Below are 57671 nucleotides of genomic sequence, written 5' to 3' on the forward strand. Positions count from 1 at the left end.
TTTGTTTTGATACTGGACATATTAATATATTAGCTCCACTTAATATATTAATTTTACTGCTTTTAAATTAAAAATAAAGAAAAAATAGAACGAAAAAAAATTTGTGACTCAAAAACTAGCGAAAATTCAAATCACACAAGTTTTTGAAAGAGACTAAAAAAATTATTTTTTTTATATCTATTTGTAAATTAATTTTAAAAATGGTATTCAATTTGTTTAAATATATGCTTTTGCTAATTATTATATAAATATAACAAAGTTATTCATTTTTATGTTCAATAAAATAACTTTAAACTTTTCGAAAACTGGAAATTATTCGATTGAAAATATCATGAATGTATAAAAAAATCATATTGGACTTGTTGAAACTGCAGATATATTTGTTTATAATAATGAAAATTTAAAAAAGATTTCAAAATGTGAATTTTTCATAACCATTATATTAGAAGATATACAAAAATTAAATTATAAATATATAATTGGATATTAGGTGTAGTAAATGACTAATTATCATGACGAAATTTTAAACTTTGAGAAAATAGCAAAAGAACATACTCAATATATGAGAAACAGTGTTAACTTAATCGCTTCCGAAAACGTTACAAGTGTAGAAGTAACAGAAGCTTTAGCAACTGATTTTGCACACAGATATGCTGAAGGTCAGGCATTTGAAAGATTCTACGAAGGATGTCAATTTGTAGATTTAGTAGAGGACAAGACCAAAAAACTGTCCTGTGAAGTATACGACTGTGACTATGCAAACGTTCAACCTGTTTCCGGTGTAACCGCAAACCTTGCAGCATTTTTCGGTTTTGCAAAACCTGGTGAAAAGGTAATGGCTCTTGAAGTACCTTCAGGCGGTCACATTTCCCACGCAGACGTAAGTGCAGCAGGTATTCGCGGACTCAAAACTGTTTTCCACCCACTTGACAAAAACGTAATGAACATTGACATTGATGCAATGAACAAAAAGATTTTAGAGGAAAAACCAAAAATCGTCTTATTCGGTGGAAGCTTATTCTTATTCCCACACCCAATTAAAGAAGCTCGTGAAGCAGCTGATGAAGTCGGTGCAACAATAATGTATGACGGTGCACACGTTCTCGGTTTAATTGCAGGTGGACAATTCCAGCAACCTTTAAAAGAAGGAGCAGACCTTATGATGGGAAGTACCCACAAGACATTCCCTGGTCCACAAGGTGGAATCATCCTTTCACACAAGGAAAATGAGGAAATCATCGACAATGCGGTATTCCCTGGTGTAGTAAGTAACCACCACTTGCACCACCTGTTAGGTTTAGGTATTGCAACCGCTGAAATGCTTGAATTCGGTGAAGCATACGCAAAACAAACCATTAAAAACGCACAGGCTCTTGGTCAGGCAATGTATGAGTTAGGATTTGACGTATTATGTGAAGATTTAGGATTTACCCAGTCCCACCAAATCGCTGTTGACTTAAGCTCAATCAGATCAGCATCCGACATCGCTAAAGAACTGGCTGACAACAACGTTATCCTAAACAAAAACCTCCTTCCTGGAGACAACCGTGACAACTCCGATGACCCATCAGGTATCCGTATCGGTACCCAGGAAATTACAAGAAGAGGTCTTAAAGAAAAAGAAATGGAAGAAGTCGCTCAGTTCATCAAACGTGTTGCAGTCGACAAGGAAGACATCGCTGATGAAGTTGCTGAATTCATGAACCAATACACAACCTTAGATTACGCATTCTCCGACAGGGATGCTTACGAATATCACAGATTATAGATAACATGAGAATAGCTTTCGCATTTACTGGAGCGGGTCATTTACTCCGTGAATCAGTACAAGTTGCTTTGAAGTTAGCAAAAGAACATGAAGTTACAGTATTTCTTTCAGGAGCTGCCGAAGAAGTTCTTAAGATGTATGGACTTTATGAAAGTGTCGTCAACATAACCGGCGGCAAATACCGTGAACTTGCCACTGATTCAAACCAAAAATTTTCATATCCAATTACAGGTCGTCTGTCTTTAGGCAAATATGACCTCCTTATAGTTTCACCTGCTACGGCAAATACCGTTTCAAAAATCGTTTATGGAATAGCGGATACTCTGGTCACCAATGCGGTCGCCCAGGCAGGTAAAGGTGCCGTACCGGTATACATGGTTCCAGTTGACATTCATCCGGGACCGATTGACACCGTGCTTCCATCAAAAATGGAACTGTCAAAATGTGAAGGCTGTGACGATTGTGTTGCCGCACTGGTGTGTGAACAGGGTGCAATCATTCCCCACTCAGAGATAGACCTTACCAAATGCATCGGCTGCGGATTGTGCAGAAACTCATGTCCGAATGATGCAATCTCAGAAGGAAAAATCATCACAATCTATATGAGGGATATCGATATTGAAAATACCCGAAAGCTTGAAAGTATTGACGATATCAGGATATTCGAAAATCCGGAAGATATTTTAGATCAAATCTAACTTATCTCCAATATTTAATTTTAACTTGTTTTTTCTTGTTTCAAGAATATATTTTGCCCGTTTTTTTGGCTTATAGAATCTCCATGGCCTTAAGGTGACCTTATCATAAACAGTCTTGTTTTCATCGATAAAGTAAACGTCTATGGCAAATCTCATGAACATGGTGTGGATTGAGGAGTCAGTGAGGTCTGTAAACAGCATCCCCTTTTCAAATTGTTTTTTGCCCATCAAACCTTTAAAACGTTTAAAAAAAGTATCTGCATAAATTATTTCCATAAAAAAATATTATATTTTGCAGTATATAAGTTTTTAACAAGTTTAAAGCAATATTTACTTTAAACCGCCAAAACCATATGATTTTGATTGGACATCGCCCTCGTTAAAGTCTTTAAGGGCTGTTTCAAACTCTTCTGTTGAAAACACTCCCGGGATGATGAGCCTTTCTTCATTTTTGGTTAATATAAAACATGGTGTTGCGGTGATTCCATGAATGAGGGCCTCGTCCTTGTCGAGTTCCACCTCAATGTTGTAATAGTTGTTGTCAAGAATCTTGTTGGCGTCAAATTCATCTATTCCGCATGAGATTGCAATTTCCTTTAAAATCTTATTGTCTGCAATGTTTTTGTTTTCAACAAAGTTTGCATGAAATATTTTTTCAACAAGGCATGACATAGCGTCTGGATGGTTGGCCTGGACATATTTGCAGATTCTATGTGCGTCCTTGGAACTTCTTAGGGTCATGTCCCTGAAACTCAGTTTTAAACCGTCATCTGAAGCTATCTTTTCTATTTCAGCAATTTTTTCCAAAGCCTCATCAGATGAAATGTCAAACTTCTCGGCGTATCTCTCAACGGCCCCGATGCTGGCCTTTCCTGTCAGCGGTTCGAGTTCAAAGGATTTCATTTCCCATTCTACATCCAGTTTCTGATTTGCAACTGCCTTTTTGATTCTTTCAAGTCCTATGTATGAATAGGGACAGTTAAAATCGATTAAGTATAGTATATTCATTTTTCATCTTCTTTTTTCTTTTGTTTGTCCTTTTTATAGATTTTGTAGAGTTTTATGCAATTGTCTACAACCTTAAAAAGTGAATTGTATTTTCTGTGAAAACTCATAGTCTTATATTTAATTCTGCCCAATATTTAACCTTTGGTTTTTAATAATTTGAAAAAATCTGGCAAGTGATATATATTCCATTTTTATTTAGATTTCAAAATCATCTATCCTTCATGTTAATTAAAAGTTCAATCAAAATAACATGAGTTTCTCATGTAACCATCAAGATAAATCATCGGCAATTCATTTAAATTAATAGAAAAAGGCAATCCATTTGTTGATTTGGGTTGTTTATCATAACCTTTATTTATAATCTTAAACAAAAAGATACATATTATAAATTATTAAAAAATTTGTGTTAATAACATGTAAATCGGTCTCTAAAAAAGGAGATTTTTATTACACATTTAATTTTAATTTTAGAGGAGTTAAAATGCCAATCAAAGAGGCAGATAAATCATACAATCATGAAAAGATAGAAAAAAAAGTTCAAAAATTCTGGAAAGAAGAAGACACTTTTAAAAAGGTAAACGAACTTAGAGAACAAGGCCCAAGATATTCATTTTTAGACGGTCCGCCATACTGTAGCGGAAAAATCCACTTGGGAACAGCATGGAACAAGATCATCAAGGATTCATACCTTAGATACAAATCCATGAACGGATTCAGCCTAAGAAGACAGGCTGGTTGGGATATGCACGGTCTTCCTATTGAAAATAAGGTTGAACACATCATGGGAATCCAATCCAAGCAGGAAATCGAGGAAGAAATCGGAATCGACAAATTCGTAGACAAATGTAAGGAATTTGCAATCGAAAACAAAATCGCAATGGAAGATGAATTCGACCAATTGGGTGTTTGGATGGACTGGGACGACCCTTACATGACACTTGATCCTAAATACATGGAATCCTCATGGTGGATGCTTAAAAGGGCAAACGAACAGGACTTGCTTGTAAACGACCAAAGGGTAATCAGCTGGTGTCCGCACTGTGGAACAGCTCTTGCGGCAGCTGAAATCGAATATGAGGAAAAAGTGGACCCATCCATTTACATCAAATTCCCTGTTCAGGGAGAGGAAAATACATATTTCCTTGTATGGACCACCACTCCATGGACATTGCCTGCAAACCTTGCAATCTGTGTAAACCCTGAATTCGAGTATGTTTATGTTGAAAAAGATGGTGAAACCTACATTTTAGCCGAAAACCTCATGGAGGACGTTTTAGGAAAACAGGTCAAAATCCACAGAACCAAAATCCCTGCAGAAAACGAGGATGAGGAAGACCAAGTTATTGAAGAAAAAGAAGTAATGTATGATATTGTCAAAACCGTAAAGGGTGAAGACTTAGTCGGTCTCGCTTACGATTACATTTTGGCTGATGAAATTCCAAAACAGATGGAATTCGACTCCGAAATCGAAAAAGTTCACACAATCCTACCTGGTGACCATGTCGAGCTTGGTGAAGGTACCGGTCTGGTACATACCGCTCCTGGACACGGTCCTGACGACTTTGAAGTAGGACATGCAAACGGACTTCCGATATTCTGTCCTGTAGGTGAAGACGGATGCTTCACTGAAGATGCGGGCAAATATGTCGGCAAGTTCACAAAAGATGAAAATCAAAAGATCATTGAAGATTTACAAGCTAAAAACCTTATGTACAGGGTTGAAACCATTGAACACAGGTACGGTGTCTGCTGGAGATGTAAGACTCCTATCATCTACCGTGCAACAAAACAATGGTTCCTTAAGGTAACCGACATCAAACAGAAAATGCTTGATGAAATCGAAAAGGTAGAATGGATACCTAAATGGGCCGGTGAAGGAAGGTTCCATGACTGGGTGGACAATGCACGTGACTGGACAATCTCAAGACAGAGATACTGGGGTATACCGATACCCATCTGGGAATGTCCTGACTGTGGTGAAATAAAAGTAATCGGTTCTCTTAAGGAGTTAAAAGAAGAGTCATTAAATGACATTAACGTTTCAGACTCAGAACTCATACACAGGCCATACGTTGATGAGGTCGAAGTAAAATGTGACAAGTGCGGAAGCACAATCAAAAGGATTCCTGACGTGCTGGACGTATGGATCGATTCCGGTGTGGCCGGTTGGGCATCACTCTACTATCCAGAAGAAAAGGAAAAATTCGAAGACTGGTTCCCATATGACTTCATTACAGAAGGTCACGACCAGACAAGGGGATGGTTCTACTCACAGCTCGGTACAGGTGTAATTTCAATGGGTCAAAGCCCATACAAGAAAGTTCTCATGCACGGATTCGTGCTTGATGAAAACGGAAACAAGATGTCCAAGTCACTGGGTAATGTTGTCGCTCCTGAAGAGGTCATTGAAAAATACGGAGCTGACGTTTTAAGGTTCTACCTCCTCTGGGCTTCAAAACCATGGGATGACCTTAAATTTGTATGGGAAGAGCTGTTAAACATCAACAAGATGTTCAACATTCTATGGAACGTATACGTATTTTCAACAACCTACATGTCACTTGACGAGTTCAACCCAATCGGATTGGGTGAAGATGACATGATTTTACGCTCAGAAGATAAATGGATTATCTCAAAGGCGAACAGTTTGATTAAGGAGGTTGCTGAAGACCTTGACAATCTCTTCTTCCATAAGGCAACCCGTAAAATCAACAATTTCATACTTGAAGACTTAAGCCGCTGGTATGTAAGGCTCATCCGTGGAAGGACATGGGTTGAAAGCGATGATCCGGACAAACTCGGAGCATACTACAGTCTATACACAGCGCTTGTTAAACTTATTACAGTATTATGTCCGATAGCACCTCACGTATCAGAGGAAATCTATGAAAACCTTGTAAAAGGAGTAAACCCTGAAGCTCCGGAAAGCATTCACATGCTGGACTGGGGATATGATGAGGATGCAATCGATGCAGAGCTTGAAGCCAAGATGGATGTGGCACGTGAGGTCATTGAAGCGTCAATCAAGGCAAGGGACATGGCACAGTACAAGCTCAGATGGCCGGTTTCAGACATTACCGTCGTATCTGAAGATGAAGATGTATTGAAGGCCATTGAAGACTTGACCGACATCATCAAGGACCAATCAAATACCAAAGACGTCCTGTGCGCAAGCGAATTCGAAAAATTGTCATACAATGCAAAACCTAACCTAAAGATTTTAGGACCTAAACTCAAAGGTGACATGGGTAAGGTAGTCAAAGGCCTGAAACAGGCTGACGGTAACCAAATAAAAGCCGACCTTGAAGCTAACGGTACAGTGACAATTGAAGGAATAGAACTTAATGCCGAAGAGGTACTGTTTGATTCCGAATTGCCTGACGATTTCGTTTCATCAGAATTTGAGGGCGGAAACGTATTCGTAAATACAAATGTCACCCTCGAAATCAGACAGGAGGCTATGGCACGTGAACTTATAAGAAGGGTTCAGGACATGAGAAAGGACCTTGACCTTGACGTTGAGGCAAACATCAATGTTGATGTCGAAACTTCAGCTGAGTTCAAGGACCTGATCGTACCGCAGTCAGAAATGATTTCCCATGAGATAAGGGCTAAAAGCTTGATTATAACCGACACAGAAGAATGCAGTAAAGATTCTAAAGATTATACCAAAGAATGGGATATTGAAGGAGAAAAAGTAATTATTTCAATTAAAAATTAAGGGTGTTAAAATGACTTTAGCTGACTCTGAAATAGAATATATTGAAGGAATCCTCGGAAGGAAGATGAATGAGCTGGAAGAAGGAATGCTTGACGTAATGTTTTCAGAACATTGCTCATATAAAAGCAGCAGGCCTTTCCTAAGGGCTTTTCCAACCGAAGGGGAAAACATTATCTTGGGTCCGGGAGACGATGCCGGACTTGTAAGTGTAACCGACAAGTATGCACTGGCAGTTGGAATGGAATCACACAACCACCCATCAGCTATTGAACCATACGGTGGAGCAGGTACAGGAATCGGCGGTATCTTAAGGGATATCATTTCAATGGGTGCAATGCCAATAGCACTTCTTGATTCCCTAAGGTTCGGTCCGTTGGAAGAGGACCAGAAGTCAAGATATCTTTTCGAACATGTTGTCAAAGGTATTTCCGACTATGGTAACCGTGTTGGTGTTCCTACAGTTGCGGGTGAAATAGAATTCGACGAATCATTCAGAACAAACCCTCTGGTCAACGTAATGTGTGTAGGTCTTGTCGAAAAGGACAAGATTGTAAGGGCACAGGCACCTAACCACGGCGACGTGTTCCTGCTTATGGGAGGAACAACTGGTCGTGACGGAATTCATGGTGTAACATTCGCATCAGAAGAACTGACCTCTGATTCAGAAACCGAAGACAGGCCTGCTGTACAGGTTGCCGATCCTTTCACAAAGAAAAGGGTATTGGAAGCTTCACTTGAGATTCTTGAAAAGATCAATGTCAGCGGTGTAAAGGACCTTGGTGGAGGAGGTCTCACCTGCTGTATTTCAGAACTTGTTGATGCATCCGAAAACGGAGCGCTTGTTGACCTTCGTGCAATTCCTTTAAGGGAAACCGGAATGACTCCATATGAAATAATGCTTTCAGAGTCACAGGAACGTATGGTGTTCGTAATTAACCCTGATGATGTTGAACTTGCCCAAAAGATTTGTGACAAACACGAAATCGTATCCTCAGTAATCGGTGAGGTAATTGAGGGAAACAACATGATAATTTCAGACGATGGTGAGGAAATTGCAAACCTCCCTACAATATTGCTTGCAGACCCACCTTCAATCGACAGGCCACTTGCAGAAATACCTGAGGACACAGAGCCTGTTATAGTTAAGGATCCTCCTTTACACGATTCCATACCAAAACTTTTGGCATCTCCAAACATCGCATCAAAGGAATGGGTATACAAACAGTACGACCATGAGGTTCAGGTAAGAACAGTCGTAAAGCCTGGTGATGATGCTGCAGTGCTCAGAATCGATGAAAACACAGCTGTCGCACTCACTACTGATTCAAACACAATCCACACCAAACTCTCCCCATTTGACGGGGCTGGAGGATGTGTTGCAGAGGCTATCCGTAATGTGATTTCAATGGGAGCAACCCCATATGCGGTTGTTGACTGTCTTAACTTCGGTAACCCTGAAACCCCTGAAATATTATGGCAGTTCAAGACAGCAATCGAAGGTATGAGTCTTGTTGCTGAAAATTTCAATGCACCTGTCATCAGTGGTAACGTAAGTTTCTATAATGAGACCGAAGGAATTAAAATCAACCCTACACCTGCAGTAGGTGTAATCGGAGTTGAGGATATCGAAAACATAAGAACCCTTGACTTTAAAAACGAAGGGGACAAAATCATTTTAATCGGTAAAACCTACGATGAGCTTACAGGTTCAGAATACCACAGGGCCATTCACGGCATTGAAAAGGGTACCGCTCCAAGAATCAGGATTGATGAGGAAGTCGCAAACGGTCAGACAGTATTGAAATTAATTGATGAGGATGCAAACAAGGACATCACTGCAGTTCACGACGTATCCGCAGGAGGTCTTGCCGTGGCACTCTCTGAAATGGTTATCAAATCAGGTCTCGGTTGTGAAGTTGAACTGAAAGATGATGAATTGGATAAGATTCAGTTGCTCTTCTCTGAAAGTCATGCAAGATACCTCATAACCGTCAAGGCCGATGCTGCTGATGACATCCTGTCAAAAATCGATGTACCTGCTGAAATAATCGGTGAGGTAAAAGGCACATCATTCATAGTCAACACTCATGAATTTACATTTGATGAGTTAAATGATGCATATCATGGCGTTATTGAAAAATACATGGCTTAATTAGGTGTTTGGATGTTTTTATCAAAACTTGATTCACTGTCTAACGCTACTAAGCTAATAAATGATAATCAAAGGCTTACCGAAACAGAAGAGATTTCCATTTATGAGGCTCACAAGAGGGTATTGGCTGAAGATATCATGGCATTTCATGATTCCCCGCCATTTGACAAATCCGCCATGGACGGTTTTGCTTTAATTGCGGAAAATACTTTTGGTGCATCAAATTCAGCTCCTAAGCAATTAAAGATAATTGATGCAATTGGTGCAGGGGATTTTTCATCCAAAAAGGTCGGTGAAAACGAGGCTATTGTCATAGCTACCGGAGCACCTATTCCTGAAGGTGCAAATGCGGTTTTAATGAAGGAGTACACAACAACCGACGGGGACGATTTGACAATATACTCTCAGGTCACTCCAGGTGAAAACGTTTCTCCAAAATCCGAGGATATTGAAAAGGGCCAAAAGATCCTTGACAAAAACACATTCATCAGGTATCAGGAATTGGGTTTGATTGCATCCGCCGGATACGATACCGTCAAGGTGTTCAAAAAGCCTAGGGTCAAAATTATCATAACAGGCAATGAGCTTGTCGAACCAACCAAGGAGGAAATCGACAAGGCCAAAATCATCAATTCCAATCAGTTTACCATTAAGGCAATGGTTGAGGATTCCGGTGCAATCTGTGATATAGGACATGCCGGAGATAGCTTCGATGAGGTTAAGGAGGCAGTCCTTGAGGCATCAAAGGAATATGATGTCATCATGACCACCGGTGGAACAGCAATCAGTAAGGGTGATGTTGTTCTTGATGTGGTTGACGATTTGGGCGAGATTCTTTTCCATGGTGTTGCCATTAGGCCGGGTAAGCCTGCAGGTGCGGGTATTGTCAACGGCAAAATGATTTTCACACTTTCAGGGCAGCCTGTTGCCGCAATGTCTCAGTTTGACATGTTTGCAAGGAAATACCTCTTTGAAATGCAGGGCAGATCATTTGATTTCCACATCGTTAAGAGAACCTCCCAGCTCAAGATACCTTCCCAGTTGGGACGTACCGATTTTATTCGTGCGGTTTCTGATGATGAGTATGCAAAGCATGTTCTCAACAGGGGTTCCGGTATAATTCGTTCAATGGTTGAGGCGAACAGCTATATCATCATAGACGAAAATGATGAAGGATACCAGAAGGACGATATAGTTGATGTAGTCTTATTTGATTCATTACTTTGGTAGTTAAAGAGGCATTTTAATGAATGGGATTTATTATTATTTGATAGCCTTTGTTGTCATCTGGGTATTGGTCGCATTGTTCCGTGATAGACTGTCAACTCATGGTGTGGAGCTTGACTTTCCGGTAATAATGTGGAAGACCCAACGCTTGAGGGGACTTATATCCAGAATCAACAACCTGTCACCAAAATTCTGGAGATGGTACATGAATGTAGGTGTTGTTGTGGCTTTTGGAGCCATGATATTCATCACATATACAATTGTGGCAACATTGCCTACAGTTTTTGAAACCCCTTCCGTTTCCATAGTTATTCCTGGTGTGGACATTCCGGGCTCTCAAATCTATGTTCCGTTCTTCTATGGGCTGATAGGTCTTGCAACCGTTTTGGTTGTTCATGAATTTTCACACGGTATTCAGTCAGTCGGAGAGAAAATACAAATTAAATCAATTGGATTGTTGTTGTTTACAATCCTTCCGGGCGCTTTTGTGGAACCGGATGAGGATAAACTTAAAGAGGCTAAAAAGACTTCAAGGTTAAGGGTATATGCCGCAGGATCAATTGCCAATATAACCCTGGCTTTAATAACTCTGATTTTATTGGCAATGGTTTCCTCTGGAATTCCACATTTCTTTGAGGAGGACGGAATTGAAATCGGCAGAATAGTTTCAGATTCACCTTCCGAAGGAATTCTAAAGGAGGGCATGGTCTTACAGGCAATAGACAATCATATAATAAACGATTCAAATTCATATGTAGATGTGGTTGGTTCATATCATCCGGGAGACAACGTCACGGTCAAAACCGATCAGGGAACATACCATGTGACATTGGGCAAGAATCCGAACAATGAGTCAAGAGGATTTTTCGGAATACAGGCAAGCAAGCATTTCGTTCTATCTGACGACAGTCTGGGACCGCTTCCATGGATATTGTTTGAGCTTGCAGAGCTCTTCCAGTGGATATCAATGCTGAACCTTGGAATAGGACTTTTCAATCTGCTTCCAATCAAGCCTTTGGATGGGGGATACATGCTTGAGATACTTCTCAGCTATAGGTTGTCTGAAGAGCACTACACTCCAATCGTAAATGCCCTATCAGTTGTCCTGGCGATGGTTATAGTATTCAGTCTCGTTGCAGGATTTCTTTAATCTTTCTTTTTTTTTTAATTCTATAGTGAACCCAACATTATGATTGTAAATGGAATGTAGTCCACAATCAAATGAAGAATATATGAGTTTACAACATTTTTTGTTTTCAGATATGGGTACAGTGCAAATATTGAACCCAGGCCCTGAATAAGCATTATCTGCAGAATCTTATTGCTGTATGCATTTATATGAAGCAAACCGAAGGCTGTAATGGAAACGATAATTCCAAGGCCAATTGCCAAATTGCGGTTTTCCGTATGTTTGAATACAATATGCATTACAATCAGCAGTGTGAATATCTTGAAAAACTCTTCACCCAAAAGCTGGAAAAGAGGCATTATGAATGTTATCAAAGTCGGATTTTTAAAGGTTTCAAGGATTACATTGGCGGAAATAGGAACTTGAAGAACAAAAACCAGAAGACATACCATTAGCACTGACCATATATAGTATCCGACCAGACATAATGCTATTGTTAGAAAATCCCTTAATTTAGGTTTTTTAAAGAATATTTTCAAATTGCCCCTGCAGAGGTATAATGCGGGAACTACAGTGACAATAAATAGTAATATTGGAAGGTATCCGCCGGATAAGCTTTTTACTGCAATCAGTGCCACAACAAGAGCAATAGAACACAGCATCAAAAGCCAGTCAAATTTAGATAACTTCGGAACATCATTATAGAATGGAAAGTCAATATCATCCTTTAAAAATTCAAATCTTTGTTTAATTGAATTCAATTTTTCACCTTAATTATATATTAAGGGTCAAATTAAAAAAAGTTATCTTAAAAAAAGTAAAAGAAAGAATGTGTAATTCTTTCTATAATTCTTTACATGCTTGAGCTAATTTTTTACCTAGCTCGTAGCTTGCTTCGTCTTCATCAGCGGTCGGTACGAAGTAGATTTCTTGGGTATCTACAATATCGAATCCGCAGTTTCCTAATTCTTCAGCGAGTTTTGCAGGAGCTCCTCCTCTTCCACCCATTGAACCGAAGGTAACAGCTTTTCTTTCGATACCGGTTCTGTTGAAGAGTAATCCTTTCAAGTAGTACATGATGTCCCCGATACTTGGGTATGGTACATCGTTGATTGTAGGATCACCGACAGCAATACCTTTACTGGTTAGGATACTTTTGACGATTTCTGATCTTTCATCTTCATGCAAGAAGAAGATTTCCACATCATAACCTTCACTCATTGCACCTTCAGCAATCTCGTGAGCCATTTGCTGGGTTGAGTAGTGCATGGTGTCGTAGATGATTGTGATTTTGTCTTCACATACACCGGTAGCCCAGTTTTGGTAAGCTCCGATAATTTGCATTGGGTCGGTCCAGATTTGACCGTGGGATGGTGCAATCATTTTGATTTGATCAAGTAATCCTAATTCCACTACTTCGTTTAGTTTTTTGAGAACTAATTTGGATAGCGGTGTGATAAGGTTTGCGTAGAACTTTTGAGCAGCATCCATAAGGATGTTTTCTGGGATTTCATCAGAGAATCTTTTGGTGAAACATAAGTGTTGACCGAATGCGTCGTTAGGGAATAAAATACCGGTCTCATCAGCAAGTAATGTGAACATGCTGTCAGGCCAGTGTAAGAGGAATGCGTCGAGGAACGCTAAGGTTCTTCCACCAACGTCTAAACTGTCACCGGTTCCGACGGTGATGAATTCAGCACCTTCTAAGGATGGGTAGTGTTTTAACAATCCTTTAACTGCAATTTCGGTACAGTAGATTGGTGCTTCAGGGAATCTTTTGTGTAAGTCCACTAATACACCTGAGTGGTCTTTTTCCACGTGGTTTTGGATGATGTAGTCAACTTTGACGTCTCTTCCTTCTTGTGCGAAAGCATCGTCGATACGAGCCATCATTTCTTTTGTTTTACCTGGGTAAGCATTATCGATTAATGCAACTTTGTCTTCACCGAAAACGAGGTAAGCGTTATAGGTGGTTCCGTCTAATGTGTAACCGTGATAGGTTCTTAAGTCCCAATCGAGTACACCGATCCAGTATACTCCATCAGCTATTTTTTGAGCATTTGCTTTCATTTTAATCTACCATTTTAATTTTTATTCATTTGATTAAATCTAATGAATTATTATTATTTTCATATTTATTATTATATATAGTTTTGTTTTATACGAATTGTTCGTGTTTATTCAGTTATTTTTTTCAATAATTTATGGAATTTCCAAATTGAATGGCGATTCATTATTGAAATAGCTCTTTGTGTTTGAATATTCATTGGACAAACATTTTCACAGGCAAGAGATTTCACACAATCATTATAAAAATGATTACTGTAATTTTCTTTGAGAAACTTTAATTTATCCATATCACTTTCCTGTTTTGATATTTTAGAGGATGTCACAGGTAAAATTGCGCCATAGTAATTGTCTTCGCCGGTATAGTTAGGACAGGCTTCTAAACAGCACCCGCACATCAAACATTGTGATGCTTCATATTCAAATTCTAGATTATCCTGATTAATACGTGATTCTTCTTCAAGCCATTGGCGGGAATTTTTAATGTTTTCAAACATTGAGGTTCTATCGACAACCAAGTCCTTTACAACATGAAACTTGCTTAAGGGTTCTATTGTAATCTTATGCATTTTTTTGGTTGTTGCTTCTTCATTCACAAATGTTTTGCATGCAAGCTTTGGCAAACCATTGATTATCATTGAACAACTTCCGCACAGTCCTTGAAGGCAACTGGACGAATAATGGATTTTAATATCATGTTTCACATTGATTCTTTCTAATAGAGTAGTTACCGGAATGTTGAGATTGCCTTCATAAGTATATTCCTTCATGCCTTTTGAGGTTTTTATAATTACGGTTATTGACTCCATTTTTACCAGCTCATTCTCTCCTCTGTATCGTTGAATGTAATTTTTAATTCATCATTGTCAAATGATATCACGGTTGTTTTTAGGTATTCCTCATTTGTTTCGGGATAATCTAATCTTTGATGTGCGCCTCTGCTTTCTTTCCTTGCTAATGCTGATGATAGCATTGCTTTTGCAATATCTGTCAGTGATTTTAATAAAATGTAATCATAATAGCACCCATGACTGTTTACATGAATTGTTTCAAGGGAATCCAGTTTATTCAATCCTTCTTTTAGTTCACTTTCCGTTCTGTAAATCCCCATGGTTCTGTTCATTATATTTGCAATTTCTTCTTCAATTTCATATGATGAAATGTTGTTGGCTTCTTTTTGCAGTTCCTTCCAATTTTCATAGGCTTCATATTCGTAGTTTAATATTTCATATTCTTCAGAACTATTATTTTCACATGAAATTTCTTCCAATTGATCAGCCACTACCCATCCACCGTGTATGGCTCCAAGCAATGAATTTCCTCCAAGACGGTTGGCGCCGTGGTACTGTGAAGAGCATTCTCCAATAGCGAATAAATTCCTAATATTGGTTTTATGAGTATCGTCTGTACGTATGCCTCCCATGAAGTAATGGACGCCCGGATAAACTGGAATTGGCTCACGAGTAGGGTCAAGATTTAGATAGTTCATACAAACGTCATAAACCTCATCAAGCTTAGTTTTGACGGTTTTTTCATCCAAGTGAGTTAAATCTAAATAAACCTTATTTTCACCATCAATTCCCATGTTATCTTCATGACATACTCTGTATATGCTTCGAGATACAACATCGCGTGGCATTAAAGCGCCCTGTTCGGGATACCATTCTTCCATGAAATACCATTTTTCACCATTGCGCAAAGTGTATAATCTACCGCCTTCTCCACGGGCGGCTTCAGTAATGAGCATTCTTTTAACGGGGGTTTCTATGGTTGTTGGATGGTACTGTATCATTTCCATATTGGCTAATTCAATGCCCTGATGCAATAATTTCCCGCTTACAAATCCGTCATTGTGCAGGGATCCACTGATTTTTCCAAAAACCTTATTCATGCCGCCGGATGCTATAACAACAAAATCAGCATAAAAATCTCTTATTTCCTCTGTATTTTCGTTAATCATAACCACGCCACGACAGACTTTATTATCGTCCAATATCAATGATAAGAATCTCCAACCGATGTATCTTTTAATTTTATCTTTATATTCCCATTTCCTGCATTCGGTGTTGATTGCTGTTAGTATCTGTTTTCCTGTTCTTGCACCGGCATAAGCTGTTCTCATCTTTTTTTGGCCACCAAAGTACCTGACATCCACATTGCCGTCGTCATCTCTTGTGAAACTTGTTCCAAGTTTGCTTAACCAATCGATTATTTCTGGGGCATCATTTGTTAGTTTTTCCACGGCATTATGGTTGTTGATATGTTGTCCTGCATTAATGGTGTCTGTATAATGTTCATTTACAGAGTCATCTTCTCCTTTAGTGTTTAATGCGGCATTTATTCCGCCCATTGCCATTACTGATTGGGATCGTTCTGAATGCGCCGGTGAAAATAATTTCACGTGCATATTTTTGCTGGCGGATTTTACGCTACAGGTCAGTCCTGCAAGACCTGCACCAATCACTATAATTTCTTTTACCATAAAATCAACTCTTTCATAGAATATAATATGATAGTTCTGATAGGAACAATAATGTGAATATTATAATTAACAGGATTCTGATAACTTTACTGCATTTGTCATAATCATTTTTTTCAACTAAAAATCCAAATGAGACCAATAATCGTGGAATGCTTATTTGCAAATGGATGAATAACGTTATAAAGAATAGTGTGTCGATAGTTAGATGAGTAATTTGCCAATTAAAATTTGGAATATATGCTGGAAGATAAATGTATGATAAAACATGCGCTACAATAAAGATGATTATAAATATCCCACTGATTGCCTGAACTATCGTATCCTTATTGATATTGGCATATACATGTATTTTTCGCTGTTTAATCTTGTCTTTGATGAATAGATATAGGCTTATAATTATATGGGCTATGACAAAGAATAATAGTACTTCACCGGTTACAATGGTATTTGGAGTGTATTCAATTAATCCAGCTAGTAACAATCCTGTTAATAAAGCATGAGATGCAAGTATTAAAATTATTATTATGACTAATAGTGAATTTAATTTTCGTAATTGAAACATTGTTAATTATTTATGTCATGTTAATATAATTAATTTTTCTATTCAGGATGTAGTCTCTTAAAATTAGCAATATTTAATAGTTATCTAGTCAAACAGTTATTCTTTTTTATCAGAGTTTATTAGTTCAAATCGATAAGGTTGCGAACTATATCATACGTTTTATACGAATAGTTCGTTATTATAGTGGCTTTTTCAAGAGGGTATAGTTATTAATTAAGTGGCTTTCATGCCACATTAACTTTTTATTTAGAAAAATTTAATTTTCAATTGGTGATAATATGCCAGTTATAAGTTTTGATATAGGAGAATTAACAAAAGAGCAAAAAGAAATTTTAGCAAAAGAATTCAGCGAATCCGCTTCAAGAGTCACAGGCCTTCCGATAGAAATGATATATGTGCTGTTCAACGAAAGGAAATTTGACAATGTTGGAGTCGGTGGTGTTCTTTTAAGTAATCAGGAATAGATGGATTTTTAAAAATTCATTCTTTTCATTTTAAATCCAATATTTCCTTATACATTTCTTTCAATTCTTTTTTTTCATATTCCGAATAATGTTCGTTGTCGACATCCGTTTCAAGAGCAAACAGTAACAGTTCATAGAATACCTTATTCAGTGACCTTCCCTTTTTGGTTAGGAAATATTGGGTATTTTTTGGATCATTGCCCTCATTTGTCTTGTAAATAAGGCCATTATCCTGCATTGTCTTAAGGCATCTTGACAGTGCCTTGTTGTCCAGTGAGGGTCTGTTGACTTTAAATTCATTGAAATGGCTTTTTCCTAAAAATAGGTCTCTTAAAACATGCAGTGTCCATTTGTTGCTCATGAATTTGAGAGTGTCTTCCAGTGGGTTTCGTTCATACTTTTTTTCGTAATATGCAAGTTTTTTTGGATTTAAAGTCATGTTTATTGTTATATATGTTTTAATATTAAGTTTTTTAGATGTCATTGATGCCACTTTATCTTTAAATACCCTATTTTTTAAATATTTGATTAGAAAATTTTAATTGGTGCGATAATATGAATGATAATGAGATAGTCATGACTAAATTCCTGGCGATACTGTTTGCGATATGTTTAGGTCTTGCAATAGGTAATCTGTACTGGGCCCAGCCGTTGCTTGTCCAGATAATGGATGGTTTCGGTCTTCCCGCAGCAAATGGGGGACTTCTGGTTACTGCAACCCAAATAGGCTATGCGATGGGAATTCTCTTTATTTTGCCTTTGGGCGATTTTGTTCGAAGAAAACGTATGATAGCTATTGTAATGGTTCTGTCCGTATTGGCTTTGGTCTCCTGTGCCATATCTCCTTCATTTATCATATTGTCGCTGTCACTCTTCAGTATGGGGATTGTAACAATTTCCGGTCAAATCATATTGCCTCTTGCAGGGGATTTGAGCCGTGAGGATGAACGTGGCCACATCGTTGGAATTGTATCATCCGGAATAACAACCGGTATCCTCTTTTCAAGGTTTGCAAGTGGCATCATTGCAGGATTTTGGGGATGGAGATCAGTTTATGTAATAGCGGCCGCCTTGAATCTGGTCATGGTTTTGGTAATGATTTATGTATTGCCGGAAATTCCTGCAAAAAACAAATTTAAATCATATGGGAAACTTTTGGCAAGTGTTTTCACCACCTTTAAAAATCATAGGTCCTTGCCGAACATATTACTGCACTCAGGACTGATATTCGGTTTGATTTTCAACATATTCTGGACTTCCTTAACATTTCTTCTGTCCGCAGATCCATTTAACTATAACACGTTCCAAATTGGGCTTGTAAGTCTGGCAGGTCTTGCAGCGGCAGTATTTGGTGTGGGAATCGGAAAATTGCAGGACAAAGGCTTGAGCATACCTGCGCTCGGAGCGTTCATTGTGGTTTGCCTTGTTAGTATGGTGTGCGGCTTTGCATTCAGTGATTCAATAGTTGCCATTGTGATTGTTGCAGCGGTACTTTCAATTGCAGTTCAGGGAGTAAGCGTCTTGACCCAGACAAGATTGTTTAACTTATCTCAGGGTGAGCGCAGCAGACTGAATACGGTTTTTGTTGTGAATAACTTTATATTTGGGGCTGTCGGAAGTGCTCTTGCATCTCTTTTATGGTCATTGGGGGGATGGTCATATGTAATGATGGCAGCTAGTGCGGTTTCTGTTGCGGCATTGATTGTCTGGTTGTTTTCAAGAAGTAAATTTAAATATGCTGATGAATCATTGGATAATTAGTTATTTTTGCTTCCAATATCTAATTTTTTAAATTTTTCTTTCTATTAATTATATATTTGAGTTTTAGTTGGCAAATCGATAAGTATTCGAACTATATCATACGTTTTATATGAATTATTCGTATTTTTATAGATTTTGTCTTTGGGAAATTTCTTTTATAAAAATTGCTCTACTTTTGTAAAATTGCTTTAACTTTATAATATTGTATTCATTTAAAACAAAAAGCTTATAAAATTCGTAATTTAAAATAATATTAAATTAAATTTTTTAAAATATAAAATAAAGGTTTTAAAAATGAGAGATTATTCTATTGAAGAGGCAATTGAAATAATTAATTCATGTGATCAATCGTTCATGCCTGATACTAAACATTTTGATGTTAGGAATATTCAACGGATTGGAGATTTTGGCTTAATCTTTGAAACATTCTTACACAATCCATTAATGGGGATTATCAAGCAAGATTACAATAAATTTAGATTATATTTTGAACACAATCAGAGACCTACAAAAGATATATCATTAGTGATAGGTATAAATGATAATAAAGATGTGAAGTTTGTAACTGTTATGGAAACTTATAGAAATCAAAGGGTGAGAAAATGAACAACAAAGTAGTATATGATTATGACCGTCAAGGAGACTCATTATTCATATATTGTGTGGATGATTATGAATATGAAGTTTCACTTGAATTAGACAATGATGTGATTCTGGATATTGATAAAGATGGTAAACCTGTTGCATTTGAATTTCTAAATGCATCTAAAATATTCAATCTGGATAAAAGTCATTTTAATAATTTAACTAAAATTACTATTCAATCAATAATCACTGAAGAAGCTATAAATTTAAAAGTCAAATTAGCAGTTCCGGTCCATAATAAAACACAAACTTTTGGAATGAATAGAATCACAACTAATTTAAATGGTATTCCTGCTATTGAATCTGAACTGGTTACAGCATAACATTATTTACTCTTTAAACCACATAATTATTTAAAAATAATATGTTGAGATTTACTGAAAATTGATAATGTTGCGAACTATATCATACGTTTTATACGAACGTTCGTCTTTTATTAAAAAACAAAAAAAGTAGATGAATTAATTATTCATCCAATAATTCAGGATTTTTAGAATTCTTTTTACTGATTACTGATTTGCCGGTTACTTCTTCAAGTTCTTGCCTTGCATTTCCTGCAATGTTTCCCCCACGTTTTGCAATATCACGGCTTTCTTCAAAACCATCGGGATTTTCAACTTTGCTTATTTCGGTTGTTGATGCTTCTGCTAACATGTTAAAAATTAGTTCAAGATTTGTCATGTTGTCTTTTAAACTCTCCTTTTTAAGTCCTTTGTATTGTTTGTAATAAAACATTGGAAGAAATTTTGGAATACATTTTTTATCAAAATCCGGCCAATCAGGACGAAATCGCTGATGATTTGCAGATAAGCAGGAGATATGTAACCAAACTCCTAAAGCCATTGGTCGACCAGGACATTGTCCGCAAGGTCTACGTAGTTAACCTGGAAAAGTATGATGAGGTTTACGGGGACTCCGAGTTCGGCCATAAAAAGATTTCAACGGATTTTTTAATGCAGAACATTTTAAGGACAATGGCCGAGCATATTGAAAATCAGTTGGAACTCTCCTTTGAGGCAATCCTTGAAAAGAACAAGAGGAAAGCTAAGGAAGCTCTTGAAATGGATTTTACAACAAACAACATGTTTGAAAAGATTCGATCATCAGTGGAAACCGTTGTCAATCTGGATCCCCACTCAAAGCTTTCCAAAATTCTGCTTTTTAATGAAGTGGCCTACAATTACGAGAGAATCGGGGATTACTGCGGCCATCTCAACAAGTTCGTCATCAATGATGATGCCATAGTGGATGAAAGGATTCTTGAAATCCTAAAGAAGATGTATAAGTATGCTAAAAATTCCGTTTCCTATGCCAGCGAAGCATTCATTGACAGCAAGGTCGATTAAAGGATGATTTGATGGATACTGAGGAAAAAATGCATAAGATGCAGGACAGGGCCATGAGGGAAATTGCGCTTCAGATGGGGGAATCAACCTTTGACGATGTTGACCATGCGAATTATTACATCTATCTCACACGTGTAATTAAGGCATTTGAGAGAACCGGAGACATTTCTGTTGAAATCATGGATATTGCAATCGAATTTCACAAAAACATTCCAAGATCCACCGTTCCTCGCTCTTTCAGGGAATGATTAATTGGGTGTCTTAGGACATATTTGTATTTTGATGCATCAAGTTTCAGTTCTATTGGAGGAATGACTACCTCTTTTCCTGTCATTTGATGTGTTTCGGGATTTCGCTCGATTTTAAAGGTATTACTATTTTTGCTCTGCATCCAGGTCACATTGTTAAGTATCTGCTTTCCATCTTTGAATGCCTTGGTCTGCATATCATTACAATTATCCGATTTTTTTCATAAATTAAAGAAATTGGGAACAAATCATTTATTAGCAATGTCCTTTATCACTTCGCCCGCAATTATCAATCCTGCAACCGAAGGCACAAACGAAACGCTGCCCTTCACCTTGAATTTTCTGTCCTGGTTTATCGGATGGTCGTTTGTGTTTATTGCATGCTCCTGGGAATACACTACCTTCAATTTTTCAATATTTCTTTTTCTAAGGTCTTTTTTCATTATTTTGGCAAGTGGACATACTGAGGTTTCATAAATGTCTGCAACCTCAAACATTGTAGGGTCCAATTTGTTTCCGGTTCCCATTGAGGACATGACGGGCACGCCAATCTCATCGCATTTGCAGATGATTGCAATCTTTGCCATAATCGTATCCACACAGTCAACGGCATATGAGAGGTCCTCCGTGATGATGTCGATTGGACAGTCCGCCATGTAGAATTCCTTGTATGTTTCAACATTTGCATTCGGATTTATTTCCAGTATCCTTTCCTTCATCACGTCAACTTTATATTTGCCGATTGTATTTACGGTTGCAATCAGCTGTCTGTTGATGTTGGTTTCATCAATCTTGTCAAAATCAACTAAGATAAAGTTGCCGACACCGCTTCTTGCAAGTCCTTCACAGACAAAGGAGCCTACACCGCCAAGTCCGAAAACTGCAACTTTTGCATCATTCAATTTTTCCATTCCCTCATTTCCAACCAACATTTCTGTTCTTGAAAACTTCTCATCCATATTATCTCACCAAAAAATTTAACTCAATCTATAATATATATAAAATTTAACCAATAAATAATCTTTCAAAGGGATTTTCATGATAATTGATACACACTGCCACATTTATGAAAGTGAAATGGATAATGCAGAGGATATTATAAAAGAGGCCGGGAAAAATGACATAAGTCTGATACTGAACGGTACCGATCCCGTAAGCAATGGGGAGGTATTGGAACTGTCCCACAAGTATGATAATGCCTATGCCGCCTTGGGATATTTTCACACCTTTGCCGAGGATGTTTGTGATGATGACATTTCACTTCTGGACAAACTGCTTGATGAGGATAAGGTTGTTGCGGTGGGTGAAATCGGCCTTGATTATTACCAAAGAAAAGACAACAAGGATTTGCAAAAGGAGCTATTTGAAAAGATGCTTGGTCTTGCCCAAAAACACGACCTGCCCGTTATTGTGCATTCACGAAAGTCCATGCAGGACACGTTTGACATATTAAAGAAACATGATGTGGTCGGATCTCTTCATTCCTACCAGGGTTCGGTTGAAATGGCAAGGCAGTTCATCAAGTTAGGGTTTTTCATAGGGATAGGCGGAACCGTTACCCACACAAACAATAGGAAAACAAAGAGGTTGGTCAGTGAGATTGACATTCACCATATGCTTGTTGAAACCGATTCGCCCTATATGTCTCCGGAAGGGATGAGGGGTGAAATCAATACCCCGATGAACTTAAAGTATGTAACCGCAAAAATGTCAGATGAATTGGGCATTACCGAAGAGGATGTTATAGGGATTACCACTGAAAATGCCAAAAGATTGTTTGGTATAATGTAGAATTCGTTTTAAAAATACGAACTATTTATTTTCATTTTAAACGAACAGTTCGTATTTTTTTCATTCATGTTTTATATACTGTTCAATAATAATTATAAATTTTAAACAAATACTTATTTTTTAATTAATAGTTACATTTATTAAGCAACAATTTTAAATAATATTATATATATTGGGGGATGTTCAGATGAGCGAAGGAAAACCGATACAAATATTTTCAAACTTAAACGAGAACATTGGTGTAAATGTCGTTAAAAGTCCTGTAAAACTAACCATTCTTGAAATGTTAAGGGATAGCGACATGGAATTCGATGAAATCGTTAGCAATACAGGTAAATCAAAATCAACAGTATCAGTGCATTTGAAAAGATTAAGAGAAAATGGAATTATATCTTATAGAGTTCACCCTGATGATAACCGAAAAAAAATATTTTATATCAATTCTAAGTTTCTGGGTTCCGTAAACATCACCGAACCAAAGGAAATTGATGAAACCCAATCTGATTATATTATAAAAAATCTCATTGAAGACGATGAGGAATTCTCAACCCTTCTTTTCCATACATTAAAATCCATGCTGATTCAGGAAGGGGTCAACATAGATCCGATTCTGCAGTCAACAGGAAACAGCATAGGTAAATCTATTTTTAATTCAGTTTACAATGATGATTTGGATATTTTTATGGAAAACATTGCCGAGTTCTGGCAAAGAAAAGGCCTGGGAAGGCTAACCTTTAAAATAGGTCAGATCATAAAAATTACAACATTTGACTGTTTCGAATGTAAACTTCTTCCAAGAACCGGTAAGCCTGCATGCTTTTTGGATACTGGAATATTCGAGGGACTGTTTTCCGAATTCTTTAACATGCCGGTAAGCGTAATAGAAACCCAATGCTACACAATGGGTGATGAAAAGTGTGTGTTTGAGATAGAACCTCAACACATCAAAAATTACTAATCATCGTCAAACTTAATGATGGTAGTTGTAAGGTAAGGTTTTTCATTGGAAAAGCCTTCAATAATTTTTTCGTTTTCACGTGTACAATTTTGCACGGAATATATCTCTTTTTTTCTGTTTTTAGCTTCAATTTTTGACTCCAGATCGGATGTATTTCTGGAAGCCTTCATAAGAACAATGGAATCGCTGTATTCCAAAACGTCATCCAGTCTTTCGTCGATTTTAGGAACTATTGTTAAAATGTCATTCTGCTCAACAAGAGCCTTGTTTCTTGCGGCGGCACATGCTGTAAATGAAGTAATTCCCGGAATGGTTTCAATTTCATATCTTCCAATAAGTCTTTGCTGTACATATGAGTAGGTACTGAAAATTGAGGTGTCTCCAAGAGTGATGAATGCAACGTCCCTTCCGCTGTCAAGATATTGTGCAATCATTTCTGCTGCGCTATTCCAAATCTTTTTAAGTTCTTCTTTATCTTCAATCATAGGAAAAATAGGTTCTACAAGCATTAATCTTTTATAATCTTTTCTCTCTTCCAGTATAGGTTTTACAATAGATAATGCTATACTTTCCTTTTCTTTTGATGATTTTGGTGAGAATACTACTGGAACACTTTTCAATACTTTAGCAGCTTTTAAAGTTAACAATTCTGTATCTCCAGGTCCAACACCAATTCCTATTAGTTTTCCTTTGTCTGCCATATAATCACTTTTACAATTTAAATGCAATTTTGAAATTTGCTCGTCTACTACTTATTTATATTACATCATCACTAATATATTTTTGATGTCAAATTCAATGTTTTGTCCGAATTGCGGAATGTTAAAAAGTAATTGTGTTTGTGGAAAATACAATAATAAAAAATCTAAAGGTCCTACTAACTTATTTAGTTTTGCAAAGCCTAGAAAATCATCTATTTTGGATGATGAGATTCCTGAAGTTTATTCAATTGAGGATTATCAGCAGGATGAGGGCACAGCAGCATATCTTAAGGAAATCTATCCTGATATTGACGATGAAATCATTGCCAATTTCCCATTTAAAGAGCCAAGAATGGGTCAGCTTGAAATTATACAGGATATCCATGATGCAATCAAAAAGGGATATAAGTATATCATCCTTGAAGCGGGAACAGGTACTGGTAAATCAGCAATAGCCACAACTCTTGCCAAAATGTATGAATCAGCCTATATACTGACCATGACCAAGCAGTTGCAGGCCCAGTATTCAAACGAGTTTGCCTTTCCGCTGGTTAAGGGAAGGGGTAATTTCGCATGTTTGCATGACAATCTCGAATCCACCTGTGATATGGGAGACTGTAAGACAACACCGACATCAAGCAAATTCTTCTGTCCTTATGGCGTTGCCAAAAATCCGACATTGGATGCAGAGCTTGCCTTTGAGGATTCATTTGGAGGAACAGTTTTCTACCAGTCAGATTCACATTGCCATTACTGGAACCAAAAGGCAAATGCTGTCAACTCCCCAATTACACTGATGAACTATGACTATGCTATTGTTGAGCTCAACTATGTAAAGCATTTCGGTACACGTTCACTGCTGATTTTGGACGAGGCCCACAACATTGAAAACAAGCTGATGTCCACAATGGAGGTCACCCTATACAACAGGCGTCTTGAAAAGGATATCAACAAGGTAATGACCAAGGAAATCCTCGAGGACGGCGAACTTGAGGACTGGGTAATGGAAATTGATGCCATTCGCGATGCCTATGATGAGATTGAACTTAAGGATGTAAGCAAAAACAAGGCAGACAGGATAAGATCAACAATTGCAAGGCTTAAAACCCTTAAGGAAAACCTTGAAAAGGAACCTAAGAACTGGGTTATAGACACTGATGAGACAAGCGTGTGCTTCAAGCCATTGAGGGTTCATCAATATGCCAAAAACAACCTTTTGAAATATGGGGATGTTGTAATCTTCATGAGTGCGACAATACTCTCACACAAGATGTTTTCAAAATGGCTCGGATTGAATCCAAATGAGGTATACCATATAAAGGTCGACAGTCCCTTCACCAAGGAAAAAAGGCCAATCATTCTCAATCTTGCTGGAAAAATGTCTGCAAACAGGATAAAGAATACAGCACCGAAGACAATTCCTATATTGCAGGAAATTCTTAAAAAGCATGAGGGTGACAAGGGTTTGATACATACCCACAGCTACAAATGTCAGCAGTACATCACCAACAACCTTTACAATTCAAGGCTGGTTTCCCACACTTCCAAAAACAGGGAAGAGGTATTGAACTTCTTTGAGAAGGATGAAAATCCTTTGGTTCTGGTTTCCCCGTCAATGAGTGAGGGTGTGGACCTGCCGTATGACAAGTGCCGTTTCCAGGTAATCTATAAGGTGCCGTTCCCATATCTCGGCGACAAGCAGGTAAACATGAGAATGAAAAGGGACAAGAAATGGTATGCATATAAGACAGTCATGACATTGATGCAGGCATACGGGCGTGGAATGAGAGCTGAAGACGATTCCTGTTACACATATATCATTGACAGCGATATCAACATGCTATTTAAAAGTCCAATGTACAGATCACTGATTCCTGACTTTTTCAAGGAAGCTGTTGTTCGTGTGAAAAAATAAGCGGACCTGGAGGGATTTGAACCCTCGATCTTGGGATCCGAAGTCCCACGTCATTCCTAACTAGACCACAGGCCCCGTTTATAAAAATTATTTTTCTTCTTTAGTGTCGATTGAGATTAGTGGAATATCTTCCATTTCATCGACTTCAGCGAAAATGTCATCAATTGATTCATTTTCAAGTTCAGCCTGTTCATATTCAATCTGTTCGATTTCCTCGGCGGTAAATTCCTCTTGAACTTTTTCTTTTGCCGGAGGAATATCCTCAACTTTTTCTTCAATAGGCTCTTGATTTTTTGTAGAAGAAGCAGGTTTTTTAAGTGAAGTTTTAATATCGCCCATATCAAATTCGCCTATCTTGTAGGAATCCTTATCAAGTGGAATTTCACTTTTTGGTAAAACTTTCGGGGATGGTTTTTCTTTAGGGGTGGTTTTGTCGTCTTTTTTATCATCATCATTATCTATAGAATCAATCTTACTTGTCATACTTCCAAACGGATTTTTAATATTAAATACTTTGTAGATTCCATAAATTAATAAGAATAATCCTGCAATTAGGAAAATAACGAACATAAAACTGGTTTCCCCAGCGACAACATTATCCACTACTCTATCACTACGTGACTGGAATATGAATACGGATAGTATTATGAAAATGACTCCCAGAACGATTCCGACCATTGCAAAAACGGATCTGCCTTTTATTTTGGCATGGATGACATTATCGAAGTTTTCACTTATCTCTCCGACAAGGTCGTCTTCATATTCATCATAGTCATTCCCAGTTGATTTTTTAACTTTTGGAGCTTTAATTACATAATCTTCATTGATGGGGTTTTCTTCTAAATTAATAGCATCAACATCATCATTGCCTGGATGGTAGATGAATTCGTCATTGATTTCTAAATTGTCATCATTATTTTCTACATGACCTTCTTTAAGATAATCGATTAATTCTTTGTCTTCTTCAAAATCTTCTTCATCAGTGACATTATTAATCATTTCTTTTAAATCAGAAATCCTATGCTCTTTTTTAGAATCTTTCATAAGAAAACCTCTTAGTCGTATGCTCTCCATGTGTGCTTACATTTTGTGCATGTAAAAATACGTGTAGGTGCCTCATCAGCACTACGGGTTTGTAACATTTTATATGTGGCCTTATCATTTCCACATTCTGGGCAGGTTTCATTAGTGACTGGGCCTACGTCAATGTCTTCTCCAAGATTTTTAACGGTGTTTTCAGCTTTGATATCCCTGGATAGTTTGTATTCATCATCACTGCCCATATCGTTGGAATATCCGCATTTGTTGCATTTTAAAACACCATTGCTTGGAAGCATCATAGCCCCACATTCTGGACAAAATTCCATATTTTATTATCTCCCAATTATTTTATATGATGTAATCTTTTTTTTAAGTTATTTAAATATTAACCTTTTAGATTGATTTTTGAGCTTTTTTCAGTGAGTCTTCAATTATTTTTCTGTGGTCAAAAGCAATTTCGATGTTGTCAATATCTTCATATGAAAAAATATCAATATCTTTGGCATCGCTTTCTGCCATTCTTTGTGAAAAGTCACCCTTTGCAGTGTATGCAACGGTTACTGTATGCCTTCTTGGGTCTCTGCCCGGTTTTGAATAGACATTTACCAAATCCAAGAGTTCCACATCAATACTGGTTTCTTCCTTTGCTTCTCTTATGGCAGCATCCTCAACACTTTCACCGTATTCGACAAATCCTCCAGGCAATGCCCAGCAATCCTTATAGGGATCGTTCAATCTTTTGATTAAAATAAAGTTAAAATCCTCATCAAAAATAAAGATATCCGCTGTTAAGGAAGGATTTTTATATTCTGCCATAAAATCACATTAAAAATTAAAATTGAAGCTATAAAGCTTCATCTAAAAGTTTTTTAAATTCAGAACTTTCTTTCTGTAATTCTTCTGCTGCTTTTTTCAATACGCTTCTTGGTCTTTTTCCCCTTTTGGTTTTTATTGTCATCTGTGGTTTTCCAGTAAGAGGGTGGTCGATATTGTAAACAGCATATTCAACATCAGGATCTTGCATTAAGATGTGTCTTAAAGCATTGCAAACTCCATGACTTTCATCTTTTACTTCAAAAGTGAGTTCTAATGTTTTTTCATCAATAATTTCAAAATTTTCCATTTTATCAACCTTAATTAATCATTAACATAGTTTTGAGCGACTTTACGTCTTTCTTTTTTATTACAGGTATTGCACTGAAGCTCATTTTCTTTTTGTGTGGTATGCATGTAATCTCTACAACGGGTACACATTGCCTTTAGGACTCCACAATCATCATCTACAGTTCCTAAATCAACATTATCTCCTGTTATTTTAACTACTCTTGCCTGGATAATGTCTCCAATTCTAAAAGCATCGGACAATTTTTCCAAATAATCCTTTTTTGCCTGTGAAATGTGTATAGCTCCCATATATGGTAGAGCCAGTGGTCTTCCATTATCTTTCATACATTCGATTTTAACATTAGCTCTTTGAGGCTTGATGTCGGTAATCTGACCGTATACTGTGTCACCTACTTTTAAAAGAGCCGGTTTTGCATCTGACACAACAGAAATAACCTTCATTTTTTGATTAATTTTAACATTACCAAGTACTGCTGATTTAATGTCGCCATTGTCATCGTAAGTACCTTCACCTGGGAGGTATTGCTCAATAATTCCTAGTTTGTCTCCAGGCATAACAATTTTTTCGTCTTCTATACTCATATTAAAATCACCAAAATAAAGATATTACTAAAATTTCTTTAATATAATAATTTTATTCATGTTTATATTTAAAAGTATTTGTAAAATGGTGAGGTTTTCAGTTTTTCACTGATATCTTTCATGGAATAGGATTTCATCCAGCTGGTAGTTTTCCCATTCACGTTTGTTTAATACGATTTCCAGTTCCTGTGGTGTCAATAATGGTTTTTTATACATCTGTGAATCGTCAATGGCTATTCTTGGGCATGCACTAACTACAAATGCATCTAATTCCATATATGGCAGCAATGCATCGGGAGATACGTTATCCACAAGGATAATGTAGCTTTCCATATTTGCATCCTCCAATATCTTCTTGATTTCCTTTGCAAGCATCATACGATACTGGCCTTCCTTTGAGGATACCAGTATTCCCCATTTTTTGGCTGAACGTGCCTTTGTTATCCTTGCAAAGCGTATCCTTAAAATCCTGTCTGCAAACTCCTCCATGTTTCTTATTTCAGAATTGTACGGGTCAAGGGCCAATACCGGAGTGTTTGAAAATAGCTTGATTCCAAGAGGATGGAAATTCCCGTTTCCAATGAACAGAATCACGTCAACTTCCAAATCCTTGATTGATGAGAAATTGCATCCCAACACCTGTCCTTTTCTTGTTGACGGTGAGGATCCTAGAATCACTTCCTTGCCGTTGTCCTCAAGAAAATCCCGTGTTTCATTTAAAAGATGCAGGTGCTGAGTTGTTGTAACGAGTCCTATCCGTGAGTAACCTTTTAGATATTCAAGGCTTTTTTCAAGGTCCTTTTTGATGTCTATCTTTGAGTATGCCTCGATGAATAGTGTGGGAATCTCGTACTTTAGTGGAAGCGGGGTGTGGCCGTAGTGAACAATGAGGTCAACTGATCCTTTCATTTTCCAGTCTCCGACATCACACGCTCCGAAGCACGGATCTCCTGAAATGATTACTATGGCTTCGGTTTCCTCTTCGATTTTTCTGGCTATTTTTGTTGCCTGAACTTTCAGCCCTTCGGGAAACTGCAGTCCTACGGTCTTTGCATCAATAGAGTTGATTTTACGGATTACCCTATCCATGTCCATATCATACATTGACATTTTAATCTTCAATTGTGCTTTCAATTACTACCTTGCCGTCAATCACATCAAGCTTAACGATTGATATGACATCAAGTCCTGTTTCCTTTTTGACGATTTCCTTTCCCTGGCCCTTGTCGATGATTGCCACAACGGATTTCAAATCAAGGCCCATGTCTTCAAGGGTCTTGATAAGTGCCACCAATGTTCCTCCGGTACTTACAACGTCATCAATGAGCAATATCTTTTCACCTTCATGCAAGTCGTTTACATAGAGGTTTGATGAGCCGTAACCGGTTTTCTGATAGACTTCCTTTTCACCAGGAAGACCGTATTGCCTTTTACGGATTACCACGAATGGAATATCGGTTGCAAGGGACAGTGCGGTTGCAAGATGTATTCCCATAGCTTCAACTGCAACTATTTTATCAATATCCAAGTTAGCGTATTTGTACACTGCAAGAGATAATTCCCTAAGCATTGTAGGGTTCATTGCCGGAACACCGTCACTTATAGGATTTACAAAGTAGTTATACTCACCTTTCTTTACAATAGGAGATGCCTCTAGAGATTTAATTACTTCTTCTAACATAATAATCACACGAAAATTATTAAAACTTATATAAATATAAATATATCTTAATATAATAATTAACTTTTCTAAAAGAAGTGATAATATGCTCGGAAATTTAGGTGAAAATCTTACTAATACAATGAAAAAATTAGTAGGAATGTCAGTTATTGATAAAAAGACAATTAAGGAAGTTGTAAAAGACATACAACGTGCATTAATTCAATCTGACGTTAATATTAAATTAGTTTTAGATTTATCAAAAAAAATAGAGAACCGTGCTCTTGAGGAGGAACCCCCAAAGGGTATCACTCCAAGGGAACACGTCATAACAATTATCTATGAGGAAATGGTCAACCTTTTGGGCAGTGAAGCCGCAGGCCTTGAAATCAATGACAGGCCATATAAGATATTATTTTTAGGGCTTCAGGGTTCAGGTAAAACCACCACAATCGGTAAACTGTGTAGATATCTGCAGAAAAAAGGTTTCAATCCTGCCGTCGTATGTACAGACACATGGAGGCCGGCAGCTTACGAACAGTTAAGGCAACTAACTGAAGAGATGGATGTGCCTTTATACGGTGATCCAAACAACAAGGATGCACTTGACCTTGCAGCAAAAGGTCTGCAGGAGTTCAAAAACCGTAAGGTTATCATTTTCGATACTGCGGGAAGGCACAAGGAAGAGTCAGACCTCATTGCCGAGATGGATGAGCTGGACAATATCATCAATCCTAATGAAGCCATTCTTGTTATTGACGGTACAATCGGTCAGCAGGCTGGGGAACAGGCAAAGGCATTCTCACAGGCAACCGATATCGGTTCCATAATCATCACAAAACTAGACGGTTCAGCAAAAGGTGGGGGTGCGATGTCAGCTGTAGCTGAAACCGGTGCTCCAATCAAGTTCATCGGTACTGGTGAAAGGGTAGATGATTTTGAGCTATTCGACCCTGAAAGATTCATTTCAAGACTTCTGGGAATGGGAGACATCAAGTCCCTTATCGAAAAGGCTGAAGAAAACATCGATGAGGACATTGCCGAAAAGACCATGAACAACATGCTTACCGGTAAGTTCACACTGATGGACATGAAAAACCAGTTTGAGATGATGAACAGCATGGGTCCTATGCAGCAGGTCCTCAACATGATTCCTGGTATGGGGAACAAGATTTCAAAAGAGGCATCCAAAATGACAGAGGACAAACTCGAATCCTACAAGATAATGATGTCCTCAATGACAGAAGAGGAGATGCTGAACCCTAAAATCATCAAGCAGTCACGTATACAAAGGATTGCACGTGGTTCCGGTGTTGACGAAAGCGAAGTCAGGGAGTTATTGAAGTACTACAACAACACCAAAAAGACAATGAAGGGAATTGGAAAACGTGGCGGACGTCTCAGGGGCGGAGCTATGAACCGTATGATGGGACAATTTATGAACAGATAACATGACTTTGGCTAGTGACATTTTAAAGGAAACAGACGGCAAGATCTGCAAGCATTGTCTCGGGCGCAAGCTGTCAAAGACGGTCGAAGGGTCCAACAACATCGAAAGGGCCGACAAGGTATGTGCCGAGTTGGACATTGATTTGGACGATGTTGAATGCGTGATATGCGACAACATCTTTGACAAGATTGATGATGATTTGTATGACAAAATCGATGCCAAAATCAACCAGCTCGGAATCGAATTCGATACATTTCTTGTAGGCTCACAAATCCCAAAGGACATTCAAAAGCGTGACGAGGAGCTGTCTGAAAAATTTGATTTAGGTGTTGAAACCCTTAAAAAGGAGGTCAACAGATTAATCGGCCTTGGAATATGGGAAAGGTATGACAAGGATGCCGAATTTGAAAGGCAAGACATTGTATTCAGCATCGATTTGAGAAATGACCCTAAAGTCAGGATACAGATTAACCCGTTGTACATTGAAGGAAAGTACAACAAGTTCAAGCGCGGAATACCTCAGACCAAATGGCCGTGCACCAAATGCAAGGGCAGAGGATGTGAAGAGTGCAACGGCACAGGAAAACAGTATCCCGAATCTGTCGAAGAGTTAATATCCGAGCATTTTTTAAAGTTGACTCAGGGCAGGGAGGCCAAGTTCCATGGTGCCGGACGTGAGGACATTGATGTGCTGATGCTGGGTTCAGGAAGGCAATTCGTTCTGGAAATCAAGGAACCTAAAATAAGGAAACTTGATTTGCCTAAACTCGAAGATGAAATAAATAAAATCAATGAGGGAAAAACTGCTTACCATGGATTGAAACTCTGTGAAAGGCCAAGAAAGGCGGAAATAAAGCAGTCTTCACCAGATGCATATAAGGTTTATAAGGCAATCGTCAAGTGTGATGAGGCATATGATGCGGCAAAACTTGATGAACTGCTTGAATTGAATGAAATAAATCAGCAGACACCTTTAAGGGTGCTTAGAAGAAGGACTGATATGGTACGTGTAAAGCATGTGCTTGACCTATCATATGAGGTAATTGATGATAAGACTTTTGTCATGAACATCAAAACCGAAGGCGGACTCTACATCAAGGAACTGATTTCCGGTGATGAGGGAAGAAGCCAGCCTAATGTAAGTGACATTTTGGGCGTTAATGCAATTTGCGAACAATTGGATGTATTGGAAGTAAGTGAAAAGTGATAATATGGCGGATGAATTTACACATTTAACAGACAGCGGAGTACACATGGTTGAAGTCGGCGAAAAGCCTGATCAAAAAAGAAGGGCCGTTGCACAGGGAAGCATATTTCTCGATGAACATACCATTGACATGATTCAAAATGAGGAAATAAAAAAGGGTAACGTATTGACCACAGCTCAGATTGCCGGAATTCAGGCGGTAAAAAACACTTCCTCAATCATACCGTTATGCCATCCTCTTGCATTGACTGGAATAGAACTTGACTTTGAGGTCAAATCAGATGAAATCATTGCAAAATGTGCGGTAAATACCCTTGGAAAAACCGGTGTAGAAATGGAAGCAATCACCGGAGTAAGCGTTGCACTTTTAACCGTATGGGATATGGTAAAGGCTGTCGAGAAGGATGAGGACGGTCAGTATCCTGATACCAGAATAAGCGACATCAAGGTTATTGAGAAATTGAAAATTTAATAATGTTCGACTAATTGTGTGCATTATTTTTATATACTATGAAGAAAATATTTATATTCAGTTATTTTATTTAATTAATTTTATGGAGATTTATCATGGCAAAAAAAGATAATAAAATTTCAATGCCTCAAACCGGTGCAGGTTTGGTAAGATACTTTGATGAAGAAAGTTTAGGTCCAAAACTTTCACCAGAGCATGTTATTGTAGCTACTATTATTTTAGCGATATTATGTTTTGTTTTAAGATATTCTGCTTAAGAATATTTTATAACAAAAAACACTACTTTTTTTATGATTTGAATGTTAACCAAAAGAATTATTCCCTGTCTAGATTGTGATTTGCAGGTTCCGGAAGGCCGTGTCGTTAAAGGGGTCGAGTTTAAGGAAATCAAATATGCTGGAAATCCAGTTGACCTTGCTACACGCTACTATGAGGAAGGTGCTGATGAGGTGGTTGTATTGGACATCACAGCTTCACATGAAAGACGCGCAACCATGGCCGATGTTATCGACAGATTGACTGAGAATGTTTTCATGCCAATTTGCGTAGGAGGGGGAATAAGAAAGGTTGACGATTACATCAATATGCTTAAGGCAGGAGCGGACAAGTGCTCCACCAACACCGCAGCCATCAAGAATCCTGAACTTCTAACCGAAGCATCCAAGGTTGTAGGATCACAGGCTGTCGTGATTGGAATAGATGCAAAAAGAAGATATGTTGACCATCCTGACGATTCAAAGGACAAGACAGTCATTGAAACCGATAAAGGCTACTGCTGGTTTGACACAAGCATTTACGGCGGACGTGAATTTACAGGAATCGATGCAATCCAATGGGCAATTGAATGCCAGGAACGCGGAGCCGGAGAGGTATTGTTGACCAGTATGGATGGGGATGGAACCCAGAACGGTTATGACATTGAGTTAAATAAGGCAATAAATGATGTGGTTGACATTCCAGTCATTGCCAGTGGCGGGGTCGGCGAACCTAAGCATATATTGGAAGTTTTCGAAAAAACCGATGTTTCAGCTGCACTTGCTGCAAGCATATTCCACTTCAACCAATATTCAATAGGAACCGTAAAGGAATACCTTAAGGAAAATAATGTGGCTGTTCGCTTATGATTATAAAGACACCTATTGACTTGGAATTGACCCAATTGTCAGGTCAGACCTCACAGCCTCCATGGCATGAGGTTGAAGGCACTTTTTCTAATGTTGTCAACGTTAACGGCGAACCGGTTGTCTTTGATGTTAAACAATCCGTAGAATTTTTGGATTTCAGCTATTCCGGAGACATTTCACAAAATCAGGCTACCGATAAGCTCAACTACATTTTTGACTTGGATTTTGATTTGGACAAGTTCTATAAATATCTCGCCAACCATGCCGAGCTGGCCGAAATGTCCAGGTTCTGCAATGGACTGAGACTGTTTTTGGCACCCGACCCATTCGAGTGTGTAATATCATCAATCTGTTCTGCAAACAATTCCATAAAAAGATGGACCAAATCGGTTTCACAGATTAAGCAGAATTGGGGAAATCAACATGGCGATTACTATACTTTTCCTAAAAGCAACGACTTATTAAAGGTATACTTGGATGATGAAGAGGAATCAGATTTGTCAAATATTCAAGATATTTCAAAGTGCACAAATAATCTAAAGAATTGTGGCGTGGGATATAGAGCACCTTACATGAGAAGGGCAAGCGAGATGTTTACAGATGAAATTGACCTTCAGGATATTTTCAAGATGAGCTATGATGAGGCATTCGAGACAATACTGGAAGTTCCGGGAGTGGGTCCGAAAGTGGCGGACTGCATACTGCTTTACGGGTTTAACTTCAGGGAAGCATTTCCTTCAGATGTGTGGATAAAGCGCATAGTTTCACACCTGTACTTCGAGGGAAAGGATATCAGCGTTGCTAAAGTCCGTGAATTTGGAATGGAAGAGTTTGGTGACAATGCAGGCTATGTGCAGCTTTACCTGTTCCACTATGCAAGAAAATCAGGTTTGATGAGCAAGCTCAAATGAGTTATCAAAAGTTACATATATTTATAAATTAATGTATTATTATGAAAGCAACCGAATTACTTGAGGAAATCAGGGAAAACTTGAAGGATTATCCAATAGAATATCTCAGAAACAAGGTTACAGATGACAGATACAAGGATCCATTAACAAAAAGTCTTGCAAAGTACAATTCAGAGGCTTGGGATGAGATTTTTGCCCTAAACATCACCGATGACTATGACATCAAGGACGGAGTGGTGGAAAACATCAAAAAAGACATTGACTTTTATTTCGACACCTATGCCGGAGGGGATGAGGAAACAAGGGAATTTACAAAATACATCTCACTTTACCTGGCGTTGATGGCAAAAAGGCCATTGCATCCTGTTGGCGAGAGCCCTGTAAAAGATCAGGTATTCTTGGAAAACGGCGAATACAAATGCAAGTCAAGAATCATGAGCATAAAAGACGAGAACTCATTGTGCCGCTATTGTGTCTGTAAGAATGCAGGTTTTTCCTTTGGATTTTAAATGGGGAATTTGAATGTCAGATGAATATATGGAAATGTGTGATGAGCTTACAAGTCTCATTTCTCAAAACAAGACTATTTCAGGAAATTCGGTCTTTGAAATACTGAAAAAGTATTCATCTAACATTTCTGTTTTTGACATGATGACATTCGCCTCCCAAGTGATTGAGGAAAACAAGTACGTGCAGGAAAACTATCGCGAAGACAGCCAGAAGTCATATATGTCCTTTCTCTATCGCGTGAGAGACATCCCAAAGGATACAAATGATTACAGTAAGGAAATTGACAGAAAAGCTTTAGGCGATGCAATAACAACCTTAAAAGTAAATCATAATGAGGAAACATCCAAAAATAAGAGTCCACTAATTTTCTATATTGCTTCACTTTATGCAACATTTATTTTGGAGGAGTCAATCCATCCTGTGGGCACTCCATTTCCAGGATCTCTTAAGGTCGAGGAGAGGGATGGAAAATTTTTATGTCCTGTAAGGGATGCTAACATCGACACTCCAAATGCGGTCTGCAATATCTGCCTTGCCGAGCAGTTGGACTTTTGAACGTATAAGTTCATATTCCATAAACTCCATATTATAATTAATGGAGAATAAAAATTTACTCTTGTTGATTTGTACTGTATTGTCATTTTTCACTGTTTTTGCCGTTAATGCAGTCAATATTGTAATTCCAAGCATTGCGGCTGAATTTCACATGAGCAATATAGTTCAGAACTGGGTAACCATCATCTTTTTACTTATTGTGGCGGTATTGTCCGTTCCCGCCGGTCAGATTTCCGGCAAATACGGCCTTAAGAAGGTCACTAACTTCAACATTATACTGTTTATCATAATCTCCATCGTCAATGTAATTGTCACATCATCCGAGCAGTTTTTAGCATGCAGGTTCATTTTGGGAATTTCACTGGCATTCATCAATGTCACTTCAATGGCAATGATAGTGAATGTATTTCCTCCTGAAGAGCGTGGTAAGGCACTGGGAATAAACATTACCGGTGTTTATGTGGGGCTGTCACTTTCTCCGGTAATTGGAGGAATCCTCAACTTTAATTTGGGATGGAGGTCAGTGGTGCTTTTCGGAGTTCCATTCCTGTTTGTTATTCTGGCGTTGCTTCTGACAAGAATCGATGAGGAATGGTCATCATTTGAAAATATCCCTCTTGACCTTAAAGGATCCTTGGCATATGGAGTAGGCATAGTTCTTTTCATGTACGGATTCACAGTTCTCAACACACAACTGGGAATAATCCTGACAATATTGGGAGTCATAATCCTTGTGATTTTCGCACTGATTGAATTAAGGCAGGACTATCCTGTATTTGACATCAAGTTTTTCAAAAACCATAAGTTCCTCTCAGCCAACTTCGCATCACTGTGCGCCTATCTGGCGACATATGCGGTTACAACAATCCTAAATTATCACTTGCAGTACATTAAGGGATTCGATTCACAGACTGCAGGAATAATTCTTCTTGTGGCACCGTTATGTCAGGTAGTTTTGGCTCCGATTGCAGGAAGGCTGTCCGACAAGTTCGTTCCCCAGATATTGGCTGCAATTGGAATGGGTCTTGGAACAATATCACTGTTTTTATTTTCATCACTCGACAGTGCCACTTCAATTGAGTTTCTAATAATGTCGATGATAATCTACGGTGTCGGGTTTGGGCTGTTCTCCCCACCGAATACAAATGTGATAATGGGTTCAGTTCCGCCAAAGGACACTTCAGTGGCATCGGCGGCGGTTGCAACCATGCGTACAGTTGGCCAGGCGATGAGTATGGGAATATTGACACTTGTGTTTGCATTTGTTATGGGTGACGTTCCGATTATTGAGCAATACTATCCTATGCTGGTTCAAAGCTGTCAATTAACCTGCATCATTTGTGTGGTATTGTGTATAGCATCTGTTTTCGCTTCATTTGTTGGAATCAAGGCGAAAACTTCAGAATGATTCATATGGAAATACTATTATCTTATGAGTGTATAAAATAGTATACAACGATTCATTAAGGTGATATTATGAAAGATTTTTTGGAGTTGGCCTGTGAAAGGTATTCGGTGAGAAAATATTCCGACAGGGAAATTGAGGATGAAAAACTTGAAAAGATTCTAAAGGCGGCACAGGTCGCACCAACAGGAAACAATTTCCAGCCGCAGAGGGTTTTTGTAATCAAAAGTGAAGAGGGACTTGAAAAGATCAGAAACTTCACTCCCTACTGTTTCGGCGCTCCAATAGTGCTTTTGATATGTTATGATAAGAGCGTTTCATGGAAAACAGTTGACGGGCATGATGCAGGCCTTGATGATGCGGTTATTGCAACAACACAGATGATGCTTGAGGCATATGACCTTGGAATAGGTTCCGTCTGGGTCAGGGGATACGACAAGAGGGTGCTCGATGAGCTATTTGACCTGCCGGAGAATATGGTCACAGTCGCACTGCTTCCTATAGGATATCCTTCAGATAAATCAAAACCTTCTCCATTGCACTCCCGTAATGTGAGCATGGACGAGATGGTTGATTACTTGTAATCTTCAAATATATATGATGTAAATTATAGAGTACATATTATGGAAAGGAAATATCGATTCTTAAGGGACAAGTATTACGGGTTGTTGCTGCCTACATTGTTTATGGTGATGTCTGAAAAGATTGCGGTTGTCATAGACGTTATCATGGTAGGAATATTCATTGGAGGTTCACAGCTGGCCCCAATAAATTCGATATCTCCCCTACTTTATTTTACTGGTATTTTCTACATTCTTTTTGGTCAGGGAGGAAGCTTACTGGCTTTAAGGGCAAAATCCGATTTGGATGAGGGGAAGTCCAATTTTTATTTTACAGTTTCGATTATAGGAATCATTGTATTTTCCCTGATATATATTGCGGCGATATTCTTTTTTGCAGACAATATACTGCAGCTTTTAAACATTCCTTCAAATATTTTCTATCAGGCTAAAAGCTATCTGCATGTAATGATGTTTTTCTATCCGCTGAACTGTTTCATCATAGTTATTTCCTATTTTATTCGTTCCGACGGGTATCCGAATTTACCTTTCTATTCAGTGTTGATAGCAAATGTGACAAATATAATATGTGATGTAATATTCCTGAAATTCTTCAACATGGGAATTGAAGGCGCAGCATTGTCAACAGTTGTTGGATACGCTGTAGGGGTGGCCTATATATCAAAATACCTGTTAAGCAAACGCCGAACATTCAAGTTCGTTTCACTCACCAAACTGAAAATTGGGCAGTGCTTGGATTCATTCAAAAAAATAGTTCTCAACACTCCGGAGGTTGTGGGAAAGATATTCTTCTCAACTCAGATGGCGGTATTCACATATCTCTGCTCCACCTATTACGGTGCTGCGGGACTTTTGGCCTTTCTTGTATATGACAACTCCGAAACATTCGTATACATTGTCCTTTCCGGAATCATGAAGGCAATGAGTCCAATTGTGGCAGTGTTTTATAAGGAAATGGACTTCAAGGCAGTGCAGTATATAATCAAAAAGTCAATCAAGCAGATTTTAATAGTTAGCGTGCCTGTTGCGGTTCTTTCTTTGTCTATCCGGATATACTGATAAAGCTTTTCAACATTACCGACCCAACATACGTGGAGATTGTCAGCTTTGCAATACGCGTGACCTCATTCGGATTGATTGGTAGATGCATGTCATATCTTCTGGCCAATTATGCCCAGGCCATTGAACAGAACAGGATTTCATTCATAATCACATTTTCCGAGGAGTTCCTGATTTCCATTTCTGCGGCATTGATATTGACTCAGATATTGGGTGGAATAGGCATATGGATTGCAATCTTATTGTCTGAAACAGTACCTATTTTAATTTATATTGGAATGGCAATACGCCTGCAAAAGTCTCATAAGAGTGAAATCAAAAGCATATTATTGCTTCAGGATTCAAATCTTTTGAATTTCACATTTAGCAAGGACCATAATGAGTATCCTGAAGAAGTCTCACAAAAGGTTGAAACAACATTCAAGCAATATTCCCCGATGTTTTTCTCATCAGTGGAGGGCATATGTGAAAACATTTTTGAACATGATTCCTCGGTTGAGCTAATCGACATTACCTTAAGGATGATAAACGGCAAGGCTGTGGTTCAGTTCATAGATGACGGTGAGCTATATAATCCGTTCAGCGATGATGAGTTCAGTGAATCTCAAACAATCAGGAAATTAAGAGAAAACAATTGTGAATTGGAGTATACTAACGTTTTAGGGTTCAACAAGTCCTATGTAAGATTCAATTATTAGTTTTTAAAAAAAAGAAATTGGAAAGATAAGAATTTATCTTTCTTCGATGGTTACTTTGTTCATTACGTCTCCTTGACGGATTGCGTTAACGACATCCATGCCTTCAATAACTTGACCGAATACTGTGTGGACACCGTCTAAGTGTGGTTGTGGTGAGTGTGTAATGAAGAATTGGCTTCCACCGGTATCTTTACCAGCGTGTGCCATGGACAGTGCACCGGTTCCGTGTCTGTGAGGGTTTCCTTCGGTTTCACATTTGATTGTGTATCCAGGTCCGCCTGTACCGTTACCTTTAGGACATCCACCTTGGATTACAAAGTTAGGTATTACTCTGTGGAAGGTTAATCCGTCATAGAAACCTTGTTTTATTAGTTTTTCAAAGTTAGCTACAGTTCCAGGTGCTTCATTTGGGAAAAGTTCGAGAACAATGTTTCCCTTATCAGTTTCAATAGTTGCGACTTTCATTTTTTCACCTAATTTTTAAATAATACTATTAATATAAATATTATTGATTAAATAGTTTATGGAGGATAAAATGAATACTCAAGAATTAATTAAAATTGAAGACGATTATTTTATTAACACTTTCACAAGACAACCAATCGTGCTCGACCATGGGGACGGCTGTAAGGTAACAGACATTGACGGAAACGAATATCTGGACATGTTTGCAGGAATTGCAGTTAACTGCTTAGGCCACAATCATCCTAAGCTTGTAAAGGCAATCCAGGACCAGGCTGAAAAACTGATCCACATTTCAAGCATCTACTACAATGAGCCTGCATTGGTTTATGCTAAAAAATTAATTGACAAAACAAGCTTTGACAGAATATTTTATGCAAACAGCGGTGCTGAGGCAAATGAAGGAGCAATAAAGCTTGCTGTAAAATACACAGGTAAAAGCGAAATCATCTCAACCGTTGATTCATTCCACGGAAGGACAATAATGACCCTTGCTGCAACCGGTCATGAGGAATACCATGAACCATTCAAGGCAGTAATGCCAAAAGGATTCATCAACGTTCCATACAATGACATTGAAGCCATCAAGGAAGCGGTCAATGAAAATACAGCCGCAATCATTGTCGAACCTGTACAGGGTGAAGGTGGAGTCAACGTTCCTGATATTGAATACTTAAAAGAAATCCAGAAAATCTGTAATGAAAACGACATCGTATTCATTGTCGATGAGGTCCAGACCGGTTTTGGAAGATGCGGAACACTCTTTGCACATGAATTGTTCGATGTAAAACCTGACGTAATGACAATGGCTAAAGGAATCGGTGGAGGAGTCCCAATGGGCGGAATCCTTGCAACCGAAAAGGTAGCTAGCGCTTTCGTTCCAGGAGACCACGGTACCACATTCGGTGGAGGTCCATTGGTAGCGGCTGCAGCAAATGCCGTACTTGACGCATTTGAAGAAGAGGACATCCTGGCAAATGTCAATGAAGTCGGCGAATACTTCCTATCAGAGCTTAAAAAATTGGATAAGGAAATTATCGCTGACGTGCGTGGTGTCGGATTGATGGTTGGAATCGAACTGACCAAACCTGGTGCTGAATACGTTGACAAACTCCGTGAAGCAGGATTTTTAATCAACTGTACCTCTGGCAATGTCTTAAGGTTCGTACCACCATTGACAATTACCAAAGAAGAAATTGATGAGTTTGTAAAAGCTTTAGATGAAATACTCTAAAGCCTATAATTCTTTTTTTTTAAAACTTTTTCTAGACAACCTGACAGTGTCAGGGTTTTGATTTCATCTATTGAAGCGTACCTTGCATCGGTATGCTCATCGCTAATTTTTACCTCACCCTTAACATCATCAAGATACATTATCATCTGAACTGTTCTTTTAAATGGATAATCGTGCTGTATGGCTATTGCAAGATCTCCCACCTTACAGTCAAGATTTGTCTCCTCCTTTATTTCCCGTAAAAGTGCATCATCGAAAAACTCGCCATTTTCCACCTTGCCTCCGGGAAGTTCCCAGGTGTCCGGGTCGGTACGGCTTTTGGGATGCCTTTTAAGGACTAGAATTTCACCATCGTCATTTTTGATAATTCCTCTCATTGTAAGTCCGTAATCTCTTTTCATATTATTTAATTTTAACAATATATTTTTAAACATTTTGCCATTCTTATCGGAAAATGCTTTTCCTTAATTACTTTTAAATAAAAACAAATCAATATCTATAACTATAATGAAACTTTATAAGGAGTTTAGATTATGGATTTAAATATTAAAGTAAACGATAAAAACCACCTTGATATCGGTGGCGCAGATGCAGTAGACATTGCAGAAGAATTCGGAACTCCAACCTATGTAATGGATGAAAACAGAATAAGAGAAAACTACAATAAATTCTATTCAACCTTTTCAAAATATTATCCTGACTTTAAAGTATTTTACGCATGCAAAGCCAATACCAACCTTGCAGTAATGAAAATATTGGAAAGTGAAGGCTGCTGTATTGACGCAGTTTCACCTGGTGAGGTTCACATTTCAAAAATGCTCGGCTTTTCAGGTGACAGAATATTATTCACAGGTAACAACATAACCAATGATGAATTGAAATTCGTCCACGACGAAGGGGCTGTCTTAAACATCGATTCAGTCTCAGCACTCAAAAGACTTGCAAAAATAGTTGATCCTGAAGGACTTAAAATATCATTCAGGGTAAACCCAATGGTAGGTGCAGGACACCACGACCACTGTATCACCGGTGGTGTAATGAGTAAATTCGGTATCATGGACAATGAGGCATCAGAGGTTTATTCACTTGCAAAAGAACTCGGATTCAATCCTGTAGGTATGCACTCCCACATCGGATCCGGTATCCTTGACCCTGAACCATTCAAACTCGCTATCGAATCCACAATGGACATTGCAGGAAAGGTCCATGAGGAAGCTGGAATCGATTTTGAGTTCGTTGACTTCGGTGGAGGTGTAGGTGTTCCATACACTCCTGAAGAAAAACTTCTTGACCTTGACAAATTTGCTGAAGTCAATGTGGGACTCTTCAAGGAAAAACTCGAACAGTATGATATGGGCAACCCTACAATGTATCTTGAACCTGGAAGATACCTTGTTGCTGACGCATGTGTGCTTTTAGTAACCGTAAACAGTGTAAAACAAAGCTACCGTAAATTCATCGGTGTGGATGCTGGTTTCCACACACTCTTAAGGCCGGCAATGTATGACTCATACCACCACATCGTGGATGCAAGCAGAATGGACGCTGCCAACACCCAGGAAGTGGATATTGCAGGTAACGTATGTGAATCAGGTGACCTGTTTGCACGTGACAGACCAATGCCTGACGTCGAAGAGGGTGACGTTTTAGGTATCATGAATGCGGGAGCATACGGTTTCACCATGGCATCACATTACAACTCAAGACCATTGGCATCAGAAGTTCTCGTAACTGACGGAAAATGTAATATTGTACGTGAAAGAGAAACCTTTGAAGACTTGTATGCAAAACAAAGAGTTCCACCACATTTAAAATAAGTTGATACTATGGTAGATTTAAAAGGATTAAAATTTTCAAAAATGCATGGAATCGGAAATGATTTCCCAATCATCAACGAATTCGACGGTGAGGTCATTCCTGAAGCTGACAAACCTGAAGCATGCAGAATTCTTTGTCACAGAAACTTCGGTGTCGGAGGGGACGGTGTCTTATTTGTGGAACCGTCTGAAGTTGCCGACATCGGATACAGAATGTTCAATCCTGACGGCAGTGAAGCTGAAATGTGCGGTAACGGTATCAGATGTTTTGGAGACTTTGTTTACAGAAAAGGCATCCTAAAACAGGAAAAAATGACTGTTGAAACCCGTGCAGGTATCAAAACCATTGAAATCACTCTTGAAGACGATGAGCCGGTGCTCTTCAAGGTTGACATGGGACTTTCAACATTCAAGACTCCTGAAATACCAATGACAAGTGATGAGGATGAATTCCTTGACGGCGAACTTGAAGTTGTCGATACAACATTCAACGTAACCGCAATCAGTGTGGGAAACCCTCATGCAATCATCTTCGTTGATGATGTTGACGCAATTGACATCGATAAGTACGGCCCCGCCATTGAGGCACATGAATTGTTCCCTGAAAAGATCAACGTTCACTTTGTTGAGGTCATCTCCAAAAACGAGGGTAAAATGAGAACCTGGGAACGTGGTGCTGGAGTAACTCTCGCATGCGGTACCGGTGCAACCTCAACTGCAATTTCAGGATTTAAGCTCGGCCTCTTTGATAGTGATGTATTGCTTCATTTGCCTGGTGGAGACTTGAAATTCAATGTATATGAAAAAGAAGATGCTTTGGGCGCTTTCATGGAAGGCCCAGCCAAATTAGTTTTCGATGGAGAATTCTAATTCTCCTTCATTTTTCTTAATATTCCAACTGCAATATCGACCACCGCCAATATCACAATCAGTATTGTCCATATGCTAATTTCTTTTCTTATTGCTGCAAATAATGCCGCAAGAATTATTAAAATCACACCAATAAGTATTGATAATTTCCATTGTTCCATTGTATCACCTTTTAAATTTTGTAAGCATTAATCAATGTTATGTCTTCAAAAAAGAAGTGTTCCTTTTCCTTTATTTCTGCAATGAATCCCATTTCATCAAACTTCTGCAGGGTTTCCTCATTGCCTGACAGTGAAGACTGTATCATCTGCACAATTCCACCGTCATTTAAATGATTTTCCACTTCATTTAAAAACATGTCAATTACTTTTCGACCATTTAATCCACCATCGAATGCATAATTTAAAGTGTCATCAATAACATCGCCATCTTCGGTTGGTAGATATGGAGTATTAAATAAAATTACATCAAATTTTCTATTTTCAACAGGTTCAAAGAGGTTGCCGAATAGGATTTCAATGTTTTTTATGCCGTTGTCCTCGAAGTTTTTTCGGGCAAGCTCACAGGCATCAAAGTTGATGTCGGTAACCGTGATTTTATCAGTCAGCCTTGAGGCATACATGGCGACAATCCCAGAACCTGTACCAATCTCCAATACGCTTTGTCCCTCTTTTATTTCCAGATTGTCGGCAAGAAGATAGCTGTCCTCCGCCGGGATATATACATTGTCATCAGTGTTAATTATAAAATCAGCCATAAAATCACTCTTCAAATAATGGGTATAGGTTTTTTGAGATGAACATAATCTCTTCGGGAGTGAGAACGACAACCCTTTTTTTAAGATAATCAATAAGTTTTTCATCCTCAATCGCATTCAATCTCTTTTTCAGGACTTTCTTGTCAATATTTGAGATTACGTGTCTTGAATCAATAAGGGCATTGCGTATTTTCTTGTTTCTGTGTTGAAAAAGGGCTTTTGTAAATTTAGAATAAGTTTTAAAATCATCCTCAGCTATTGTATTTTCCTTTGGTGTCAGTTTGACGACAGTGGAGTCTATCTGCGGCTTTGGAATGAAGCTTTCGCAGCTCACATCGGTCATCTTTTCGACATCGCACTTAAAGTAAAGCATCGCTGAGAGTCTTGAGTAGTTCTTTGATCCGACTTCACCATTCATGCGCTGGGCAAATTCCTTTTGATACATTAGAATCGCAAGGTCAAAATCATAATCGAGAAATTTAAATGTAATCGGTGATGAGATTTGATAAGGTAGGTTAGAGATGATTTTATTGAACGGGGCAAAATCCACCTTCAACGCATCATCGTTAATCAGTTCTACATTATCTATGTTTTCTTTTTCAAGTCGTTTAGCCAGTATTTCACAAATATTTGAGTCCTGTTCTATGGCTATGACCTTTTTTGCTCTTTTGGCAAGTTCAATTGTTAGTGTACCGATTCCCGTACCGATTTCCAAAACAACATCATCCTTTGTGATGTTTCCAAAGTCAATAATCTGGTCTCTTTTGTTTTTATCAATCAGATAGTTCTGACCCAGATTTCTGTTTAACTTTATCCCATTTTCATTCAAGATATCTTTGGTTATTTTGGATAGGGATTGGGAATTTTCACTAATCAATTTATCACTTATCTTCTAGAAGATCTTGGAGGTTGTGTAAATAAGTAATATTTATTCTTACCCCTTTTTGGTTTTGTAGTGTCAAGTTCTTGTTTAACACGGTTAACAATCATTCCTGCAGGATCAGCTAAAGTTGGAAGCCTTTCTGAAATGTCTTTGAAACTTTCAAAAGGTTTTTCTCTTGCTTTGATGATGTCCCACATGTATTTTTTACCAATTCCAGGAATCAGTTCAAGAGAATGCATTCTTGTACTTACTGAATCTGCAGTGTTAAAGAATTCAACAAATTTATCTTCATTAGCTTCAACAATATCGCGTATAGCATAATCCATTTCGATTCTGCTTGTTGCGGTAAGGTTTTCATAATCTAATTTTCCAAGAACCCTGTATATTTTATCTCTTTTTCCTTTACCAATATATACGGTATCTTGGATTTCTAAATCAACACCATTTTTAGGAGCTAATTCAAGTAAAGTGAATTTTTCTGTACCAATAGCTTGAGCAATAGGTTTACCACCGAATTTAGACATATCAGATTTGACATATCCACGACTGAGATAATCAAGCACAACAGCATTTTCTTCCTTTTGCACTGTTGGTTTTTTTTCATTTTTATTTCTATTATCCATTTTATCACTCACTATTGTTTTTTTATTATAACTTATGCTATAATATAAAGTTATTTATAAATTTGATTGTTAAGTATAATAAAGATATCTAAAATATAGTGAAAATTCGATGTTTTTTTCAAGGTTTTTGAAGTTAACCTTTCTAAGTAATGGCTGTGTAAAATTAGTTTAAAATAAATAAAAAAAGGGAATAGTAGAAATACTATTCGACGTAGTCATATTGTTCTAACATTTCAAGGATTTTTTCCATATCCTCTTTGGTTGTTTTGGTTGGTTCTTTGGCGAAAATCAATCTCATGTCCGCTAAGTCTTCAGGAACCAAGTCAACAATATGAGCAGCGACCTTGTCTCTTAATCCAAATTCATCTTGAAGTTTTTGAAAAATTTCTTCCGCATCTTCAGCAGAGTATCTTTTGAATCTGGAAATGTGATTCAATGTAAGATTTTGTTCATAGTTCAATTCGTTGTTTTCTGAGAATTCTTCAAGAATTTCTTTTACTTTTGAACTTGGTATTGGTTCGCTTTCAATAACTTCTTTTCCAATCATAGAAATCAGTTTTGTAATTTTAAGTGATCAGGTCTTACTATTAACTCTTTTGCTTTGTTTCCATCTTTTAAGGATACGATGTAAGCTTTACCTTTTTGTCCTGTGATTTTACCGGTTTTACCGTGGAATCTAGGAGCAGGTTGTCCTTTTTGGATGGATGGGTTAATAGTAATGTGAACTAAATCTCCTTCTTCAAATCTTTGGAGTCTGTTAGTAATTGGGTTTGTTCTACCCGGTCTTTGTACTTTAGTCATTTTTTTTCTTGATCTACTTTTTAATCCTCTTGATCTTTGCATTATATAACCTCTTATCAGTTCGTCTGGGTATGAATCTATGTTATCAGCGACCTAGTATTAAAAAAGCCCATAAATACTAGTAACATAGAATGTGAAAATAACTATTACCATCAGTGATATGATAATATTATAATTTTAGTTTAATGGTATTAATATACTTTTAGTTTTTTGGTGAATTTGGTTGTATAATATGAAAATACTAATAAATAAAAAAATGGTGTGAAAGAAGATAACCTTAGTTATCTTCAAATCTTCTTCTGTCAATTAATTCTTGACGTTTACCTGGGTTCCATCCACCGGATGCGGATTTTGCACGACCTACTTGTTGTACGTAACCTGTAATACGGTCATACCATTCTACATCTTCGGTTTCTCCACAGGTAGGACATTTATTGTTGAGTCCTTTCATTAAAGTTTTACATTTTAAACAGAAGCTTAATGCTGAGCTGTAAGCCCAGAATCCGATATCGGATTTGCGAGCAATTTTATTGGTTAAGCTCATTAATGAATCTGGATCGGAGTATGATTCGCCCATGAATGCATGGAAGATGTGTCCACCAGGAGTTAAGCTGTGGTATTGCTCTTCAATTTTGATTTTTTCAATTAATGATAATCCTGTGTCTACTGGTACATGTGAGGAGTTGGTGTAGTAGTTTGCGTTTCCTTCACCTTGTACGATTGCTTGGTCTCCGAATTGTTTTTTGTCGAGGGTTGCAAATCTGTATGCAGTAGATTCAGCAGGAGTTTGTAAAACAGACCATCTGAGACCTGTTTCTTCTTGTAATTTTTTAGCTCTTTGGTTTACATATTCGAGACATTTTACACCGAACTTGTTGGCGTCAGGGTTTTCGATACCTTCACCGAAGAGGGATAATAACATTTCGTTAAGTCCTACAAAACCAAAGGATAATGTTGAATTTTCAATTCTGTAGTAGGATTCTTCTCCCACTTTTTGTTTTAAGAATGGAAGGATGTGGAAGTCGTTTAAACATTTTAATGCTTGTTCTCTTCTAAGCATTAAGGTTTCCACTGCAAGATCCATGTATTCGTCTAAGTATTCGAATACTTGGTTTTCGTCTTTGGATTGGTATCCGATTCTTGGGAAGTTTAAGGTAACGTATGCGAGGTTTCCTGTTCTTAAACAGTCTTTGTCCCAGTCACCGGTCCAGGTGTCCTGTAAACAGGTTCTGCATCCCATGTAGTTTGCCATTTTTCCACGGTATTCAGGGAACATGTTTACAAAGTATGATGAACCGTATTTTGCGGATAATTCATGAACTAATCTTAAGTCATCTTCGTATTCACTGGTCATTGTTTCAGGTCTTAATGTGTAAATGGTATTTGGGAATAAATGAGGTTTACCTTCATTGTCTCCTTCAAGCAATGTTTCAGTGAATGCTTTTTGAATTAATCTGGTTTCATCTTCAAAGTCAGCGTAAGTTCCGACAACTTGACCTTTTGGTCCGTATGCGGTTTCTTCTTTTAAGAAATCAGGGACACCGAATTCCAATGCCATACTTGTGAAAGGCACTTGGGATCCACGTGCTGCATATGCCATGTTGAGGTTGTATATGAGCATTTGTACAGCCTGTTTGATTTCGTCATAGCTTCTTCCTCTTGCGAATGGTGCAACAAATACGTTCCAGAGGGACATTGATTGTCCACCGGACATGTTTTGCTGTGCTGCAAGCATGATTTCACCGGTATGGTTCATTAAGGTTTCCATATGGTTTGGTGCACCTGCAATGGAAGTGTGGTCTCCAGTTCCATCAACTTTTAATCCGTATTTGATGAATGTTCTTATATCATGTTGGAGACAGTTGATTGGTCTTCCAGCGAAAAATTCCAAATCGTGAATGTGGATATCACCGGACATGTGTGCATCTGCTAAGTGTCCAGGTAACATTTTTAAGAGTGCGTATTGTTTTAATGCTTCGTCTGCTACATGTTTGTGGATACTTTCAGGGTTGTGAATCATGTTTGCGTTGTCCCTGTTACCGTTTTCGATGAGTGAGGTAATGTTGTATACAGGGATACCTAAACGGGTGTAACGGCTTCTTAAATCTTCAAGTCCGTATTCGATTAATTTTGTGTTGACCATTTCCCTAATCATTGGAGCGGTCAGGTATTCCACATTTAATTTTTTGAGTTCTTTCCAGGTTTCTGTAGCGATTTCAAAAGCAGTTTCTTGACTAGCACCGGTTTCTTCAATTAAGGTGTTAGCGATTTTTGATAAGTCGAATGCTTCGATAGTATCTCTTGAGGTTCTTACTTTTAATTGGGTACTTGCAAGGTATTTGTTTGCAATTTCAGGGTCGATGTCTTCTAGACATTCGTGAACAATCTTTTTGATTTCTTTGGTTTTGATTCCATCGTATAGCTGAGATACTACGGTTGCTATGATCTTGTCAGATTCAAAGAATGGGGTTTCAACCATTATTAATGATTTCATTAATTTTTCATAACTGAATCTTTCTCTAATACCGTTATTTTTTTCTACATTAATTTTAACGGTTTTTTCTAAATTATTTCCTAATTCTGAAATTTTTTCCATTTTATTCACACCATTTTCCTAATTTATAAAAATTTGTATTATCCAAGTTTCGAGAGCCTACGCTCTCAACTAAATTATTATATGTAAGTACATGTATAATTATTGTTCGTATTGATACGAACATCTAATTAATACTTAGATTTTCATGGTATATAAATTGTTCGTCTTGACTCGAACATTATTTATATACTCTGAAATTTATTATATAATTATTATTAAAAATCAATTGTCCGAGAGCATTTGGTAACGATTTAGAAAAATACATCCAAAGAGCTCTGCTTGGACTTGTCACTTTCAAACAAAGAGTTGATACCGAACTCCTGAATCTCCAAACGCTGTTCAAGATAGTGGGATACCGGATAACGGTTAACAAGATCCCTTGAAATCTCAAGATACTTGGTAACGGAACCCTTTGAAACTGATAAAATCAGGTTTCCACCACACTTGCACTTACCGGTCAGAGGCATTCTTCTGTACTTTGAACCGCACTTTGTGCACCTGACCTTCTGCTTTGAAAACGCCCTTGAGTTACCCATGATGTCCGGCAGGAAGTGGGAAGATAGAACCTTTTCAACGACACCACGCTGATCAACCGCACGGATGGATTCAGCAAGTGCAATCTGGGCCTCAACCTTTTCCCTCATGGATGGCAAACGCTTATAGAGACACACTGTCGGTCCTGCATGGATATTTGAGGTATGGTGGGAAAACATCAGTCCCTCATATTGCTGCGGTGTTCCCAAATGCATCTCAACGTTGTCGATGTATTCCAGGACGTCTGCAGGCTTGTGAGGAGTGTAGGTTTCCTCATAAAACTCAACAGGGAACCTTTCAAATATGTCCAGGTTGTGTGATTCGTCGTCAATCTCTTCAGGGTCAATCCTTGAGGATAAAACCAGTGGTGCATCCATACTACCACCACGTGTATTCGGCAGGTATGTCTTTGAGAAGTTAATTAAAGCATCCAAAAGCAACATCACCGCATCTTCGTCACTGTCACAGTTTCTACGTTTTGCTGAGTGGAAATACGGATGAGCATAACATCCCAAAGCCTTGGTGAAACCGACTATACGGCCAAGTACCGCTGCGGATGTGTGGGGTGCAAGACCTCCTACAAGATGTCCTATCAGGTCTTCTTTTTCCTTGACATTGTAGTACGGATCCATGTCATAGTATCTTACAAGCTCATCATCGATGAACTGTGCTGTTCTTTTAAGATACTCTCCGCAATTGTCTGAAATGACGATATCCTGAACCCTAAGCTCGATAATCTGGTCAATGTTTTCAATAGGATTGCCGTAACAGTCCTTCTCATAACCCATTTCGTGGAGCTTTTCAACTGTAACTCCAATCTCACGTGGAATGAAATGTGTCAGCGGCAAATCTGTGGAATCGTGACGGATTGTACCGTCCTTGAATGTGAACACTTCATGTTTTGCCCTTAAAATTCCCTTTTCCATAGGTTCAGGGAGTTTGGACTCTGAAATCATACCGACAACACCTTTTACCTCATCAACTCTTCTCACCTTGACGTTATCTGATGCCTTTTTGAGCATACTTGCAAGAGGGATGCTTTTCTCTGAAGGTTTTGTCATTTCTGTCGGATGGCCACATTTAGGGCACAGTGAACCGAATGAGCTTATGCCACATTCCGGATTGGTACATTTACGTCTTGAAATGTCGACCTTGATGCTGCCCTTTTTGGCTGCGGTTGCAACCAGTCTTCTGGCTCCTCCGTAGTTTCCGATAGGAATCAGACCGTGAGGAGCAGGTCTCATAAGTCTTTCCTTGGATTTTTCAGGCCTACCTACACGGGTACCGATATATGCTGGAGCCTTGCTTTTGATTTCAATAGGTGATACTGCATTGACGGCCTCCATTGTCGTGTTCATCTTAGGCAATTTGCCTGTCAGTGTGTTTAGCAGTGCATAGGAATGATCCTTGTCAATGATTATCTTGCCGTCACGAACAGTATGCGGAACGCCGATGACTTCAAGAACACGTTTCGGATATGACAGGTCAAGTTTGATTCCTTTATCTTCTGTGTAGGTGTCTTTTGAAGCTTCAATCAGTTCAATCAGTTCGTTCAAATCATTGATTGTCACGTCATGATAACAGTAGGTGTATTTCGGATGAAGAGGAATGTCATATTCTCTTGAAAGTTCAAATGCTTCCTTTGCGGGAATGTAATCGTATTCAAGACGGCCCAAATCCAGATCGTCGTTGAACTTCTCGCTTCTCATAAGCAACTGAATCCACCATTCTTCAACCCATCCTGAAGGGTATAACGGCTGGTTGTTTCTTAAAAACTCGCCGAATGCAACCAGCATGTCTCCTAAAAAGAGGATTTCAACAACATCCTTTTTGACTTCACGTGCCTTTTTGACTGAATTGAGAACCAAAACATCTCCATTTTTAAGCTTTACGGTAGGGCCTTCAATGGAATCCACCGGAACAACACAGTTACCCTTTCCTGGATATTCGATTTTCAGCTGTGTTCCGACAGCCAGAAACTCGAGCAGTGCCATGGTGGCCGGGTGAACTCCCATTGTAGCAAGACCTGTGTTTCTTGACCTTCCGTATCTTAGCCTGAAAGCGCCCTTTTCGGAAGGATATCCCAAAATAGGCCTTCCTCCAATGATATCCTGGATGTATTTAGGTTCGCTGACAATGTCTGACTCTCCTTCATCGCTTGATTCTGATGTTTTAGGTTTTGAGTATTCCTCAAGCCAATCCCAGTCGAGACCCAGTTTGTTTGCAATCTTTTTAATCTTTTTGGATTTCTGGATAACGCCCTCGACCATAGCCAGAAGCGCTCCTCCACGAATGTTGTTGGTTTCGACACGTTCCAAATCCCTGTGTGACACTTCAACCTGATCGGTCTGTTCCCCTGAAACCTCAACAGGTATGTGATTGGCAGCAAATCTCACTTCCTCTGGTGTTGGTGAGTATTGTAAATTTGTAACTTCGGATTCGTATAGCTCAACTTCCTCTACATACCTTTCGATTTCGTCCTCAATCGGCTTGAATGCATCAATGTTAATTGCCTGTCTGATTTTGTCTCCCAAAAGCACGGCAAGTGCTGCAGCTGTACCACCGGCACTTCTGATAGGTCCTGCAAAATATACTCCGATATATTTTGTGCCGTCAAAGTTCTGCTTGATTTTAACATCGGAAATACCTTCCAAAGGTGCTGCTACAACCCCTTCTGTCAAAATCGCCAGTGCAGTACGCAAACCCTGGTCACATCTCTGCTCCTCATCGTAATCGGCCTTTTCACCGCTTAGTGGAAATGTGCCGTCTGCGATTTCAGCTGCAATTTCAAATGCGACAGACTCCCTGTCCATATCCTTTTCCAATTCCTTAATCCTTTTTGCTACACCTTCAGGACCGACAAGCCCTTCAACTCTTTCAGCTAAATCCTTTGCAAGAGGTACTTCGGTCTCTGTTTCAACATCAAGACCTCTGGACCTTGCCATATTAGCTATTTCGTATAGGTGATTGGTTTCTTTTTCTAATCTTTCAAAATAATCCATGGTATCGCCACCAAGTTACAAAATTAATAAGTATATAATCTATTGTTTTTCATACAATATTAAGTTTTTTAGATAATACTTAAATATGGTAAAATCTTAATTTATTACTGTATCTCGTAGTTGAATGTATATAAATTAATATTGCTATAATGGTGATTTTAATGTCTGATAAACCAATAAACGCTATGTATGGGCAAAAAGTGAAATTAGACTTAAATAAATTAAGGTCTAAATCAAAAACTGAAAGCAAAGACAAAGTAGTTGTAGAAGAAATCGTCGAGGAACCTGTTGTTGAAAACAAAGTTCCTGAAGCAGTAGTTGAAGAAACTGCTGAAGAACCAGTAGTTGAAGAAGCTCCTCAAGTGGTGGATGAAGAGCCGGTAGTTGAAGAAGTTGTTGAAGAGGAAGTTCCTGAAGAGGCTGTTGAAGAAGCAGCTGAAGAGCCTGAAGTTGAAGAGGAAGTTCCTGAAGAGGTTGTTGCAAAGCCAAAACAACAAGACAATTCTAAAAATGATAGATTAATCCAAAAATTACAGGATAAGGATAAAAAATTATCCAATCAATCAAATGAACTTAACTACTTGACTAATACTGTCATTCCTAAACTCAAAAAGGAAAATGCTGAGTTAAAAGATGTTAAAATTGAGTTAACAGACGCGCTTGAAAAAACTACAAGAAAATACTTTGATCAATTGGACATTAGTGCTGATTTGAGTAACAAAATTGGAAAAATCGGTGCTGAAAATGCGGTTAACAAAGTAAGGGCTGATAAACTGGAATCAGAAGTCGATTCCATTAAGGAAGAGTATGAGGCTAAATTGTCAGACCTTGAAAACCAAATCGACACTACCGATCTTGACAATGTTAAAAAAGAAAACAGCAAATTAAATAAAGAAATCAAAGAATTAAAAGACAAATTGGCTGATTCCAGAAAAGAAAACATTAACCTTTCCGATGAAGTTGACAAGTTAAGGGCTGAGATAATCGAATTCGGAAACTATAAGGAAGAAGTTGAGACACAAAGCAAAAAAGAAGTGCAAGGCCTTAATGACGAATTATCTGACCTTAGAACTCAACTCAAAATTAAAGAAAGCAGTTATGATAAACTTTCAAATGAATCAGGTAAAACTATTGCTGATTTAAGAAAACAAGTTGCAAAACTTGAAGAAAAATTAGAAAAAGAATCCAACAAAGGATTGTTCAACAGATTTAAATAGATGATTAATTCATCTATTACCTTATTTTTTTTATGAATTCTGACGCTTATTTTATGGATGAAGCTATTTTGGAAGCTGAAAAGTCTTTGGCTGAAGGTGGAATTCCAATAGGGGCAGTTCTGGTTAAAGACGGAGAAATAATTTCCCGTGGACATAACCGTTTGATACAGAATGATTCCGTTGTGCTGCATGCGGAAATGGATGCGATTGAAAATGCGGGGCGTCTTGACTATGAGGACTACAGGAAATGTTGTCTCTATACTACACTGTCGCCCTGTCCGATGTGTTCCGGGGCAGTAATATTGTACAATATACCTAGAGTTGTCATAGGGGAGAACACAACCCTGATGGGTGCGGAGAATCTGTTGCTCTGCAATGATGTTGAAGTGGTTGTCCTGAATGACATCAAATGCAGGGATTTGTTTTTGAAATTCACATCCGACAATTCGAAGATATGGGATGAGGAACTTAAAAAAGTGGGAAACACTACAGAGGTGAAATGATGGAGATAATAGTTACAGATGAACGTGATGTGAGATTTATAGAGATGTGTGCATCATTCGGGTGTGAAGTTAGTGACCCTCAGGTAGTATTGCTTTTGAACAGTTTCAACAGGACCATAGGCTGTGCAAGCTTTAAGGTCTATGATGCGGACTCCGCCGAGATAACAACACTGTTTTTAAACTCATATGATGACAGGGAAAAGATATCCTATAAACTGATAAGGCAGCTAGAAAAGATTGCGATGGACTATGAATTCAAAAGTGTCGTTGTCAGTTTTGATTCCAAAGAGGATATTCTGATTGAAATATTCGAAAAACTAGATTATAAATTCGTTGATGACCTTTTGATGAAAAAGGAATTCAAAAGTATGATTTAAAAAAAATAGATTAAAAAAGATTAAGCTTCTTGTCTTAATCTTTTTACAACAAAGTCTTTGTCCAGGCTTAATAAGAATGAAGCAGCTCTTGGACCTTGTTTTTGACCGAGTATCATTTTATAGATTGCTTGGAAACCTTTTTGTGGTTTTAAACCTTGACCTTCAAGGATTTCATACATTGCATCGTGCAATTCTGTTGCATCGCTGAACTCAGTGCTTTCCATTAGGTCAGCCAAACCGTTTAGGAATTGGGTCTGTTCATCTGTTAGAGGTAATTTTGGAACCTTTTTAGTTTGCACCTGGAATTTCACAAACTTAGGTGCATAAGTGTCCAACCAGTATATTACATTGTCAACTCTTTCACGGTATTGTGCCATTTCAGTTTCTGTCAGGTCGCCGAATTCTTTGTCCTTAAAGCTTTTGGTCAATTGTGAGTTCTTTTTAAGGATTTCAAAGATTTTTTCCAAATCGTCACCAGCAATCTGATAAGCGTTAACGAGGAATCTGAAAGGTGGTCTGAACGGTAGAGGACTACCTTCATTGATCTGCACGATTTCATAGATTTCCTTGAATTTTCTTTCCTCTTTTTCTGATGGAGCTTCAACTTCATCGTAGAATACTTTTTCAACTGTATCGAAGCTGTCGATAAAGTCTAGGTATTGCATTTTTGGTGAGAAATCCTTTGCCTTCATAGGTTTTGACCTGAACAGGTAATAGTTTAGGCTTTCTGCAGGTCCTATTTTCAGCCATTCTTCAGGTGCAAAGAAGACACCGTGTGATTTACTCATTGCTTCTCCATCAAGGGTAATCCATTCGTAAGGCACTGGATATGGTGCAGGATAGTCAAAGATTTGCTCTGAAATCACACTACTTACGTCATAGGATCCTCCACTTGCGGCATGGTCTTTTCCGAATGGTTCACAGGTGGTTCCGAATATTTTCCATCTTGCGGCCCATTCTACTCTCCAGGTC

The 57671-nt window shown here is 38.2% G+C and carries 62 protein-coding genes, 1 tRNA gene and 1 pseudogene (1 of these 64 running past the window's edge); 33 read left to right on the forward strand and 31 right to left on the reverse strand.

Translation table 11 applies throughout. The annotated features are described in order from the left end of the window. Positions 1 to 499: 499 nt before the first annotated feature. Together glyA and QZV03_RS02995 are read left to right on the forward strand one after the other, a co-directional pair. Positions 500 to 1768, forward strand: a complete 1269-nt coding sequence (glyA, locus tag QZV03_RS02990; RefSeq protein ID WP_296874228.1) for a serine hydroxymethyltransferase — start codon at positions 500 to 502, stop codon at positions 1766 to 1768. 5 nt (positions 1769 to 1773) lie between these two features. Then, entirely contained in the window at positions 1774 to 2466 is a 693-nt protein-coding gene (locus QZV03_RS02995; RefSeq protein ID WP_296874229.1) for a dihydromethanopterin reductase (acceptor), read from the forward strand. Here QZV03_RS02995 and QZV03_RS03000 read toward each other — a convergent pair. Then, positions 2452 to 2742 carry a DUF192 domain-containing protein gene (locus QZV03_RS03000; RefSeq protein ID WP_296874230.1) on the reverse strand — a complete coding sequence of 97 codons (291 nt, stop codon included), beginning with the start codon at positions 2740 to 2742 and terminating at the stop codon, positions 2452 to 2454. The two genes, QZV03_RS02995 and QZV03_RS03000, sit on opposite strands and share 15 nt — an antisense overlap. A gap of 54 nt (positions 2743 to 2796) precedes the next feature. Next, positions 2797 to 3474 carry a DsbA family protein gene (locus QZV03_RS03005; RefSeq protein WP_296874231.1) on the reverse strand — a complete coding sequence of 226 codons (678 nt, stop codon included), beginning with the start codon at positions 3472 to 3474 and terminating at the stop codon, positions 2797 to 2799. Between the two features lie 481 nt (positions 3475 to 3955). On the opposite strand from QZV03_RS03005, the gene ileS reads away from it, so the two are divergent. Genes ileS through QZV03_RS03025 form a run of 4 tightly spaced genes read left to right on the forward strand, consistent with a single transcriptional unit; the run spans position 3956 to position 11724 of the window. Next, a complete protein-coding gene (ileS, locus tag QZV03_RS03010; RefSeq protein ID WP_296874232.1) occupies positions 3956 to 7195 on the forward strand; it encodes an isoleucine--tRNA ligase in 3240 nt (1079 codons plus the stop codon). Positions 7196 to 7205: 10 nt separating this feature from the next. Next, positions 7206 to 9347: a phosphoribosylformylglycinamidine synthase subunit PurL gene (gene purL, locus QZV03_RS03015; RefSeq protein ID WP_296874233.1), complete on the forward strand. Its 2142-nt coding sequence runs from the start codon at positions 7206 to 7208 to the stop codon at positions 9345 to 9347. Between the two features lie 12 nt (positions 9348 to 9359). Further along, a complete protein-coding gene (gene glp, locus QZV03_RS03020; protein WP_296874234.1) occupies positions 9360 to 10577 on the forward strand; it encodes a gephyrin-like molybdotransferase Glp in 1218 nt (405 codons plus the stop codon). Between the two features lie 16 nt (positions 10578 to 10593). Beyond that, the gene (locus QZV03_RS03025; RefSeq protein ID WP_296874235.1) at positions 10594 to 11724 is read left to right on the forward strand and encodes a site-2 protease family protein; all 1131 of its coding nucleotides are present in this window, start codon (positions 10594 to 10596) and stop codon (positions 11722 to 11724) included. A gap of 20 nt (positions 11725 to 11744) precedes the next feature. On the opposite strand, the gene QZV03_RS03030 is transcribed toward QZV03_RS03025, so the two are convergent. The 5 genes from QZV03_RS03030 to QZV03_RS03050 form a co-directional block, all read right to left on the reverse strand. Next, positions 11745 to 12464 carry a type II CAAX prenyl endopeptidase Rce1 family protein gene (locus tag QZV03_RS03030; protein WP_296874236.1) on the reverse strand — a complete coding sequence of 240 codons (720 nt, stop codon included), beginning with the start codon at positions 12462 to 12464 and terminating at the stop codon, positions 11745 to 11747. Between the two features lie 82 nt (positions 12465 to 12546). After that, entirely contained in the window at positions 12547 to 13773 is a 1227-nt protein-coding gene (locus tag QZV03_RS03035; RefSeq protein ID WP_296874237.1) for an FprA family A-type flavoprotein, read from the reverse strand. A gap of 107 nt (positions 13774 to 13880) precedes the next feature. Next, a complete protein-coding gene (locus tag QZV03_RS03040) occupies positions 13881 to 14579 on the reverse strand; it encodes a 2Fe-2S iron-sulfur cluster-binding protein (RefSeq protein ID WP_295000114.1) in 699 nt (232 codons plus the stop codon). 2 nt (positions 14580 to 14581) lie between these two features. Further along, positions 14582 to 16252 carry an FAD-binding protein gene (locus QZV03_RS03045; protein WP_296874238.1) on the reverse strand — a complete coding sequence of 557 codons (1671 nt, stop codon included), beginning with the start codon at positions 16250 to 16252 and terminating at the stop codon, positions 14582 to 14584. A 13-nt stretch (positions 16253 to 16265) separates the two neighbouring features. Continuing rightward, positions 16266 to 16733 carry a hypothetical protein gene (locus QZV03_RS03050; protein ID WP_296874239.1) on the reverse strand — a complete coding sequence of 156 codons (468 nt, stop codon included), beginning with the start codon at positions 16731 to 16733 and terminating at the stop codon, positions 16266 to 16268. Positions 16734 to 17092: 359 nt separating this feature from the next. Here QZV03_RS03050 and dmpI point away from each other — a divergent pair, with 359 nt between their 5' ends. Then, entirely contained in the window at positions 17093 to 17278 is a 186-nt protein-coding gene (dmpI, locus tag QZV03_RS03055) for a 4-oxalocrotonate tautomerase DmpI (RefSeq protein WP_058738979.1), read from the forward strand. A gap of 25 nt (positions 17279 to 17303) precedes the next feature. Here dmpI and QZV03_RS03060 read toward each other — a convergent pair whose 3' ends face one another. Beyond that, the gene (locus QZV03_RS03060; protein ID WP_116592878.1) at positions 17304 to 17762 is read right to left on the reverse strand and encodes a helix-turn-helix domain-containing protein; all 459 of its coding nucleotides are present in this window, start codon (positions 17760 to 17762) and stop codon (positions 17304 to 17306) included. Positions 17763 to 17833: 71 nt separating this feature from the next. Between QZV03_RS03060 and QZV03_RS03065 the strand changes: the two genes are divergently transcribed. The 3 genes from QZV03_RS03065 to QZV03_RS03075 all read left to right on the forward strand — a co-directional run bounded on the left by QZV03_RS03065 (position 17834) and on the right by QZV03_RS03075 (position 20007). After that, complete coding sequence (locus tag QZV03_RS03065; RefSeq protein WP_296874240.1) at positions 17834 to 19039, forward strand: MFS transporter; 1206 nt, start codon at positions 17834 to 17836, stop codon at positions 19037 to 19039. 294 nt (positions 19040 to 19333) lie between these two features. After that, positions 19334 to 19645 carry a hypothetical protein gene (locus QZV03_RS03070; protein ID WP_292743019.1) on the forward strand — a complete coding sequence of 104 codons (312 nt, stop codon included), beginning with the start codon at positions 19334 to 19336 and terminating at the stop codon, positions 19643 to 19645. Further along, on the forward strand, positions 19642 to 20007 hold the full coding sequence (locus QZV03_RS03075) for a DUF2283 domain-containing protein (protein ID WP_296874241.1): 366 nt from the start codon (positions 19642 to 19644) through the stop codon (positions 20005 to 20007). The genes QZV03_RS03070 and QZV03_RS03075 overlap by 4 nt, the downstream gene beginning before the upstream one ends. Positions 20008 to 20149: 142 nt before the next feature. On the opposite strand, the pseudogene QZV03_RS03080 reads toward QZV03_RS03075, so the two are convergent. Further along, positions 20150 to 20410: pseudogene (locus QZV03_RS03080) on the reverse strand (hypothetical protein); the annotation flags it as partial. A 20-nt stretch (positions 20411 to 20430) separates the two neighbouring features. Here QZV03_RS03080 and QZV03_RS03085 point away from each other — a divergent pair. Then, complete coding sequence (locus QZV03_RS03085; RefSeq protein WP_296874243.1) at positions 20431 to 21030, forward strand: PhoU domain-containing protein; 600 nt, start codon at positions 20431 to 20433, stop codon at positions 21028 to 21030. Between the two features lie 11 nt (positions 21031 to 21041). After that, positions 21042 to 21278 carry a hypothetical protein gene (locus QZV03_RS03090; RefSeq protein ID WP_296874244.1) on the forward strand — a complete coding sequence of 79 codons (237 nt, stop codon included), beginning with the start codon at positions 21042 to 21044 and terminating at the stop codon, positions 21276 to 21278. Here the strand turns inward: QZV03_RS03090 and QZV03_RS03095 are convergent. Together QZV03_RS03095 and QZV03_RS03100 are read right to left on the reverse strand one after the other, a co-directional pair. Next, positions 21230 to 21475, reverse strand: coding sequence for a hypothetical protein (locus tag QZV03_RS03095; RefSeq protein ID WP_296874245.1), 246 nt, complete (start codon positions 21473 to 21475; stop codon positions 21230 to 21232). The genes QZV03_RS03090 and QZV03_RS03095 overlap by 49 nt on opposite strands. 51 nt (positions 21476 to 21526) lie before the next feature. Continuing rightward, a complete protein-coding gene (locus tag QZV03_RS03100) occupies positions 21527 to 22237 on the reverse strand; it encodes a tRNA threonylcarbamoyladenosine dehydratase (RefSeq protein WP_296874246.1) in 711 nt (236 codons plus the stop codon). 79 nt (positions 22238 to 22316) lie between these two features. On the opposite strand from QZV03_RS03100, the gene QZV03_RS03105 reads away from it, so the two are divergent. After that, positions 22317 to 23069 (forward strand): TatD family hydrolase, encoded by a 753-nt coding sequence (locus QZV03_RS03105; protein ID WP_296874247.1) that lies wholly within the window; start codon positions 22317 to 22319, stop codon positions 23067 to 23069. Between the two features lie 187 nt (positions 23070 to 23256). Beyond that, positions 23257 to 24027 carry a V4R domain-containing protein gene (locus QZV03_RS03110; RefSeq protein WP_296874248.1) on the forward strand — a complete coding sequence of 257 codons (771 nt, stop codon included), beginning with the start codon at positions 23257 to 23259 and terminating at the stop codon, positions 24025 to 24027. On the opposite strand, the gene cobI is transcribed toward QZV03_RS03110, so the two are convergent. Further along, the gene (gene cobI, locus QZV03_RS03115; protein ID WP_296874249.1) at positions 24024 to 24728 is read right to left on the reverse strand and encodes a precorrin-2 C(20)-methyltransferase; all 705 of its coding nucleotides are present in this window, start codon (positions 24726 to 24728) and stop codon (positions 24024 to 24026) included. The two genes, QZV03_RS03110 and cobI, sit on opposite strands and share 4 nt — an antisense overlap. A gap of 85 nt (positions 24729 to 24813) precedes the next feature. Between cobI and QZV03_RS03120 the strand changes: the two genes are divergently transcribed. Further along, positions 24814 to 26643 carry a helicase C-terminal domain-containing protein gene (locus QZV03_RS03120; protein ID WP_296874250.1) on the forward strand — a complete coding sequence of 610 codons (1830 nt, stop codon included), beginning with the start codon at positions 24814 to 24816 and terminating at the stop codon, positions 26641 to 26643. 1 nt (position 26644) lies between these two features. Here the strand turns inward: QZV03_RS03120 and QZV03_RS03125 are convergent. The 8 genes from QZV03_RS03125 to hpt form a co-directional block, all read right to left on the reverse strand. After that, positions 26645 to 26718: transfer RNA gene (locus tag QZV03_RS03125), tRNA-Arg, on the reverse strand. 12 nt (positions 26719 to 26730) lie between these two features. Further along, on the reverse strand, positions 26731 to 27687 hold the full coding sequence (locus QZV03_RS03130; protein ID WP_296874251.1) for a topoisomerase IV: 957 nt from the start codon (positions 27685 to 27687) through the stop codon (positions 26731 to 26733). Between the two features lie 11 nt (positions 27688 to 27698). Then, on the reverse strand, positions 27699 to 28010 hold the full coding sequence (locus QZV03_RS03135; protein ID WP_296874252.1) for a transcription factor S: 312 nt from the start codon (positions 28008 to 28010) through the stop codon (positions 27699 to 27701). Positions 28011 to 28077: 67 nt separating this feature from the next. Continuing rightward, positions 28078 to 28500 carry an NUDIX hydrolase gene (locus tag QZV03_RS03140; protein WP_296874253.1) on the reverse strand — a complete coding sequence of 141 codons (423 nt, stop codon included), beginning with the start codon at positions 28498 to 28500 and terminating at the stop codon, positions 28078 to 28080. A 28-nt stretch (positions 28501 to 28528) separates the two neighbouring features. Continuing rightward, positions 28529 to 28807: a DNA-directed RNA polymerase subunit L gene (locus tag QZV03_RS03145; protein ID WP_296874254.1), complete on the reverse strand. Its 279-nt coding sequence runs from the start codon at positions 28805 to 28807 to the stop codon at positions 28529 to 28531. A 14-nt stretch (positions 28808 to 28821) separates the two neighbouring features. Continuing rightward, positions 28822 to 29391 carry an exosome complex RNA-binding protein Csl4 gene (locus QZV03_RS03150; protein WP_296874255.1) on the reverse strand — a complete coding sequence of 190 codons (570 nt, stop codon included), beginning with the start codon at positions 29389 to 29391 and terminating at the stop codon, positions 28822 to 28824. A 105-nt stretch (positions 29392 to 29496) separates the two neighbouring features. Next, entirely contained in the window at positions 29497 to 30501 is a 1005-nt protein-coding gene (gene dph2 / locus QZV03_RS03155; protein ID WP_296874256.1) for a diphthamide biosynthesis enzyme Dph2, read from the reverse strand. 1 nt (position 30502) lies between these two features. Continuing rightward, the gene (gene hpt, locus QZV03_RS03160) at positions 30503 to 31072 is read right to left on the reverse strand and encodes a hypoxanthine/guanine phosphoribosyltransferase (protein ID WP_296874257.1); all 570 of its coding nucleotides are present in this window, start codon (positions 31070 to 31072) and stop codon (positions 30503 to 30505) included. 85 nt (positions 31073 to 31157) lie between these two features. Here hpt and QZV03_RS03165 point away from each other — a divergent pair, with 85 nt between their 5' ends. The 12 genes from QZV03_RS03165 (at position 31158) to QZV03_RS03220 (ending at position 41023) form a co-directional block, all read left to right on the forward strand. Then, entirely contained in the window at positions 31158 to 32501 is a 1344-nt protein-coding gene (locus QZV03_RS03165) for a signal recognition particle protein Srp54 (protein WP_296874258.1), read from the forward strand. 1 nt (position 32502) lies between these two features. Next, positions 32503 to 33708 (forward strand): tRNA pseudouridine(54/55) synthase Pus10, encoded by a 1206-nt coding sequence (locus QZV03_RS03170; RefSeq protein WP_296874259.1) that lies wholly within the window; start codon positions 32503 to 32505, stop codon positions 33706 to 33708. Between the two features lie 4 nt (positions 33709 to 33712). Further along, positions 33713 to 34180, forward strand: a complete 468-nt coding sequence (gene moaC / locus QZV03_RS03175) for a cyclic pyranopterin monophosphate synthase MoaC (RefSeq protein WP_296874260.1) — start codon at positions 33713 to 33715, stop codon at positions 34178 to 34180. 95 nt (positions 34181 to 34275) lie between these two features. Further along, positions 34276 to 34437 (forward strand): preprotein translocase subunit Sec61beta, encoded by a 162-nt coding sequence (locus QZV03_RS03180; protein WP_116592850.1) that lies wholly within the window; start codon positions 34276 to 34278, stop codon positions 34435 to 34437. A gap of 42 nt (positions 34438 to 34479) precedes the next feature. Then, complete coding sequence (hisF, locus tag QZV03_RS03185; RefSeq protein ID WP_296874261.1) at positions 34480 to 35304, forward strand: imidazole glycerol phosphate synthase subunit HisF; 825 nt, start codon at positions 34480 to 34482, stop codon at positions 35302 to 35304. Beyond that, positions 35301 to 36215: a DNA glycosylase gene (locus QZV03_RS03190; RefSeq protein ID WP_296874262.1), complete on the forward strand. Its 915-nt coding sequence runs from the start codon at positions 35301 to 35303 to the stop codon at positions 36213 to 36215. The genes hisF and QZV03_RS03190 overlap by 4 nt, the downstream gene beginning before the upstream one ends. A gap of 41 nt (positions 36216 to 36256) precedes the next feature. Next, complete coding sequence (locus tag QZV03_RS03195; RefSeq protein ID WP_296874263.1) at positions 36257 to 36724, forward strand: DUF2115 family protein; 468 nt, start codon at positions 36257 to 36259, stop codon at positions 36722 to 36724. A gap of 13 nt (positions 36725 to 36737) precedes the next feature. Next, a complete protein-coding gene (locus QZV03_RS03200) occupies positions 36738 to 37280 on the forward strand; it encodes a DUF2115 family protein (RefSeq protein ID WP_296874264.1) in 543 nt (180 codons plus the stop codon). A gap of 61 nt (positions 37281 to 37341) precedes the next feature. Beyond that, positions 37342 to 38688: an MFS transporter gene (locus tag QZV03_RS03205; protein WP_296874265.1), complete on the forward strand. Its 1347-nt coding sequence runs from the start codon at positions 37342 to 37344 to the stop codon at positions 38686 to 38688. Positions 38689 to 38756: 68 nt separating this feature from the next. Next, complete coding sequence (locus tag QZV03_RS03210; protein ID WP_296874266.1) at positions 38757 to 39269, forward strand: nitroreductase family protein; 513 nt, start codon at positions 38757 to 38759, stop codon at positions 39267 to 39269. A gap of 39 nt (positions 39270 to 39308) precedes the next feature. After that, positions 39309 to 40325 (forward strand): MATE family efflux transporter, encoded by a 1017-nt coding sequence (locus tag QZV03_RS03215; RefSeq protein ID WP_296874267.1) that lies wholly within the window; start codon positions 39309 to 39311, stop codon positions 40323 to 40325. 32 nt (positions 40326 to 40357) lie between these two features. Further along, positions 40358 to 41023 (forward strand): hypothetical protein, encoded by a 666-nt coding sequence (locus QZV03_RS03220; RefSeq protein ID WP_296874268.1) that lies wholly within the window; start codon positions 40358 to 40360, stop codon positions 41021 to 41023. 33 nt (positions 41024 to 41056) lie between these two features. Here the strand turns inward: QZV03_RS03220 and QZV03_RS03225 are convergent, their stop codons facing one another. After that, positions 41057 to 41488, reverse strand: a complete 432-nt coding sequence (locus tag QZV03_RS03225; protein WP_296874269.1) for a peptidylprolyl isomerase — start codon at positions 41486 to 41488, stop codon at positions 41057 to 41059. Positions 41489 to 41558: 70 nt separating this feature from the next. Here QZV03_RS03225 and QZV03_RS03230 point away from each other — a divergent pair, with 70 nt between their 5' ends. Continuing rightward, positions 41559 to 42719 carry an acetylornithine transaminase gene (locus tag QZV03_RS03230; protein ID WP_296874270.1) on the forward strand — a complete coding sequence of 387 codons (1161 nt, stop codon included), beginning with the start codon at positions 41559 to 41561 and terminating at the stop codon, positions 42717 to 42719. On the opposite strand, the gene QZV03_RS03235 is transcribed toward QZV03_RS03230, so the two are convergent. Beyond that, entirely contained in the window at positions 42716 to 43120 is a 405-nt protein-coding gene (locus QZV03_RS03235) for an NUDIX domain-containing protein (RefSeq protein ID WP_296874271.1), read from the reverse strand. The genes QZV03_RS03230 and QZV03_RS03235 overlap by 4 nt on opposite strands. A 132-nt stretch (positions 43121 to 43252) precedes the next feature. Here QZV03_RS03235 and lysA point away from each other — a divergent pair, with 132 nt between their 5' ends. Both lysA and dapF read left to right on the forward strand, forming a co-directional pair. Beyond that, positions 43253 to 44536: a diaminopimelate decarboxylase gene (gene lysA / locus QZV03_RS03240; protein ID WP_296874272.1), complete on the forward strand. Its 1284-nt coding sequence runs from the start codon at positions 43253 to 43255 to the stop codon at positions 44534 to 44536. 9 nt (positions 44537 to 44545) lie between these two features. Then, positions 44546 to 45406, forward strand: a complete 861-nt coding sequence (dapF, locus tag QZV03_RS03245) for a diaminopimelate epimerase (protein WP_296874273.1) — start codon at positions 44546 to 44548, stop codon at positions 45404 to 45406. On the opposite strand, the gene QZV03_RS03250 is transcribed toward dapF, so the two are convergent. The 8 genes from QZV03_RS03250 to polC form a co-directional block, all read right to left on the reverse strand. Next, entirely contained in the window at positions 45403 to 45567 is a 165-nt protein-coding gene (locus QZV03_RS03250; RefSeq protein WP_296874274.1) for a hypothetical protein, read from the reverse strand. The two genes, dapF and QZV03_RS03250, sit on opposite strands and share 4 nt — an antisense overlap. Before the next feature lie 11 nt (positions 45568 to 45578). Beyond that, the gene (locus QZV03_RS03255) at positions 45579 to 46163 is read right to left on the reverse strand and encodes a HemK2/MTQ2 family protein methyltransferase (protein ID WP_296874275.1); all 585 of its coding nucleotides are present in this window, start codon (positions 46161 to 46163) and stop codon (positions 45579 to 45581) included. Between the two features lie 4 nt (positions 46164 to 46167). Further along, complete coding sequence (rsmA, locus tag QZV03_RS03260; protein ID WP_296874276.1) at positions 46168 to 47040, reverse strand: 16S rRNA (adenine(1518)-N(6)/adenine(1519)-N(6))-dimethyltransferase RsmA; 873 nt, start codon at positions 47038 to 47040, stop codon at positions 46168 to 46170. Positions 47041 to 47048: 8 nt separating this feature from the next. Further along, positions 47049 to 47669, reverse strand: coding sequence for a DUF655 domain-containing protein (locus QZV03_RS03265; RefSeq protein ID WP_296874277.1), 621 nt, complete (start codon positions 47667 to 47669; stop codon positions 47049 to 47051). 202 nt (positions 47670 to 47871) lie between these two features. Continuing rightward, positions 47872 to 48216, reverse strand: coding sequence for an RNA polymerase Rpb4 family protein (locus QZV03_RS03270; RefSeq protein WP_296874278.1), 345 nt, complete (start codon positions 48214 to 48216; stop codon positions 47872 to 47874). Positions 48217 to 48221: 5 nt separating this feature from the next. After that, a complete protein-coding gene (locus QZV03_RS03275; protein ID WP_292893645.1) occupies positions 48222 to 48512 on the reverse strand; it encodes a 50S ribosomal protein L21e in 291 nt (96 codons plus the stop codon). Positions 48513 to 48747: 235 nt separating this feature from the next. Further along, positions 48748 to 51066, reverse strand: coding sequence for an anaerobic ribonucleoside-triphosphate reductase (nrdD, locus tag QZV03_RS03280; RefSeq protein WP_296874279.1), 2319 nt, complete (start codon positions 51064 to 51066; stop codon positions 48748 to 48750). A gap of 251 nt (positions 51067 to 51317) precedes the next feature. Next, positions 51318 to 54602, reverse strand: coding sequence for a DNA polymerase II large subunit (gene polC / locus QZV03_RS03285; protein WP_296874280.1), 3285 nt, complete (start codon positions 54600 to 54602; stop codon positions 51318 to 51320). Between the two features lie 161 nt (positions 54603 to 54763). Between polC and QZV03_RS03290 the strand changes: the two genes are divergently transcribed. Genes QZV03_RS03290 through QZV03_RS03300 form a run of 3 tightly spaced genes read left to right on the forward strand, consistent with a single transcriptional unit; the run spans position 54764 to position 56699 of the window. Continuing rightward, positions 54764 to 55819 carry a hypothetical protein gene (locus QZV03_RS03290; protein WP_296874281.1) on the forward strand — a complete coding sequence of 352 codons (1056 nt, stop codon included), beginning with the start codon at positions 54764 to 54766 and terminating at the stop codon, positions 55817 to 55819. Between the two features lie 32 nt (positions 55820 to 55851). Then, a complete protein-coding gene (locus QZV03_RS03295; protein ID WP_296874282.1) occupies positions 55852 to 56322 on the forward strand; it encodes a nucleoside deaminase in 471 nt (156 codons plus the stop codon). Beyond that, complete coding sequence (locus QZV03_RS03300; protein WP_296874283.1) at positions 56319 to 56699, forward strand: hypothetical protein; 381 nt, start codon at positions 56319 to 56321, stop codon at positions 56697 to 56699. The genes QZV03_RS03295 and QZV03_RS03300 overlap by 4 nt, the downstream gene beginning before the upstream one ends. A gap of 20 nt (positions 56700 to 56719) precedes the next feature. Here the strand turns inward: QZV03_RS03300 and lysS are convergent, their stop codons facing one another. Beyond that, a protein-coding gene (gene lysS, locus QZV03_RS03305; RefSeq protein WP_296874284.1) for a lysine--tRNA ligase crosses the window boundary here: on the reverse strand, positions 56720 to 57671 show its 3' portion. 632 nt of this gene lie beyond the right edge of the window; 952 of the gene's 1584 nt are visible here — the last part of the coding sequence; its start codon lies off the right edge, out of view; its stop codon occupies positions 56720 to 56722.

Source organism: uncultured Methanobrevibacter sp., assembly GCF_902788255.1.
Taxonomy (GTDB): domain Archaea; phylum Methanobacteriota; class Methanobacteria; order Methanobacteriales; family Methanobacteriaceae; genus Methanocatella.

Coding starts and splice junctions, on each gene's coding strand:
- glyA (WP_296874228.1), top strand. CDS start 500: ATGACTAATTATCATGACGAAATTTTAAACTTTGAGAAAATAGCAAAA.
- QZV03_RS02995 (WP_296874229.1), top strand. CDS start 1,774: ATGAGAATAGCTTTCGCATTTACTGGAGCGGGTCATTTACTCCGTGAA.
- QZV03_RS03000 (WP_296874230.1), bottom strand. CDS start 2,742: ATGGAAATAATTTATGCAGATACTTTTTTTAAACGTTTTAAAGGTTTG.
- QZV03_RS03005 (WP_296874231.1), bottom strand. CDS start 3,474: ATGAATATACTATACTTAATCGATTTTAACTGTCCCTATTCATACATA.
- ileS (WP_296874232.1), top strand. CDS start 3,956: ATGCCAATCAAAGAGGCAGATAAATCATACAATCATGAAAAGATAGAA.
- purL (WP_296874233.1), top strand. CDS start 7,206: ATGACTTTAGCTGACTCTGAAATAGAATATATTGAAGGAATCCTCGGA.
- glp (WP_296874234.1), top strand. CDS start 9,360: ATGTTTTTATCAAAACTTGATTCACTGTCTAACGCTACTAAGCTAATA.
- QZV03_RS03025 (WP_296874235.1), top strand. CDS start 10,594: ATGAATGGGATTTATTATTATTTGATAGCCTTTGTTGTCATCTGGGTA.
- QZV03_RS03035 (WP_296874237.1), bottom strand. CDS start 13,773: ATGAAAGCAAATGCTCAAAAAATAGCTGATGGAGTATACTGGATCGGT.
- QZV03_RS03040 (WP_295000114.1), bottom strand. CDS start 14,579: ATGGAGTCAATAACCGTAATTATAAAAACCTCAAAAGGCATGAAGGAA.
- QZV03_RS03045 (WP_296874238.1), bottom strand. CDS start 16,252: ATGGTAAAAGAAATTATAGTGATTGGTGCAGGTCTTGCAGGACTGACC.
- dmpI (WP_058738979.1), top strand. CDS start 17,093: ATGCCAGTTATAAGTTTTGATATAGGAGAATTAACAAAAGAGCAAAAA.
- QZV03_RS03060 (WP_116592878.1), bottom strand. CDS start 17,762: ATGACATCTAAAAAACTTAATATTAAAACATATATAACAATAAACATG.
- QZV03_RS03065 (WP_296874240.1), top strand. CDS start 17,834: ATGAATGATAATGAGATAGTCATGACTAAATTCCTGGCGATACTGTTT.
- QZV03_RS03070 (WP_292743019.1), top strand. CDS start 19,334: ATGAGAGATTATTCTATTGAAGAGGCAATTGAAATAATTAATTCATGT.
- QZV03_RS03075 (WP_296874241.1), top strand. CDS start 19,642: ATGAACAACAAAGTAGTATATGATTATGACCGTCAAGGAGACTCATTA.
- QZV03_RS03090 (WP_296874244.1), top strand. CDS start 21,042: ATGGATACTGAGGAAAAAATGCATAAGATGCAGGACAGGGCCATGAGG.
- QZV03_RS03095 (WP_296874245.1), bottom strand. CDS start 21,475: ATGCAGACCAAGGCATTCAAAGATGGAAAGCAGATACTTAACAATGTG.
- QZV03_RS03100 (WP_296874246.1), bottom strand. CDS start 22,237: ATGGATGAGAAGTTTTCAAGAACAGAAATGTTGGTTGGAAATGAGGGA.
- QZV03_RS03105 (WP_296874247.1), top strand. CDS start 22,317: ATGATAATTGATACACACTGCCACATTTATGAAAGTGAAATGGATAAT.
- QZV03_RS03110 (WP_296874248.1), top strand. CDS start 23,257: ATGAGCGAAGGAAAACCGATACAAATATTTTCAAACTTAAACGAGAAC.
- cobI (WP_296874249.1), bottom strand. CDS start 24,728: ATGGCAGACAAAGGAAAACTAATAGGAATTGGTGTTGGACCTGGAGAT.
- QZV03_RS03120 (WP_296874250.1), top strand. CDS start 24,814: ATGTCAAATTCAATGTTTTGTCCGAATTGCGGAATGTTAAAAAGTAAT.
- QZV03_RS03130 (WP_296874251.1), bottom strand. CDS start 27,687: ATGAAAGATTCTAAAAAAGAGCATAGGATTTCTGATTTAAAAGAAATG.
- QZV03_RS03135 (WP_296874252.1), bottom strand. CDS start 28,010: ATGGAATTTTGTCCAGAATGTGGGGCTATGATGCTTCCAAGCAATGGT.
- QZV03_RS03140 (WP_296874253.1), bottom strand. CDS start 28,500: ATGGCAGAATATAAAAATCCTTCCTTAACAGCGGATATCTTTATTTTT.
- QZV03_RS03145 (WP_296874254.1), bottom strand. CDS start 28,807: ATGGAAAATTTTGAAATTATTGATGAAAAAACATTAGAACTCACTTTT.
- QZV03_RS03150 (WP_296874255.1), bottom strand. CDS start 29,391: ATGAGTATAGAAGACGAAAAAATTGTTATGCCTGGAGACAAACTAGGA.
- dph2 (WP_296874256.1), bottom strand. CDS start 30,501: ATGTCAATGTATGATATGGACATGGATAGGGTAATCCGTAAAATCAAC.
- hpt (WP_296874257.1), bottom strand. CDS start 31,072: ATGTTAGAAGAAGTAATTAAATCTCTAGAGGCATCTCCTATTGTAAAG.
- QZV03_RS03165 (WP_296874258.1), top strand. CDS start 31,158: ATGCTCGGAAATTTAGGTGAAAATCTTACTAATACAATGAAAAAATTA.
- QZV03_RS03170 (WP_296874259.1), top strand. CDS start 32,503: ATGACTTTGGCTAGTGACATTTTAAAGGAAACAGACGGCAAGATCTGC.
- moaC (WP_296874260.1), top strand. CDS start 33,713: ATGGCGGATGAATTTACACATTTAACAGACAGCGGAGTACACATGGTT.
- QZV03_RS03180 (WP_116592850.1), top strand. CDS start 34,276: ATGGCAAAAAAAGATAATAAAATTTCAATGCCTCAAACCGGTGCAGGT.
- hisF (WP_296874261.1), top strand. CDS start 34,480: ATGTTAACCAAAAGAATTATTCCCTGTCTAGATTGTGATTTGCAGGTT.
- QZV03_RS03190 (WP_296874262.1), top strand. CDS start 35,301: ATGATTATAAAGACACCTATTGACTTGGAATTGACCCAATTGTCAGGT.
- QZV03_RS03195 (WP_296874263.1), top strand. CDS start 36,257: ATGAAAGCAACCGAATTACTTGAGGAAATCAGGGAAAACTTGAAGGAT.
- QZV03_RS03200 (WP_296874264.1), top strand. CDS start 36,738: ATGTCAGATGAATATATGGAAATGTGTGATGAGCTTACAAGTCTCATT.
- QZV03_RS03210 (WP_296874266.1), top strand. CDS start 38,757: ATGAAAGATTTTTTGGAGTTGGCCTGTGAAAGGTATTCGGTGAGAAAA.
- QZV03_RS03215 (WP_296874267.1), top strand. CDS start 39,309: ATGGAAAGGAAATATCGATTCTTAAGGGACAAGTATTACGGGTTGTTG.
- QZV03_RS03225 (WP_296874269.1), bottom strand. CDS start 41,488: ATGAAAGTCGCAACTATTGAAACTGATAAGGGAAACATTGTTCTCGAA.
- QZV03_RS03230 (WP_296874270.1), top strand. CDS start 41,559: ATGAATACTCAAGAATTAATTAAAATTGAAGACGATTATTTTATTAAC.
- QZV03_RS03235 (WP_296874271.1), bottom strand. CDS start 43,120: ATGAAAAGAGATTACGGACTTACAATGAGAGGAATTATCAAAAATGAC.
- lysA (WP_296874272.1), top strand. CDS start 43,253: ATGGATTTAAATATTAAAGTAAACGATAAAAACCACCTTGATATCGGT.
- dapF (WP_296874273.1), top strand. CDS start 44,546: ATGGTAGATTTAAAAGGATTAAAATTTTCAAAAATGCATGGAATCGGA.
- QZV03_RS03250 (WP_296874274.1), bottom strand. CDS start 45,567: ATGGAACAATGGAAATTATCAATACTTATTGGTGTGATTTTAATAATT.
- QZV03_RS03255 (WP_296874275.1), bottom strand. CDS start 46,163: ATGGCTGATTTTATAATTAACACTGATGACAATGTATATATCCCGGCG.
- QZV03_RS03265 (WP_296874277.1), bottom strand. CDS start 47,669: ATGGATAATAGAAATAAAAATGAAAAAAAACCAACAGTGCAAAAGGAA.
- QZV03_RS03270 (WP_296874278.1), bottom strand. CDS start 48,216: ATGATTGGAAAAGAAGTTATTGAAAGCGAACCAATACCAAGTTCAAAA.
- QZV03_RS03275 (WP_292893645.1), bottom strand. CDS start 48,512: ATGCAAAGATCAAGAGGATTAAAAAGTAGATCAAGAAAAAAAATGACT.
- nrdD (WP_296874279.1), bottom strand. CDS start 51,066: ATGGAAAAAATTTCAGAATTAGGAAATAATTTAGAAAAAACCGTTAAA.
- polC (WP_296874280.1), bottom strand. CDS start 54,602: ATGGATTATTTTGAAAGATTAGAAAAAGAAACCAATCACCTATACGAA.
- QZV03_RS03290 (WP_296874281.1), top strand. CDS start 54,764: ATGTCTGATAAACCAATAAACGCTATGTATGGGCAAAAAGTGAAATTA.
- QZV03_RS03295 (WP_296874282.1), top strand. CDS start 55,852: ATGAATTCTGACGCTTATTTTATGGATGAAGCTATTTTGGAAGCTGAA.
- QZV03_RS03300 (WP_296874283.1), top strand. CDS start 56,319: ATGATGGAGATAATAGTTACAGATGAACGTGATGTGAGATTTATAGAG.